The 56,672-nt window shown below is 54.0% G+C and carries 61 protein-coding genes (1 of these 61 cut by a window edge); 13 read left to right on the plus strand and 48 right to left on the minus strand.

Annotated features, from left to right (window positions below):
* Nucleotides 1-12 precede the first annotated feature (12 nt).
* The 22 genes from RVM24_RS16110 to RVM24_RS16215 form a co-directional block, all read right to left on the minus strand.
* On the minus strand, nt 13-315 hold the full coding sequence (locus RVM24_RS16110) for a type II toxin-antitoxin system RelE/ParE family toxin (RefSeq protein ID WP_061332717.1): 303 nt from the start codon (nt 313-315) through the stop codon (nt 13-15).
* Nucleotides 303-560 (minus strand): type II toxin-antitoxin system Phd/YefM family antitoxin, encoded by a 258-nt coding sequence (locus tag RVM24_RS16115; protein ID WP_022992576.1) that lies wholly within the window; start codon nt 558-560, stop codon nt 303-305. The genes RVM24_RS16110 and RVM24_RS16115 overlap by 13 nt, the downstream gene beginning before the upstream one ends.
* Nucleotides 561-698: 138 nt before the next feature.
* The gene (locus tag RVM24_RS16120) at nt 699-971 is read right to left on the minus strand and encodes a hypothetical protein (protein ID WP_319635247.1); all 273 of its coding nucleotides are present in this window, start codon (nt 969-971) and stop codon (nt 699-701) included.
* Nucleotides 972-1,365: 394 nt separating this feature from the next.
* Nucleotides 1,366-1,629: a Txe/YoeB family addiction module toxin gene (locus tag RVM24_RS16125; protein WP_431474377.1), complete on the minus strand. Its 264-nt coding sequence runs from the start codon at nt 1,627-1,629 to the stop codon at nt 1,366-1,368.
* Entirely contained in the window at nt 1,626-1,868 is a 243-nt protein-coding gene (locus tag RVM24_RS16130; RefSeq protein ID WP_058092928.1) for a type II toxin-antitoxin system Phd/YefM family antitoxin, read from the minus strand. The genes RVM24_RS16125 and RVM24_RS16130 overlap by 4 nt, the downstream gene beginning before the upstream one ends.
* A gap of 661 nt (nt 1,869-2,529) precedes the next feature.
* Entirely contained in the window at nt 2,530-3,843 is a 1,314-nt protein-coding gene (ltrA, locus tag RVM24_RS16135) for a group II intron reverse transcriptase/maturase (RefSeq protein ID WP_431474378.1), read from the minus strand.
* A 497-nt stretch (nt 3,844-4,340) separates the two neighbouring features.
* On the minus strand, nt 4,341-4,838 hold the full coding sequence (locus tag RVM24_RS16140; RefSeq protein ID WP_431474379.1) for a hypothetical protein: 498 nt from the start codon (nt 4,836-4,838) through the stop codon (nt 4,341-4,343).
* Between the two features lies 1 nt (nt 4,839).
* Nucleotides 4,840-5,175 carry a hypothetical protein gene (locus tag RVM24_RS16145; RefSeq protein WP_431474380.1) on the minus strand — a complete coding sequence of 112 codons (336 nt, stop codon included), beginning with the start codon at nt 5,173-5,175 and terminating at the stop codon, nt 4,840-4,842.
* Between the two features lie 286 nt (nt 5,176-5,461).
* Complete coding sequence (locus tag RVM24_RS16150) at nt 5,462-6,715, minus strand: IS256 family transposase (RefSeq protein ID WP_058092935.1); 1,254 nt, start codon at nt 6,713-6,715, stop codon at nt 5,462-5,464.
* A gap of 89 nt (nt 6,716-6,804) precedes the next feature.
* A complete protein-coding gene (locus RVM24_RS16155) occupies nt 6,805-7,227 on the minus strand; it encodes a hypothetical protein (protein ID WP_431474381.1) in 423 nt (140 codons plus the stop codon).
* Between the two features lie 644 nt (nt 7,228-7,871).
* Nucleotides 7,872-8,327, minus strand: a complete 456-nt coding sequence (locus tag RVM24_RS16160; RefSeq protein WP_431474382.1) for a GNAT family N-acetyltransferase — start codon at nt 8,325-8,327, stop codon at nt 7,872-7,874.
* Complete coding sequence (tnpC, locus tag RVM24_RS16165) at nt 8,327-9,892, minus strand: IS66 family transposase (RefSeq protein ID WP_061333257.1); 1,566 nt, start codon at nt 9,890-9,892, stop codon at nt 8,327-8,329. The genes RVM24_RS16160 and tnpC (RVM24_RS16165) overlap by 1 nt, the downstream gene beginning before the upstream one ends.
* A 75-nt stretch (nt 9,893-9,967) precedes the next feature.
* A complete protein-coding gene (gene tnpB, locus RVM24_RS16170) occupies nt 9,968-10,303 on the minus strand; it encodes an IS66 family insertion sequence element accessory protein TnpB (protein ID WP_061333258.1) in 336 nt (111 codons plus the stop codon).
* Nucleotides 10,300-10,674 (minus strand): IS66-like element accessory protein TnpA, encoded by a 375-nt coding sequence (gene tnpA, locus RVM24_RS16175; protein ID WP_061333259.1) that lies wholly within the window; start codon nt 10,672-10,674, stop codon nt 10,300-10,302. The genes tnpB (RVM24_RS16170) and tnpA (RVM24_RS16175) overlap by 4 nt, the downstream gene beginning before the upstream one ends.
* Before the next feature lie 244 nt (nt 10,675-10,918).
* A complete protein-coding gene (locus tag RVM24_RS16180; RefSeq protein ID WP_431474383.1) occupies nt 10,919-11,074 on the minus strand; it encodes an ACT domain-containing protein in 156 nt (51 codons plus the stop codon).
* A gap of 241 nt (nt 11,075-11,315) precedes the next feature.
* A complete protein-coding gene (locus RVM24_RS16185) occupies nt 11,316-12,632 on the minus strand; it encodes an IS1380 family transposase (RefSeq protein WP_431474384.1) in 1,317 nt (438 codons plus the stop codon).
* A gap of 99 nt (nt 12,633-12,731) precedes the next feature.
* A complete protein-coding gene (locus RVM24_RS16190; protein WP_431474385.1) occupies nt 12,732-12,977 on the minus strand; it encodes an ACT domain-containing protein in 246 nt (81 codons plus the stop codon).
* 132 nt (nt 12,978-13,109) lie between these two features.
* Complete coding sequence (locus RVM24_RS16195; protein ID WP_084342486.1) at nt 13,110-13,409, minus strand: hypothetical protein; 300 nt, start codon at nt 13,407-13,409, stop codon at nt 13,110-13,112.
* A gap of 93 nt (nt 13,410-13,502) precedes the next feature.
* Nucleotides 13,503-14,021, minus strand: coding sequence for a hypothetical protein (locus RVM24_RS16200; RefSeq protein WP_431474386.1), 519 nt, complete (start codon nt 14,019-14,021; stop codon nt 13,503-13,505).
* 530 nt (nt 14,022-14,551) lie between these two features.
* On the minus strand, nt 14,552-14,839 hold the full coding sequence (locus RVM24_RS16205) for a DUF3601 domain-containing protein (RefSeq protein WP_431474387.1): 288 nt from the start codon (nt 14,837-14,839) through the stop codon (nt 14,552-14,554).
* Between the two features lie 513 nt (nt 14,840-15,352).
* Nucleotides 15,353-15,667: a hypothetical protein gene (locus RVM24_RS16210; RefSeq protein WP_431474388.1), complete on the minus strand. Its 315-nt coding sequence runs from the start codon at nt 15,665-15,667 to the stop codon at nt 15,353-15,355.
* 608 nt (nt 15,668-16,275) lie between these two features.
* Nucleotides 16,276-16,737, minus strand: coding sequence for a hypothetical protein (locus tag RVM24_RS16215; RefSeq protein WP_303292361.1), 462 nt, complete (start codon nt 16,735-16,737; stop codon nt 16,276-16,278).
* Nucleotides 16,738-16,843: 106 nt separating this feature from the next.
* On the opposite strand from RVM24_RS16215, the gene RVM24_RS16220 reads away from it, so the two are divergent.
* Nucleotides 16,844-17,869 (plus strand): IS110 family transposase, encoded by a 1,026-nt coding sequence (locus RVM24_RS16220; protein ID WP_106762037.1) that lies wholly within the window; start codon nt 16,844-16,846, stop codon nt 17,867-17,869.
* 329 nt (nt 17,870-18,198) lie between these two features.
* Here RVM24_RS16220 and RVM24_RS16225 read toward each other — a convergent pair whose 3' ends face one another.
* From RVM24_RS16225 to RVM24_RS16245, 5 genes are all read right to left on the minus strand, one after another.
* Complete coding sequence (locus RVM24_RS16225; RefSeq protein ID WP_431474389.1) at nt 18,199-18,825, minus strand: FMN-binding negative transcriptional regulator; 627 nt, start codon at nt 18,823-18,825, stop codon at nt 18,199-18,201.
* Between the two features lie 109 nt (nt 18,826-18,934).
* On the minus strand, nt 18,935-19,612 hold the full coding sequence (locus tag RVM24_RS16230) for an SAM-dependent methyltransferase (protein WP_431474390.1): 678 nt from the start codon (nt 19,610-19,612) through the stop codon (nt 18,935-18,937).
* Between the two features lie 140 nt (nt 19,613-19,752).
* Nucleotides 19,753-20,148, minus strand: a complete 396-nt coding sequence (locus RVM24_RS16235; RefSeq protein ID WP_431474391.1) for a hypothetical protein — start codon at nt 20,146-20,148, stop codon at nt 19,753-19,755.
* An 84-nt stretch (nt 20,149-20,232) separates the two neighbouring features.
* Entirely contained in the window at nt 20,233-20,601 is a 369-nt protein-coding gene (locus RVM24_RS16240; RefSeq protein ID WP_431474392.1) for a DUF3703 domain-containing protein, read from the minus strand.
* Between the two features lie 96 nt (nt 20,602-20,697).
* On the minus strand, nt 20,698-21,147 hold the full coding sequence (locus tag RVM24_RS16245) for a hypothetical protein (protein WP_431474393.1): 450 nt from the start codon (nt 21,145-21,147) through the stop codon (nt 20,698-20,700).
* 141 nt (nt 21,148-21,288) lie between these two features.
* Between RVM24_RS16245 and RVM24_RS16250 the strand changes: the two genes are divergently transcribed.
* Entirely contained in the window at nt 21,289-22,590 is a 1,302-nt protein-coding gene (locus RVM24_RS16250; RefSeq protein ID WP_431474077.1) for an IS1380 family transposase, read from the plus strand.
* Between the two features lie 340 nt (nt 22,591-22,930).
* On the opposite strand, the gene RVM24_RS16255 is transcribed toward RVM24_RS16250, so the two are convergent.
* The 3 genes from RVM24_RS16255 to istA all read right to left on the minus strand — a co-directional run bounded on the left by RVM24_RS16255 (nt 22,931) and on the right by istA (nt 25,777).
* Nucleotides 22,931-23,293, minus strand: coding sequence for a hypothetical protein (locus tag RVM24_RS16255; RefSeq protein ID WP_431474394.1), 363 nt, complete (start codon nt 23,291-23,293; stop codon nt 22,931-22,933).
* Between the two features lie 265 nt (nt 23,294-23,558).
* Complete coding sequence (gene istB / locus RVM24_RS16260) at nt 23,559-24,314, minus strand: IS21-like element helper ATPase IstB (protein WP_374813366.1); 756 nt, start codon at nt 24,312-24,314, stop codon at nt 23,559-23,561.
* The gene (istA, locus tag RVM24_RS16265) at nt 24,311-25,777 is read right to left on the minus strand and encodes an IS21 family transposase (protein ID WP_374787886.1); all 1,467 of its coding nucleotides are present in this window, start codon (nt 25,775-25,777) and stop codon (nt 24,311-24,313) included. The genes istB and istA overlap by 4 nt, the downstream gene beginning before the upstream one ends.
* Before the next feature lie 100 nt (nt 25,778-25,877).
* Between istA and RVM24_RS16270 the strand changes: the two genes are divergently transcribed.
* The 4 genes from RVM24_RS16270 (at nt 25,878) to tnpC (RVM24_RS16285) (ending at nt 30,552) form a co-directional block, all read left to right on the plus strand.
* Nucleotides 25,878-26,939, plus strand: a complete 1,062-nt coding sequence (locus RVM24_RS16270; RefSeq protein WP_431474395.1) for an IS110 family transposase — start codon at nt 25,878-25,880, stop codon at nt 26,937-26,939.
* Nucleotides 26,940-28,205: 1,266 nt separating this feature from the next.
* Nucleotides 28,206-28,589 carry an IS66-like element accessory protein TnpA gene (tnpA, locus tag RVM24_RS16275; protein WP_431474396.1) on the plus strand — a complete coding sequence of 128 codons (384 nt, stop codon included), beginning with the start codon at nt 28,206-28,208 and terminating at the stop codon, nt 28,587-28,589.
* A complete protein-coding gene (gene tnpB, locus RVM24_RS16280; protein WP_061333258.1) occupies nt 28,576-28,911 on the plus strand; it encodes an IS66 family insertion sequence element accessory protein TnpB in 336 nt (111 codons plus the stop codon). The genes tnpA (RVM24_RS16275) and tnpB (RVM24_RS16280) overlap by 14 nt, the downstream gene beginning before the upstream one ends.
* 75 nt (nt 28,912-28,986) lie before the next feature.
* Nucleotides 28,987-30,552: an IS66 family transposase gene (gene tnpC / locus RVM24_RS16285; RefSeq protein ID WP_061333257.1), complete on the plus strand. Its 1,566-nt coding sequence runs from the start codon at nt 28,987-28,989 to the stop codon at nt 30,550-30,552.
* Nucleotides 30,553-30,770: 218 nt separating this feature from the next.
* Here the strand turns inward: tnpC (RVM24_RS16285) and RVM24_RS16290 are convergent, their stop codons facing one another.
* From RVM24_RS16290 to RVM24_RS16325, 8 genes are all read right to left on the minus strand, one after another.
* A complete protein-coding gene (locus RVM24_RS16290; RefSeq protein WP_431474397.1) occupies nt 30,771-31,070 on the minus strand; it encodes a hypothetical protein in 300 nt (99 codons plus the stop codon).
* A 123-nt stretch (nt 31,071-31,193) separates the two neighbouring features.
* Entirely contained in the window at nt 31,194-31,493 is a 300-nt protein-coding gene (locus RVM24_RS16295; protein ID WP_084342486.1) for a hypothetical protein, read from the minus strand.
* 122 nt (nt 31,494-31,615) lie between these two features.
* A complete protein-coding gene (locus tag RVM24_RS16300; RefSeq protein WP_431474398.1) occupies nt 31,616-31,948 on the minus strand; it encodes a hypothetical protein in 333 nt (110 codons plus the stop codon).
* Between the two features lie 106 nt (nt 31,949-32,054).
* Nucleotides 32,055-32,387 carry a YnfA family protein gene (locus RVM24_RS16305; protein WP_015488072.1) on the minus strand — a complete coding sequence of 111 codons (333 nt, stop codon included), beginning with the start codon at nt 32,385-32,387 and terminating at the stop codon, nt 32,055-32,057.
* Between the two features lie 993 nt (nt 32,388-33,380).
* On the minus strand, nt 33,381-34,019 hold the full coding sequence (locus tag RVM24_RS16310; RefSeq protein WP_431474399.1) for an HNH endonuclease: 639 nt from the start codon (nt 34,017-34,019) through the stop codon (nt 33,381-33,383).
* A gap of 109 nt (nt 34,020-34,128) precedes the next feature.
* Nucleotides 34,129-34,530 carry a GFA family protein gene (locus RVM24_RS16315; protein ID WP_374816292.1) on the minus strand — a complete coding sequence of 134 codons (402 nt, stop codon included), beginning with the start codon at nt 34,528-34,530 and terminating at the stop codon, nt 34,129-34,131.
* A gap of 111 nt (nt 34,531-34,641) precedes the next feature.
* Nucleotides 34,642-35,058: a GNAT family N-acetyltransferase gene (locus RVM24_RS16320; protein ID WP_431474400.1), complete on the minus strand. Its 417-nt coding sequence runs from the start codon at nt 35,056-35,058 to the stop codon at nt 34,642-34,644.
* 101 nt (nt 35,059-35,159) lie between these two features.
* Nucleotides 35,160-35,507 (minus strand): DUF3024 domain-containing protein, encoded by a 348-nt coding sequence (locus RVM24_RS16325; RefSeq protein ID WP_431474401.1) that lies wholly within the window; start codon nt 35,505-35,507, stop codon nt 35,160-35,162.
* A gap of 187 nt (nt 35,508-35,694) precedes the next feature.
* Here RVM24_RS16325 and RVM24_RS16330 point away from each other — a divergent pair, with 187 nt between their 5' ends.
* Entirely contained in the window at nt 35,695-36,738 is a 1,044-nt protein-coding gene (locus tag RVM24_RS16330) for an IS110 family transposase (protein ID WP_431474402.1), read from the plus strand.
* Nucleotides 36,739-38,006: 1,268 nt separating this feature from the next.
* Here RVM24_RS16330 and RVM24_RS16335 read toward each other — a convergent pair.
* On the minus strand, nt 38,007-38,261 hold the full coding sequence (locus RVM24_RS16335; protein WP_431474403.1) for a hypothetical protein: 255 nt from the start codon (nt 38,259-38,261) through the stop codon (nt 38,007-38,009).
* Nucleotides 38,262-38,828: 567 nt separating this feature from the next.
* Here RVM24_RS16335 and RVM24_RS16340 point away from each other — a divergent pair.
* Nucleotides 38,829-39,872 (plus strand): IS110 family transposase, encoded by a 1,044-nt coding sequence (locus tag RVM24_RS16340; protein WP_431474402.1) that lies wholly within the window; start codon nt 38,829-38,831, stop codon nt 39,870-39,872.
* 1,268 nt (nt 39,873-41,140) lie between these two features.
* Here the strand turns inward: RVM24_RS16340 and RVM24_RS16345 are convergent.
* Nucleotides 41,141-41,395 carry a hypothetical protein gene (locus RVM24_RS16345; RefSeq protein ID WP_431474403.1) on the minus strand — a complete coding sequence of 85 codons (255 nt, stop codon included), beginning with the start codon at nt 41,393-41,395 and terminating at the stop codon, nt 41,141-41,143.
* Nucleotides 41,396-41,962: 567 nt separating this feature from the next.
* Between RVM24_RS16345 and RVM24_RS16350 the strand changes: the two genes are divergently transcribed.
* Nucleotides 41,963-43,006 carry an IS110 family transposase gene (locus RVM24_RS16350; RefSeq protein WP_431474402.1) on the plus strand — a complete coding sequence of 348 codons (1,044 nt, stop codon included), beginning with the start codon at nt 41,963-41,965 and terminating at the stop codon, nt 43,004-43,006.
* 463 nt (nt 43,007-43,469) lie between these two features.
* Here RVM24_RS16350 and RVM24_RS16355 read toward each other — a convergent pair whose 3' ends face one another.
* Together RVM24_RS16355 and RVM24_RS16360 are read right to left on the minus strand one after the other, a co-directional pair.
* Nucleotides 43,470-43,967: a GNAT family N-acetyltransferase gene (locus RVM24_RS16355; protein WP_431474404.1), complete on the minus strand. Its 498-nt coding sequence runs from the start codon at nt 43,965-43,967 to the stop codon at nt 43,470-43,472.
* Nucleotides 43,968-44,027: 60 nt separating this feature from the next.
* Nucleotides 44,028-44,492, minus strand: a complete 465-nt coding sequence (locus tag RVM24_RS16360; protein WP_431474405.1) for a hypothetical protein — start codon at nt 44,490-44,492, stop codon at nt 44,028-44,030.
* A gap of 177 nt (nt 44,493-44,669) precedes the next feature.
* Between RVM24_RS16360 and RVM24_RS16365 the strand changes: the two genes are divergently transcribed.
* A complete protein-coding gene (locus tag RVM24_RS16365) occupies nt 44,670-45,632 on the plus strand; it encodes an IS30 family transposase (protein WP_230716029.1) in 963 nt (320 codons plus the stop codon).
* Between the two features lie 362 nt (nt 45,633-45,994).
* Nucleotides 45,995-47,209 (plus strand): IS256 family transposase, encoded by a 1,215-nt coding sequence (locus RVM24_RS16370; RefSeq protein ID WP_152439654.1) that lies wholly within the window; start codon nt 45,995-45,997, stop codon nt 47,207-47,209.
* 12 nt (nt 47,210-47,221) lie between these two features.
* Here RVM24_RS16370 and RVM24_RS16375 read toward each other — a convergent pair whose 3' ends face one another.
* A complete protein-coding gene (locus RVM24_RS16375; RefSeq protein WP_431474406.1) occupies nt 47,222-47,560 on the minus strand; it encodes a hypothetical protein in 339 nt (112 codons plus the stop codon).
* Between the two features lie 2,662 nt (nt 47,561-50,222).
* On the opposite strand from RVM24_RS16375, the gene RVM24_RS16380 reads away from it, so the two are divergent.
* Complete coding sequence (locus RVM24_RS16380; RefSeq protein WP_058091130.1) at nt 50,223-51,248, plus strand: IS110 family transposase; 1,026 nt, start codon at nt 50,223-50,225, stop codon at nt 51,246-51,248.
* Nucleotides 51,249-51,600: 352 nt separating this feature from the next.
* Here the strand turns inward: RVM24_RS16380 and RVM24_RS16385 are convergent, their stop codons facing one another.
* From RVM24_RS16385 to RVM24_RS16400, 4 genes are all read right to left on the minus strand, one after another.
* Complete coding sequence (locus tag RVM24_RS16385; RefSeq protein WP_058091129.1) at nt 51,601-52,155, minus strand: hypothetical protein; 555 nt, start codon at nt 52,153-52,155, stop codon at nt 51,601-51,603.
* 100 nt (nt 52,156-52,255) lie between these two features.
* Nucleotides 52,256-52,573, minus strand: a complete 318-nt coding sequence (locus tag RVM24_RS16390) for an antibiotic biosynthesis monooxygenase family protein (RefSeq protein ID WP_230835255.1) — start codon at nt 52,571-52,573, stop codon at nt 52,256-52,258.
* A 102-nt stretch (nt 52,574-52,675) separates the two neighbouring features.
* Entirely contained in the window at nt 52,676-53,059 is a 384-nt protein-coding gene (locus tag RVM24_RS16395) for a hypothetical protein (protein ID WP_431474407.1), read from the minus strand.
* A 513-nt stretch (nt 53,060-53,572) separates the two neighbouring features.
* Nucleotides 53,573-54,397 carry a hypothetical protein gene (locus RVM24_RS16400; RefSeq protein WP_431474408.1) on the minus strand — a complete coding sequence of 275 codons (825 nt, stop codon included), beginning with the start codon at nt 54,395-54,397 and terminating at the stop codon, nt 53,573-53,575.
* Nucleotides 54,398-55,027: 630 nt separating this feature from the next.
* Between RVM24_RS16400 and RVM24_RS16405 the strand changes: the two genes are divergently transcribed.
* The gene (locus tag RVM24_RS16405; RefSeq protein ID WP_431474409.1) at nt 55,028-55,987 is read left to right on the plus strand and encodes an integron integrase; all 960 of its coding nucleotides are present in this window, start codon (nt 55,028-55,030) and stop codon (nt 55,985-55,987) included.
* 4 nt (nt 55,988-55,991) lie between these two features.
* On the opposite strand, the gene RVM24_RS16410 is transcribed toward RVM24_RS16405, so the two are convergent.
* Nucleotides 55,992-56,672, minus strand: the 3' portion of a protein-coding gene (locus RVM24_RS16410; RefSeq protein ID WP_431474410.1) for a hypothetical protein. Its footprint extends 384 nt past the window's final position; the window shows 681 of its 1,065 coding nt (coding positions 385-1,065); its start codon lies beyond the right edge, outside the window; it ends in the stop codon at nt 55,992-55,994.

Raw genomic sequence — 56,672 nt, forward strand, 5'->3', positions numbered from 1 at the left:
TGACGCGCCTGGTTAGCTGTTCCCAAGCATGTACGCACGAAGCTGCCGCTCCTCTCGCATGACATAGAGGACGAGAACCCGCTTCTTATCCTCACGATAAAAAATGCGACACGGTGGAACCACTACCTCCCTGTATACCGAATTAGGGAGCTCTGGAGGAATCCGTCCGGATTGGGGAAAATCTTCCAAGCGCTCGGTCTTATCGAAAACTTCTTGGACCAGATGACTTGCGGCAACAGGATTATCCAGAGCAATGTACTCAGCTATGGCATCCAGTTCTTGAAGGGCAGGCTCCGTCCAGATTACTTCAGCCATTTACTCATTTTCTCCCTGGCCTCACTTTGGCTGTACGTTCTTCCCTCAAGTACAGCACGCTCTCCCCGTGAGAGCCCCTCAAGCAGCTCAAGTCGGCGCTGCATAAACTCGTAATCCTGCACATCGACAAGATATGCCGATGGTTGACCATGCTCCGTGATCAGTATCGGCTCCTTAGACAAGTGCAGATCTGCCAGAATCTTTGTGGCTTGGCGCTTGAGGTTCGTAACAAGCTCAACTTTCATGGGCTCACCCTAAATCAGACCAATAGTGACACTATAGTATCACTTTCAGGTGGGGCAATCACAGCTAACGCCAGCCGTCACCGGTGACAAAGCCGGAGCGAAGCGGAGGTTTTGGCATCCGGTGCATGGCCTGGTTAGCTATCGATCCTCGTGCAAGCGACCTTCCACATATTTATGAAGGATGCTGGCAACAAGTGTTTGGTATGGGATGCCTTCCGCCAGGGCTTTCTTCTGGAGTCCCCTAAGATCCTTGGAGGAGAGTCTGATGTTAATACGGGCATCTTTCTTGAACATAGCCTCGGCGTACTGTTGGTGCCGTGCTTTCCTTTCCTCACTTTCTGGCGACCGCTGCAGCTCTCCTGCATCAAATGCATCCAGAATTTCCTGCTCTTCTTTATCCAGCCTACTCATTTTGGACCTCCCAAATAGGTTTTGGTCGCTTTCCGGCTCGGGATGATCGTTTTCAGAAAAACCTCATCCTCTGACTCCACAAAGGGCACTAAATACGCATACCCCTCTATCTCAATCACATGGATTTGTTGCCCCGGATATAGCCCCTGATTCGGATGCTCGAACGTATCCAAGATGCCTCCAACCGAGATATGCAAAACCACATCCTCGAAATAAACGTTCCTTTCTGCTTGGAGAAGCTTGTTCTTCTCTGGGTTCCATGTGATAGGTTTCATGGGTCAAAGAATAGCACATTGTGTGCTTTTTGTACTCACTAGCTAACACGAAGCTTTGCAGCAATTTTGGAGCCGCGAAGCGGTGGAAAAGTTGTCCGGCAACAGCGGCTGGTTATGCATTATTCGTAGTGACTCCAGAGCCTGAGGACTTTCACCACTCGCTCGTTCTCAAGCACTTGGTAGACCAGACGATGCTGAATATTGATGCGGCGAGAGTAGGCCCCCGCAAGATCACCAATAAGCTTCTCAAACGGAGGCGGCTTGCGGTACGGATCTTCCGCTATCAGCGCTAACAGTTCCTGGGCTTTTGGTTTGAGGCCGCTGGAGGCCAACTTCTTTGCATCTTTCTGGGCTTGCTTGGTGTAAACCAACGTCCATGTCACCAGTCCAGCTCCTCATCGCATTCATCCACGGGGGTATCCATCCCCTCACGAATAGACTCCCGCATACCGGGTACGGAGAGCAGGTAAAGTGTTTCCTGAATTGCAGACCAGTCTTCCTCGGAAACCAGGACGGCTTTGTTCCGCTTACCCATGATGACGATTGGTTGGTGGGACTCGGCGGTCTCGTCAATCAACCGATAAAGGTTGCTGCGCGCCTCAGTTGCTGTGATTCCGGTCATGACGCACCTCTTGCGTGTTCAAACTTCCATCAAGTGTACGCCTATAGGTACGTACGTCAAGACGACCGTTTTTTTTGCATAACGCCAACAGCACGCGCGGCTGCGGAATGGAGGCGAAGCCGCAATGTAGTAGACGTCGCCGTGCCTGTGATTGTTAGAGCTTGCTCTCATGTTCAACGATTTCTCGGACAATTTTCTCTAACCGCTTGCTCGATAGGCTCCCTGATTTGTAATGGGCGTCACTTTGCGTTTGATCCAGTGATGCGTTGAACAGCTCTATGATTTTTGCCTTTGTCCATCTTTTGTGCATGGCGAGCGGACTTATGACGTTGTGGTCGGGAGAAAAACTCCAACCTTCTCCGATAGAGTCGATAACAATATAAGTCTGCTTAGCGGTGAACGATGACTGCTTGCATAGGCGATCAATCCTTTCTGCACTGCGGGCACCCATGACTCGCCCATCTGTTTCGATGAGGATTGGATACTTGGGCTTACGAAAAAGATACTGAACCAAAGTGCATACTCCCAATGTCTGCGATATCCGATGCCTGCTGCTCTAACGCCTTGGGTAAGCTGCCGGTGCGGTCGAGTAGGCCCTGGGAACCACCCCCAAAGCCTCTCACAGAACCGTACGTGAACCTCTCGATTCATACGGCTCTTGTTATCCAACCACTGCCCTTGATCCTGCCCAGTGCGCAAATAGATCCGGCCGTCGCCGACGCAGTCCATTCACTCTCCGGGCAGCCTGTAACAGACCTCTGAGTTTCCGATACTTCCCTAATGCCCACCGGCTCAACCTCAGATCGAAATGAAACAGCACATTCCGAATGTAACTGCGGCCAAACAGGCTATAGTACTGCATCCAGCCTCGGAGGCGGGACTGACAGAATCGAGCGAACTGCCCGAGTTCTTTCTGTCGCCACCATTTCCAGGGCCACTCGTTGATCTGCTTGCGGATCTCTTTCGCTGCACTCTGGCTGATGGCCGCCGTGAAGTAGACTTTCTTTTGTCCCAACCGGTTGCGGATCAGCCGCGGTCGGAAGGTGTAACCCAGAAAATCAAACGCGATCTCCGGGTAGTCCCGCCGGTTGTACTCGCTCTTACAATACACAATCTTTGTCTTGCGGGGATGGAGCGTCAAGCCACACGCTGTGAATCGTGCCTCAAGGACCGATTTCAGTGCTTGAGCTTCCCGTTCACTGGAACAATGGCATACGATATCGTCCGCATAGCGTTCGAACTGGATGCCACCCCAGCGCTTCTCCACCCAGCGATCAAAGACGTAGTGCAGGAACAGGTTTGCCAGTAAGGGACTGATCACACCGCCTTGCGGCGTGCCCCGATCGCGTTCCTCCACGGAACCATCCGCCAACTGAACCGGCGCGCTTAGCCAGCGCCGGATGTACAGCTTCTGCCAGTCCTCGGTCACATGACGATCCACGGCCTTCATTAATAGGTTGTGGTCGATGTTGTCGAAGAAGCCTTGAATGTCCATATCCAGCACCCAGGCTTTCTTCCAGCACCGGGCCTGAGTCTGTTTCAGCGCATCGTGCGCTGACTTTCCCGGGCGGTAGCCGTAAGAGTCCGGGTGGAAGTGTTGTTCCAGTTCCGGTTCAATCAGCAGCTTGACCACCAGCTGCGCAATGCGGTCGGCAACCGTTGGGATGCCGAGACGACGGGTTGCCCCATCCGCCTTTTCGATCTCCACGCGCAAAACCGGTGGTGGATGATAGCTTCCTGAGGACAAACGGTTCCAAAGCTTGTAAAGGTTATTGCTGAGGTCACCATCAAAGTCTTCCAGACTCTGATGATCTACCCCGGCGCTACCTTTGTTGGCCCGAACCCGCTTGTAGGCCTGATAGACCAAGGCCTTCGGGATGGTAAATGGTTTTGCCTGACCCTGACGGCTCCTCCCGGAATTCGGTTGGCCATCTAGATCCGACGGGATAACTTGCCCCCTTCGCTCCACACCCATTACAGGTGTTTCCACACTACTACGGGCCAATCCGTCCCTGTGTCCTGCATCGGTACTCTCGCCTCGTGGGATCTCCACTTGTGCTTCTCCCTTAACATCAGGACGACAGGTTCTCATGTTCCATACTCAAGCCTGTACCCAGGTCATGCCGCCTCAAGACCGGCTGCCGCTGTGTCCGTTGTGCCAGCTCACGTCACAGCTCATCCCGGGGAGACGCTCGGTCCCCGGTTCTGACAACATCTGTCTACATTTCGACCCCTTATCGGCGGTTCACTTTCGTTCATCTCCTTGGGTACGTACCTGACCGCTCTTGACGGCCTTTTCCCATGTCGCTCACGACCCGCACTCTTAATGCAAGCCGCACAGGGCGGTTTGATCCCGGTGTCTGGTCACCGAGACCGAGGGGCCTTCCCTCATCTTGAGTACAGCAAGAAAGACTGAAGTCTTTCGTCATGACACACGAGCGCAGCGTAGTTGGCGTCCCGTTGACCACATTGTTATGGCTTTTCGCGGATTGCATCGAGTAGCTTACGATCATCAAAAGGTCGGTCAAAATAGCCAGTGTCTTCTAACGTCTGCCTAATTTCAGCGGGAACGGACTGATAAATCGCTTGAAATTTTCGAATGTCGCCAGAGAACGCCAGCACCTTGATGGCTGAGATAGCCTCTCGAGTTTGTTGCTGAAGCTCCTCATTTTCCGTGATCAAGATTGCGTAAGCGAGTTCCGTCAACTCGGCTTTTTCGCACTCTTGACGCAACAATGCGGCCTTTGACATCAGTAGGCGCTCGATATCACGTTGAGTGAAATCAGCCAGTTCGGCAATTATTTCTTTACTAGGTAGATCCCTTCTCTCTGCGATCTGATTACAACGATCAAATGCTTGAGTGTACTTCGCGATTTTGCTCGTGATGTAGTGATGATTTCCATCCGGTGCTTCTGCTACGGACAACGACGAGAGTGCAAGTAATAGCCCTGACATAAATAGCTTTAGCATCTCAATATCCTCCGCAGCCTTTGTCTACCGCGTCCCAAAATTGCCGCTGTTCATAGCTGAGACTACCAGTGAGAATTCGGATTTTGGCAACCTGACTAACTCTCGCACGGATCATGTCAGGGAGGGTACTCATGGCGCGGGCAAACAGGACCCAATCGGTAGAGTGGATGTTATAGGTGGCTTGTGCGGCATTATTACCGAGGAATATCGTCGCCATCACTCCGGCGGGCATTACGACTTCGAGCAGATTGCCTGCGCGCTGGGCTCTTCTGATCTCTTCAAGAGCTTCTTCATCGGCTCGGTCTAACTTTAGACTGCTAATATCGGGGCATTCCATGCCAATTTCTCCTTTGGTTTTCGGGTGTTAAATCTTACACTGAATTATCCACTGACGACCATAACGCTGATGGTAACCGGCGCCGGAGCGCAGCGGAGGGAACCAAAAGCGCCCCGCTTTTGGCGTCCGGTTGACCGATTGGTTATGTATTAACGCATGGCTGTCTGCCACGTGAAGTCGTCCCCCGAGTTGCGTAATTCGACGTGCCATACTTTCTTCAAAATGGTCCTGTAGAACGGTAAACGAAACTCATACTTGAGTTATTGTCAAATCTGGTGTATGACCATCAGGCAGCGTTCCTGTCAGATTGATCTTCCACCTGTATTCCATCCTGAAACTGTACGTTATCCACGACCAGCTTCAGTTGGTCGAACCCCTTGATCCGCTTCCAGCGTTTCTGGGCGGATTGGAGCAGTTTGAACACCATCGATAACGTGGTGTCCCGGTTGCCACAGGAGCGGCTCCGCTTGGTTCTGAGCCTCACCGTGGCAAACGTGGATTCAATCGGATTGGTGGTCCGCAAGTGAATCCAGTGAGTCGCCGGAAAATCGTAGAAGGCCAGCAGCTCATCCCGGTCCTTCTCCAGGTTTTCCATGGCCTTCGGGTACTTGTCTCGGAATCGTCTCAAGGTGCTGTCGAACGCCTTGTGGGCGCTGTCTCGGGTCTCCGCCAGGTAGATTTCATGCAAGGCTGACTTCACCTTCGGTTGTACCGACTTGGGCAGCTTGTCCAACACGTTGGCGGTCTTATGCACCCAGCACCGCTGATGCCGGGTGTCCGGAAACACCTTGCTCAGAGCCTTCCAGAAGCCCAGTGCGCCGTCGCCAACAGCCAGCTTGGGCGAGGGCTCCAAGCCACGTTCCCGCAAATCCGTGAGTAGCTCTCGCCAGCTGGCTTCGGACTCCCGGTGGCCGTCCTCGACAGCCACCAGCTCCTTGTGACCATGCTCGGTCACGCCGATGATCACCAGCAGGCAGAGCCGGTCATCCAGACGGACGTTGCTGTACACGCCGTCAGCCCACCAGTACACATAGCGTTTCTGACTCAGGTCCCGTCGCTGCCAGCCCTTGTGCTCATCAAGCCACTTCGACTTGAGCCGGGAGACCGTGTTCGCCGACAGGCCATTGGCCTGCTCGCCGACCAGCGCGCTCAGGGCCTCCTGGAAGTCACCGGAGGAAACGCCACGCAGGTAGAGCCAGGGAATCAGTTCCTCCAGACTCCGGGCGCGCTTCAGGTACGGTGGCAGCAGGTGGCTGTTGAAGCGAATACCGGAGCCACTGCGATCCCGGACTTTGGGAACCTGGACTTCTACGTCGCCGACGCCTGTCTGAACAGCGCGTTTGGGAAGGTGCCCATTACGCACCACAGCACGGCGGCCATCCGGCGTCTTGACGTCCGCGTACTGCTTCAACAGGCTCTCCAGCTCCGTCTCAACGGCCTGTGCGATCAGGTCCCGGGCACCCTGCCGGATCAACTCGTGCAACGGGTCGTTGCTGGCTACCTCTGGTTGTGAAAGAGCATGCAGGTTAGACTCGGACATGGCGTATCATTCCTCTGTTGGTTGTGATCTTGGCGGTGATCAACCAACAGGATACGCCACCCCTTCAACCTGCTTCCATACACCAGAAATCACCATAACTCCTCATACTTTAACGTCATCTCGTAGTCACAGGACTGAAGGCTAGAGCCAACCGGCATTCCTACGTGTGGCACAGCAGGGATTTCAGTCTTCTCCCCCGATACCAGCTTTTGAATCGGCACGCCACAATCGGTCGTGTTCAAATCGGACATCGTGATGCCACCCATCACGAGGTTCATCCTGCTGACATCAACAATGACATTGAAGGCGGGTAGTTTTCCGATGTTTTTGATGACGAGCCGAGACTCATAGTTATGTTTCGTCTTGTCTTTGACCTCATCTATCGACAGGTTGGGCGGAAATGCATAGTAGGCAGTGAGAAAGCCAATTACCCCTAGCACAGACGTCGCACCAACAAACTGAAGTACGACTGAACCGTAATGCAGGAATTGCTCGATTGCCTCAGGGCTCACCAATTTACCTCATTACTTGATTTCAGGAACGGACCATACATAACGCTGAAATAAGCGGCGGCCCGACAGGGACGTCCGGTGGAGGCCGCAGGCCGGAACGAACTTAATTGACTGGTTAACTGGCGCTGCCACCGTAGAAAGACCTTAGCACCTGATGACGGTGCTTGAAGATGAACCGGTAAACAGGCCCCAGAACGTATGCCAGCAGGGGCAACCTACACTGGAACTCGACCGTATCGGTGACTCGGCATGATGCCTCGCTTCTATCGATCTCCCGCCGATGGTGCCACAGCTTATTGGTTAAAGAGCTCGACGCCTCCGCAAAACCCCGTTGGCGATCAATGGATTGAAAAAAGAACGTGTGCCGATCGATGGGAAGGATACCGAAAAGGAGTATCCAGCTAGAAAAGAGCACCTTACCCGTAGGCCATTCAAAGATTGGCTTGCTTGACCACTCTGAGGGAGCCGTCATACGGATGATGGGACCCAGCTCCCTATTCACGCCCTTCATGGTGAGGAGCCCATCGACATCTTCGGGACTGATTTTGAGATTGCTCGATACTTCAAATTTCACTGAGGTCTTCCGTGACAGTTAACGCCGGAGTTAAGCCGTGGCGCGTAGCGCCGTCGGCTTGAACGACTTGTTAGTTTTTATAGCTGTAGAACAACCAAGGTTTTTTGTTTGTTTTTAAAGAATCATAGAGCTTTTGCGCAACATGATTGTCCATTGCAGTTACCCACTGAAGCCTGAATGCCCCTTTGGAAAGGGCATAATCAAGACAGTAATTGATTAGTGCCTTGCCAACGCCCTTGCCACGAACTTCAGGAACGACATAAAGATCGTTCATTACACCAACCTTCTGTGCAATCGTTGATGTGAATGTAAAATACACCGTTGCAAAGGCCACTACTCGCCCATCAATTCGATACAAGAACTGACACCCAAAAGGACTTTTCTCACCAAATTGAGAGAAGAAGCTTTCGTTTCTGCCATCATCAATATCAGAAACTTCATAGAATTCCTGGTATGCCCTTATCAGAGGCAATACCTCATTCAAATTCCCTTCATTTACGAATTCAATCAGTAAGCGTCCGGCCATCACACCTTGTCAGGTATAGCCGGGGTCCAGTTGTGGGGCAATAGCTCGTTGATGGCGTTGTTCTTCTGCGTCGGCAGTCGGGTCAGCACATCCTTCAGATAGGCATACGGATCATGCGCGTTCAGCTTGGCCGACTGGATCAGCGTCATCACCGCAGCCGCACGCTGACCACTGCGCAGTGATCCCGCGAACAGCCAGTTGCTGCGCCCCAGCGCCCAGGGTCGGATCTGGTTTTCCACCCAGTTATTGTCGATGGGCACAGAACCATCGTCCAGATAGCGCGTCAGCGCTGCCCAACGTTTGAGGCTGTAATCCAACGCTTTGGCGGTGCCGGAGCCATCCGGTACTTTCTGGCGATGCGCCAGCATCCATTGATGCAGGGCGTCAGCAAGTGGTTTGGCTCTGGTTTGTCGGATTTTCCGGCGCTTATCCGGCGGCAGGTCTTTGGTATCCCGCTCGATCTCGTAGAGTCCGCCGATGTAGTCCAATGCTTTGGCTGCCAGTTCGCTTTTGTTGGCTTCGTGCAGGTCGTAGAACTTGCGCCGGGCGTGGGCCATACAGCCGATTTCAGTGATGCCATTACCGAACCCGGCCTTGTAGCCGGCGTAGTCGTCACAGACCAGCTTGCCCTGCCAGTCACCCAGGAAGGTGCGGGCGTGTTCACCCGCCCGGCTTGGGGCGAAGTCATAAACGGTGGCTTTCAGATCCGAGAACGGTGTGGTGCAGTAGGCCCAGACGTAGGCCTTATGGGTTTTCTTCTTGCCCGGAGCCAGCATGCTGACCGGCGTTTCATCGGCGTGCAGAACGTTGTGTTCCAGCAAGGCGTTTCTCAGTGCATCGACCAGGGGCTGCAACTGCACACCGCAGGCACCGACCCATTCGGCGAGTGTGGAACGGGGTATTTCCAGGCCAGCACGGCCGAAGATACGTTCCTGACGGTACAGAGGCAGATGGTCCGCGTACTTGGCCACCAACACCTGAGCCAGCAGGCCGGCGGTGGGGATGCCCTTGTCGATCACCTGCGGTGGTACCGGTGCCTGGACCAAGGTCTCGCACTGGTTGCAGGCCCACTTGCCCCGGATGTGGCGTTCCACCGTGAACTCACCGGGGACGTAGTCCAGCTTCTCACTGACGTCTTCGCCAATACGCTTGAGCTGGCAGCCGCATTGGCAGTGGGTATTGTCCGGTTCGTGGTGGATCAGGGTACGGGGCAGTTCCGGTGGCAGCGGGGTGCGCTTAGGCTTCTGCTTGGGCTGGGCAGCCTTCTGCTCCTCAGTCATCGCCTGGTCCAGCTCGGCTTCGATCGCCGCCAGGTCGCTGTCGATCAGCTCATCCAGGAGCTTGCCCTGAACGGCATCGAGTTGCTCACTGCGGCGGGCGAACTTGTGACGTTTGAGGATGGCGACTTCGTGGGTCAGTTTCTCGATGACGGCATTCCTGCGCACCAACTCCCGCTCCTTCCGGCCCAAGGCTTGATCCTTGGCGTCCAGGGAGTCCATCAGTTCCGTCGCCAGAGCGCGGAGCTGATCGGCTGAGAGTTGGTTGATATCGGGGCGCTGAGTCATGCCGCCTAGTATGCCAAGCCCGTATGCCACAAGCGATTCGCGGTTCTGGTTATAGCGAGACCGCAGGGCTTGTGGTTACAGGATAGAGATCACGCCTTCAGCGCCTATGCGCTGCCAGGGCAGGCCCTGAACGAGGGCGGACAACTGTTCTTCGGTCAGGCGCAATTGGTCACCACGCCAGGCTTCGCCCCAGTGGAATTTGCCCCGGTTCAGCCTGCGGGCACACAACCAGATGCCGAGCCCATCATGGATCAGCACCTTCATCCGATTGCCTCGCTTGTTGGCGAACAGGTAGGCGCAATGGGGTTTGGCCGAACCGAATACCTGAATAACCCGCGCCAGGGCCTTGTCGGGCCCGGCCCGCATATCCAGCGGTTCGGTGGCCAGCCAGATCTCGTCAATGCGGATCATCCCAACAGATCCCGAAGCAAAGCCGCACACTGATGGGCTTGCTCCGCAGGCCACTCCACCACAACCGTGCCGCCGGCGCGGGGGATTTCGATGCGGATGGTGCTACATTGACTCGAGACTGACGGAGTGTCCGGCACAGGCGCTGCGGCTGGCAGACGGACCGGAACGAATCCAGGTGTTTCCGGTGTTTTACCCGCTCTTCGCGCTTCGCTCATCCAGCGCCGGACCATGTTGGCGTTGAGGCCATTATCCAGCGAAATCCGGGAAACAGACGCTCCGGGCTTCAGGCATTCGGCGACGATACGAGCCTTCAGCTCTTTGGAGTAACGACGACGTTTTTGGTAGGGCTTGGTTACGCTTATGTTGGTCATATTAAGTGTCCACTTAAAAATAAGTGGACACTATCCTGACGGCCGCAGCGCCTGGCTCAAGATGGGTTTACCGGACGGTTACTTCAATCATGCCTGATCCTTAAAAACTAACGCCCAATTAAGGTGTGAGGCACGCAATACCGATGCCGCCGCATACCACCATAATCACTAAAACCAACGCATACTAAAAATGCCACGCGTGCCGAATCACTCTTAAATTGTTTGTTAGCAATATGACCCAACGTCATGCGCTGAACTCTTTTAACGCTGACACTGCTGCTTCGGCTTTACTTGTTTGAACAAAGATATGATCGTGATAATAAGCTGCAATCACATTTGCGCTAATATCCTTTGAAGCCAACTTGTTAGCCACTGCTGCTGTAAGACCAACAGCTTCCAAACTAGAATGAACTCCTGAATCAGTGACTTCGCTCGCCAATATACCCGTCAAGCCCACCTCTGCGCCAACAAGAGGCGATAACTGGGTGAGATTCTGACTTTGAGGTCAGGAAGCAAAGAGCGGGAGCAACCGATGGTCCGATATTGGTTGATAAATGACCAGTATGCATTGTTTAGGCAATAGCGGGCTGTCCCGGCAGAGGATTCCGGGAGGATTGTTTTTTGCCAGTGGTTGAGTTGGCCTATCCGGCGGAAGCAAGGTCCCGATAAAGATCTCGGTAAACCGCAAAGCCTGGGCAGTGCCGGCCAAATCGCAGGATCCACTGCCGGCCACTGTGCACCAGGCGGCAGGCCATGGTCATGATTTCCTGCATCACGGTTCTCAGGCGGCGACGCTTGGCCGGGTGGCGAACCGGTGCATCCGGGCCGGTCAGTCGCAGACCCATCCAGCGCAACACATTGTAACCCATCGTCGCGAAGGCCATGACCAGGTTGTTGGTGTCGAATTTCCCGGACGGAAGTCGTTCCAGGTCCAGGTCGGTCTTGAACTCGCTGTGGAACTGCTCACTGGTGGCGTGATCGCTGTACAGCGCCATGATGTGTTGCTCGTCGGCTACTTCGGCCGGCAACGAGGTCACCCAGCCTTCGAGGCTGACTTCCGGTTCGAGATACAGCTGGCCTTCGGCATCGCTGGTACGAACGGTGACCTTCACGATGCGGCGCAGACCGGGCTCGTCCGGAATCGCTTCCGACAGAACCGCTTCCATCTTGCCATCGCGCTCCAGTGACCAGGCTTTCCGGGCCTGGACCTTGTCCGCCCAGACGAGCGGATTCTCTTTACGAGGGTTCCACTTGATCAGGAAGTCGACCTGGTCCTGCTCGCGCAGGAAATCGCGATTGGCACGGGCATCGTGTGCGCTGTCCAGGCGCAACAAAATGGGCTTATCCGTCAGTGATCGAGCCCGGGGTAACACCCGTTTGAGGGTATCGAGAAATCCCTTGTTGGCGTGCTGGCTGCCAGGGCGCAGCTCGCAACCCAGGCACCAGCCTTCCTGCCCCAGGTAGGCGGCCAGCGGTGCATAACCGTCGTAGCCCTTGTAGGTGTAGCTGACACCCTCCTTATGGGTCTGGCTGTTGTCCATGGGAAAGACATCCATATCCAGCGCAACGTGGCCCATCGCCAGAGGTGACACCGGAGCTTCGACGGACTGAAGAAACTCGACGCTGGCATCGTCCAGCAGGGGTGTCAGGCCTTGAGCGTCTTCATCAAATCGCTGGCGCAACCGGGCCGACGATGGCGATTGCTTGATGCCCAGGGCAGACTTGAAAAATGGGTCCGTTCGAACCGGCTCGGCCGCCTCGAAGTCACTCTTGCCCAGCGTGATCAGGCCAAGATAGGTCCGGATCAGTTCAATGTTCGGAATACCGTGCCGCTTGACGACGGTGCGGGCGGTTTTGGTGAGCGATGTATGCCGGTTCAGGCAATGACCGACCAGGGCCAGCCCGCCATTGGGTGTATAGACTTCGGTTCGGGATTGCTGGAGAGTGAAGGTACGCATGAGCCGAAAGCACTAACTGGGTGAATGGGTGTCAGATGCTATTATATCGCTCTAAGCCTTGTTATTGCAGTCTTTGGGCGTGAGTTCAGCTCGTTGAAGTCACGGATTCAGGTGAACTGTTAACGTAATTTGGCTATACGAACCTTCAAACGATAAACCAGCCTTCTCTGCAACTGCTTTTTCGATAACTAAGGTTAAACCTTCGGATTCGATGAACGTAGCGACTGGGTTTAACTCAATGTAATCTCTGAGCGAGCCTGAAACCGTACAAAAAACGAACTCAGCGTCAACCAACTTTGGACTCATGGAGCTCAGGAGTTCATCTAAATCTGTAATTCCCGACATGTGTGATATTTCCTTATATTGCTAACGCCGCGAAGCACGCGCGGTTGCGGAATGGAGGCGAAGCCGCAATGCAGTAACCGTCGCCGTGGCTTGCCTGGTTAGCACTGCTCAACTGAACGCCTGTGGCTAAAGTCAAAATGGTATTCCGTCTTCATCTTCCTCTGTTGCACCTGATTCGGTAGGCGGCTCAGGGCCAGAAAGAGCGTCTTCAACCGGCATCAGCTCCCACAACTCGCTCTGATGGAGCCAAATCGGATCAGCATTCTCCTCGATGAACTGATCTACAGGCATACCATCCACGGTTGGTGGCCGCTTTATTCTGACTTGCTTACCGTTCATAAAGACCCACTGGTACTTCCTTTGCCGCTCTGCCTTCGCGGCTTTCTTTGCTCTCTTTTGAGCCGGAGTGAGCTTTTTCTTAACCTTTGCCATATCTGAACTTTTTGGTGCTAACGCAAAGCGCACCGGTGGCCTTTACAGAGCGGAGCGGCGTAAAGGACATCCGCGTGACGCGCATTGTTAACTTCAACCTAAGTCAACGGCACCAACTGCTTGCGCCCTTGAATAAAAAGCAATGTACTTTGCTTTCTGGACGTTACCCGACTCATAGTGCTCTTTAATTACATGATAGGGGTTGAGCAAAAGGATATAGTCATATTCGCCTTTTTGCCCCGACTCAGCCCTGATAAACCCCAGTTTTACCAAGATCGACATTCTCTGCTTCCAAGTGTGAACCGATCTTTGACCAGTAAAGCCAGACTCAGAGGCAAGATCTTGATAATCTTTGAGCTCCAACATACCTTCATCAAAAACTCGACACCACAACCCTAAATAGGCTTTTGAGACAGGAGTTCCCTTTCCAGCCAGATCGTCCATGATGTCCAATATGAAGGGCATCGTTCGTGGAATGGTAGCGAAGCCTTTTGCTTTCGTTCTATCCCACAAAAGAGATTCGTCTAACTCGGGCCAAAGCTGACCTCGCAGATCCAAGGTTCGCTTCGACATCTTGGAAGCGCGTTTCTTTGTTTGAATTTTAGTTGCCACGTTGACCTCCCTAAGATTTGAAGATTCAGGCTAAACGAAGGGGTTGGACGCCTTCGACCTCTTCACCCCAGTGTCACGCTACCCCTAGTTTTGGACGCTAGGAGTTCACTTGCGAAGAGTGCCTGAACACAAATCCATAATAAGCCATAAAAACCTTTATAAACAATGACTTATTTGAGTTCATGTTGAAGAGGAGTCGCCCTTAGACGAACCATTTACCCATGTGAGTTTGAGATATTCCTGCAAACTCAAGCTATGAGTTTGCGTTATATCCTGCAGAAATGCGACCAATTTAGCACTAACAACAATGAGTTAGGCCTGAGGTGTAGTGCTCACTGTGCTCTGTGTGCTCGTGTTGTGCTCATGGTGCTCTCGGTGCTCATGGGGTTCTCCAAGGGGGACGGGGCACAACATCTGGCATGTAAAGTTAACGCCAGCGCACAACGGCGCACTTGTAATGGAGGCGCAGCCGCAATGGAAAGGGCGTCCGGCGGCCGCAGGCCGCGAATTGATGCGCCTTGTTAAATGAACTACGCACAAGGTACGAGGTACTCATTTAAATCCTCAATCACCGTTGCTTGCTCCCCGGGACTCCCCTGCAACCTAATCTGCTGTTCCTCGCCATTGATTTTAGCAAACAGTGACAGGCCATCGTGATACGGAACAAAATTGCTTCCAATGAACTCCCAAACCTCACCAACTGGGTGAGCTATCCCGTCGTAGTCGGAAAACTCTCTCTGCACGGAATACTGCTCGCCTTGGCTAAGGTGGCGAAATTGAGTGTCCAACTTTTCTCGGTGCTGAATTTTCATGAGCATTTAACGCTGAGGTAACCGGCGCCGGAGCGTCAGCGAAGGGAACCAAAAGCGGTACGCTTTTGGTGTCCGGTTGACCGCCTGGTTAATGGCCGTTCACCACCGTGGTTGAGTCTGGAATCAAAGGCCGCATGCCCTCTCCCGGACAGCTTGCACCAACTCGATGGATGGCCAAAAGAATCAGAACGCAAAAGCCGCCAACCCGATTACCGTTTGAGACGGACGCCCCCACAACTGGGGCACGCCATGAATACCAACACCGCTGGCCATTGTGGCAACCAAACCAGACAGCGAATTTTCCGGCCTTGGCGATCACCAGAGTGAACGAGCGTTGCAACCAAACCCGGTGCCAAGGCCTTTGCACCTCACCCGCCAAAAACTCACAAATGCCGGGCCATTAACGCCAATATTCAGCGGCGACCTTTTTGCAGCGCAGCGGAGAAAAGGGCGTCCGGTGGAGGCCCTTCAGGGCCGGAACGAACTGGAATGACTGGTTAGAAACTTTTTGCACGGTCTCTACCTTTCCGATTTGTACACGATCCAGTTCCGATAGGACTCTGGCTTGATTTCCTCAGTTTCCACTGGCTTAACGGGAACCCGGGATAACCACTGCTCTGAGTCAATTTGCTCGAACGTTTCGGACCTAACCTTGTACACATATCCCACCTGATCCCAATCCACCTCGGTATCCTTTAGCACGATACGAGGTGGACGCTCCGAGGTTTCAACAGAGAAAACTGCCCCGTCACCGAGAGGGCGATATGAAATTGCAAAAGGGATTGCCAACTCGCGCTCTGAAACAGCATAAACGCCGTGCTCATTATCCGCCATGCCATATCCAACGCCCTGCGTCGGATTGAGCAGATCTAGCTTTTTCGAGTACCGTGATACAGATATTCGGGCTTACTCATCGCTCGACTCGTTTCTAACGCTGAAATAAGCGGCGGCCCGACAGGGGCGTCCGGTGGAGGCCGCAGGCCGGAACGAACTTAATTGACTGGTTATGTGGTTTGCCCCCGTTTGACTTTAGATCTGGCCAACTGCAACGGAAGCAAACCATGTAAGAATCAGTTTTTGCAGCCATTTTTGCCGCAAGTGATCCTTTCATGCGATGAAACCCAGTGGCTTGGGTTGTCACGGGTATCGAAACCGCAACCGGTTTTGCCGCCTTTGTTGCCGCTGTGAACTTCGCCTGTGGGTGTGTGCTTAACAGCCATCTTGAACCCTCCTCAAGGGTGCGAGCATTCCAGGATTAACCTGGCCGATTGGTGTACGATTTTTGTACACAAAACCAGCCTACACCCTGATCAAAAACTGTTCAAGCATACAGCCTGTACAAATACACATAACGCCAGCGCACAACGGCGCCCTTGTAATGGAGGCGCAGCCGCAATGTAAAGGGCGTCCGGCGGCCACCGGCCGCGTATTGATGCGCCTTGTTAAGTGCTGGTGGGAACCTGATAGATGTAATTCCCAACGCCAATCCTCATGCAATCACTAAATTCTTCTGGCTCAGACCCCGTATAGATCGATTGCAGTATTAATGTCTTGTCTGGAACACCCTTGAAACTTAGCTCAAAGCCATGACCATTCCAGGCTTCGCCAATATGCCGTACTTCAGCAACCTCTAAACCGACAAACTGATCCAGAATTGGTAGCCTGCATACAACGCTACCTTCATTGATAATTTCCGCCTGAAATTGCCGTTCACGCCTTTTGAAGCCCATTACTTCGGAACCAACTAGCCCGTGGATGGAATACCATATGCCATCGAAACAGAGATGAACGACATTTATCTCATCTGCAACGACGTGGGCCAACGCTGAATCAAGCCTTCTTCCTTTGACAGAAGTAACGTCCGGTGAGCCTTCTTTGATGATCTTCCGGTAATCGTATTCCATGATTTTGCACTTAACGAATGATATGGACTCCCCTGCTCCCACGGCATCAGTCATGTGCCACATTGAAGGTGTCTGACATCTTCAATCCGAAGCAGGAGGAGTCATCATGAATGTTACAACCATTGGCATCGATCTGGCGAAAACTGTGTTCAGTATTCATGGCACCAATCAACACGGCAAGGTCGTGGTTCGCAAACGGCTCAATCGCCCCAAACTGTTGGCGTTCTTCGCACAACTGCCGCCGTGCCTGATCGGCATGGAAGCCTGTTCCGGTGCCCATTACTGGGCTCGGGAGTTAACCAAACTCGGCCACGATGCCCGGATCATTGCGCCCCGCTTTGTCGCTCCGTATCGCAAGAGCAGCAAGAACGACGACAACGATGCCGAGGCCATCTGCGAAGCCGTCAGCCGGCCCAATATGCGCTTTGTTCCAGTTAAGACTGAGGACCAACAAGCGGTACTGTGCCTTCACCGCATTCGCCGTGGGTTAACCAAAGAGCGCACAGCCCAGATCAATCAGATTCGCGGGCTGTTAGCCGAGTTCGGACTGATCATCCCCCAGGGGCGCTATCATGCCCGACACCGGATTCCCGAAATCCTGGAAGATGCCGAAAACGGTTTGCCCATGCTCGCACGGCGTTTACTCAACAACATCAACCAGCGCATTCTCCAGCTCGATGAAGAGATCCTGGCCTATGACCGGGAAATCGAAGCCATGGCCCGGCGCGACGAGCAGGCCAAACGGCTGATGGCCATTCCAGGAATAGGACCACAAACTGCCACCGCGATCTTGGCCAGTGCGCCCGATCCCAGACAGTTCAAAAGCGGACGACACTTCGCCGCCTGGCTGGGGCTTGTACCCAGGCAGTACTCGACCGGAGGCAAGCCCCGGCTGGGTAGAATCACCAAGCGCGGGGACAAGTACCTGCGAATGTTGCTGATCCATGGCACCCGAGCGGTGATTGCCAAACTCGCCGACAAACACGATCAACTCAGCGAGTGGGCTAAAGAGTTGGTGGAACGCCGCGGCTACAAACGAGCCGCCGTAGCATTGGCCGCCAAGAATGCCCGGATTATCTGGGCGCTGTTGATGAACCAAACCGAGTTTAAAACACAGCCTATGGAGGGCTGATAACCAGGCACCAACGACAGGCAGAACACGCCTGCCAGCCGAGTCTAGCAACGGCAAGCGATGACGGAACGGTCAGACCGAGAGTGATTGAACCTGTTAAGCCTTGCGGCTGATACAAGCCGACTAACGAATGAGGTCATCACTCACACGCATCATCATCCTGGCCCGGGCAAAAGCGCCCAACAAGAGGCCGAATGTAGAGCTGCAGTCTCAAACCGCTTCGAAATCAAATGGCGTTGCTTGACCGCAGGGGGAGTCCATGTAGCTGGGCTTTGCGGCGGTTTTGTAGGAGCGAAGCGACGGAAAAACCGTCCGACAACAGCCCCTGGTTAGCTGATGAGCTTGGCCATTGCACGGTTCTGCGCTCCGTCTCCGGTCTCGAGACCATCTTTAACACCGGCCCGATTCCGCTCTGGTTGATTCTGACTTGCTTTCAGCTTGCCCGTCAGAGCTTCAATTTTGATCTCTACGCCGACAATAGCCTGCACCAGACGTTCAGTGAAATCCGTTGGTGCATCATCCACGGACCAAGGAGCTACCATTTGCGACTCATGCTGGTTTGTTAGCTGCTCTAGATGATGTTTTAACCAGCTTGGATCCTCAATTATCCGAGCGCTACCTTGCACGTGGACAGCCAGATAGTTCCATGTTGGGACAACCCGACCTGTCTCAACCTTGGTTGGGTACCATGAGGGTGAAACGTAAGCATCTGGCCCCTGAAAAACTGCGAGCACTTGAGCTCCGCCCTGCATGCGTTTCCAGACTGGATTACTACGGGCCAGATGACACTGAAGATATCCATGAGTATCGTTTGCCCCAGAGGTCAGATGAAAGGGTACATGATTGGCCTCGATCCCTTCATCGTCTGCGATAACGAGTAGCCCAAATCCATAATCGCGAATGTACTGTTGAAGCTTCTCTTGGTCTTCTTCTTTGAAGTAATTCGGGACATACATCCTTTTATGCTCCTGAGTAGAGTCCTTGCGCAGCTAACGCTTGCAGCATGCGCGCCTACGGAATGAAGCCGAAGGCGCAATGTAGTAGGCGTCGCCGTGCCTGCATTGGTTATACGGACTTCGCCACCAACATATCGGTAGCACCTTTCTGAAAGCGGTAGCTGGCAGGCTGCAAAGAAACATCAATTCCATCGGCGGATAATGCCGACATGACCTGATCCAAATGCATCGAGGCCTCACCGTTCAGCGACACAACAGGAAAGACGCGAACCTCAGATGCAACTCTGCATAGCTCCCGCATTGATTCCAAGTGAGCCGCCCCATCTACATGCTCACTGTAGAGAAAAAGATAGTGGGAGCAGAGTGCCAAATCGAATTGAGAGTCAGAAAACGGCAACGAAGGTAACGATGCTGATACATACCGCCCTTGCCGGCAACCCGCATCAAAGTCGGACAGGAACCTCGACATAGCCTTCATCCGAACTTCGCCAAGCTGCTCGACGCTACTCAGTGACTCCCAGATATAGTTGTCTGCGTCCTGCCGCATTTTAGCCATTACTTCCGGGTACACGTCGTCTATCCGGCGGCGTATTTCGTCAGCCTGGAACTGGTATACCGGATCACAAGACGTGACTTGGCACCCACGGTCGGTTGCCTCTACATTGAAGCTCGCGGGGCCATCACCACAACCAAGGATTCGCTTGCTCAGGTCGCCCTCGGATAATCCGAACATAGCCTGATATTCTTCAAAAGACCGGCCCCATGGGACTACGTTGGTTAACTCCAAACCTGACTCTCCTTAGTCTGTATAACGCCAATATTCAGCGGCGACCTTTTTGCAGCGCAGCGGAGAAAAGGGCGTCCGGTGGAGGCCCTTCAGGGCCGGAACGAACTGGAATGACTGGTTAGAAACTTTTTGCACGGTCTCTAGCTTTCCGATTTGTACACGATCCAGTTCCGATAGGACTCTGGCCTGATTTCCTCAGCTTCCACTGGCTTAACGGGAACCCTGGATAACCACTGCTCCGAGTCAATTTTCTCGAACGTTTCGGACCGAACCTTGTACACATATCCCACCTGGTCCCAATCGACCTCGGTATCCTTTAGCACGATACGAGGTGGACGCTCCGAGGTTTCAACAGAGAAAACTGCTCCTTCACCGAGAGGGCGATATGAAATTGCAAAAGGGATTGCCAACTCGCGCTCTGAAACAGCATAAACGCCGTGCTCATTATCCGCCATGCCATATCCAACACCCTGCGTCGGATTGAGCAGATCAAGCTTTCTTCGAGTACCGTGATACAGATATTCGGGCTTACTCATCGCTCGACTCGTTTCTAACGCAGAGCGCACCGGTGACCTTGACGCAGCGAAGCGGAGACAAGGGCATCCGTGTGACGCGTATGGTTATACACCGGACTTGGCTTTTTGAATCAAAGCTGCCAAATCCGGCGCGATTGGCATCTTCTTAAACGGACTAACATTTGCACCGCCAGTATTGCCTGGTGGGACCAAGCCAAATGCTGTTTTCGTCGCAGAGCCCACAATCCGAAAAAACTGACCAAACGCCTCTCGGACTGAGTGATTTTGAGCAGCCCACACCAGCATCAGTATATGGACCTTAACGTGCCAATACGTTGATTCTTGTCCTATAACGTGAGCCCGCTCTAGATAAGCAAATTCTTGCTGTGTATCACCGGCTGAATTTGCCCGTTTGGCGTTCGCCAGCTCTACCTCAACGTAAGGAGCTATTTGTTGTGAAAAACTACGTTGCATAAAGACCTCCTCAGAGGAGTATAACGCTTGCAGCATGCGCGGCTTTGGAATGGAGGCGTAGCCGCAATGGAAAAGACGTCGCCGTGCCTGCGATTGTTATGTGACATCGTATCTCTGTATCCCAAACATACCGCCACCGAGATAGTTGAATGGATTATCACTATGCCCGCTGTTTGTATGGAGTTCTTTCACCAAATCCTCTGTGTCTTTTATTGCGCGCCTAGCGTTTTCCAATGAGGAAAACTCCTGCCACTCATTCTCTGTTGTGAAGCGAGTAGATGTGTCGGGCAGATTTACCTCTTTTTCTACGTGTTCGGTGGTCGTTTTTCCGTGAGCCATTTTATCTCTGAAAGCGAACAACTCGATCAATGTCGAGTATGGGCGCTGGCTGAAATCAGGCTTGACTCCCGTGTCAGCACAAAACTTTTTATATTTCTTTAGCTTAGGCAAGCTTCTTTCTATTTTATCCCAATCATCATGCTTTAACTGGCCAAGATGATTTAGGTAAGCCTCAACAGTAAATGCGCAGTAGATGAGGCAGCTCACAAGGTTGTATAGCTGGCCGTTCGGATCTCGCTCAGCTTGTTCTAGCCCGAATTTCTCATGAGGGGATAAAAGAAAGCGGCTGAAAGTGTTAAAATTTCAGGACCTTACACCATCAATCAACACCAACAACCGCTATCCAAAATGGTACCTGAAAAACTGACCTTCTCGCCACTGTCTCGCCGTCAAATTGAAGCCGATTTCTCCGGTGGCCATATCACCTCCGATGCCGGCCTGCTCCTGCTTCGCGAAGTCGACAATCAACACCAGCTCACTCAGCGCCTGGCTACGGTTCTGAACGATGCCCGTAATCCGGTACTGGTTCGCCACAAGCTTCAGACCATGATCCGGCAACGGGTCTTTGGCGTGGCCGCGGGGTACGAAGACCTGAACGATCACGAGGCGCTACGCGCTGATCAGGCACTTCAGACCGCGACCGGTGAAGAGGCCATTCTGGCGGGCAAATCGACCTTGTGCCGCATGGAACAGCGCGTAGACCGGCAGGCCGTGGTCAAGGCCCACGAACTGCTGTGGCATCACTTCATTGAACAGCACGAGACTCCACCCAAGGAAATTGTGCTGGACTTCGATGGCACTGATATTCCAGTGCATGGCGACCAGCCCGGCAAGTTCTTTAACGCCTACTACGATCACCATTGTTACTTCCCACTGTACGTGTTCTGCGGTCGTCATCTGCTGGTGAGCTACCTGCGCACCAGCAACCGAAGCGACAGCCGCCACAGCTGGGCCATTCTGGCCTTGCTGGTGAAGTTCATTCGGCAGTACTGGCCGGATACCCGCATCGTGTTCAGGGGTGACAGCGGCTTTTACCGTCCCCGATTGCTGAGCTGGTGCGACCGGAACAACGTGGACTATCTGGTCGGCATCAGCAAGAACAGCCGGCTGCTCAAGGAGGTAGATGTAGCCTCGATGCTGGTTCGCAAGGCTCACAACGAACTGGGTGAAAAAGTCTGCGCCACCTACCGGTTCCAGTACCAGGCCCGAACCTGGAAACACCCCCGCTGGGTGATCGCGCGTCTGGAGGAGGGCGAACTGGGTGCCAACCCCAGGTTCATTATCAGCTCCCGTTACGACGACGGCGTTAAACTCTACTACGAGCAATACTGTGCCCGGGGTGACATGGAAAACCGGATCAAGGATCAGCAGTTGTGTCTGTTCGCAGATCGCACCTCCAGCACGCGGTGGTGGACCAATCAGTGGCGGCTGCTTCTGTCGGGCTTTGCCTACACGTTGTTCGAACGATTACGGGCCCACCTGAAGAAGACACCCTTCGAGAGAATGAGCGCCAGTAACCTGCGGCTGAAGCTGATCAAGGTGGGCGCGGTCATCATTCGCAACACTCGGCGCATACGGGTGTTGATGAGCGATGCCTATCCTTACAAAGACGAACTCTCTGACCTGGTACGTCAACTGGTTCCGGGATAGAAGCCCGGGCTCCCCCGGCCCGACTCAATGGGGGAAAGGGGGCCGTGTGTCCGGACAACAGAAATTGATCAGTTATTAATCATTCGCGGCCGCAAATGAGCGATAATGGCGGTAACCTGCACAGTCTGCGAGACTTGCCGGGGACCTATGAGAAATCCGGGCTAGCATCGCTTTCGCCCCAACAAACATATAGGCGAATGTATTCGTGGTTTGTCGACCAGACACTATGGCTTTACTCATATCCACCTCGTGACACATAACGCCCGCAGCATGCGCGGCTTTGGAATGGAGGCGAAGCCGCAATGGAAAAGACGTCGCCGTGCCTGCGATGGTTATGCATTTATAGACCCTGCCAATCCATGTAAGCGACAATAGCATTCTCTTGTTTCGGTTGCGTTGAGGCGGCTTTGTTCCACTTTCTGATCAGCGCGATATCGTAGGCGGACTTTGCGATTGCGATAGCATAATTTGAGCAGTACTCCGAGAATTCTGGAGGGTGTTGCCGTAGCAAATCCAAAGCTTCGGAGTCCCTATGCAGGTCGAGCAACACTGCCGCATAATTATTTATGAGCAACGGTGAACTCCCTCCGGACTCAAAGGCTTGCTTGAGCAGAACAGCTGCTTGCTCCAGACAATCAGTAAATCTGGTGTGGTCGTTCCAGGCTTGGCAATGTAGCTTTACTGACTTTTCAATTACGTCCATTTCGATACTTCATTCAGTGCATAACGCGAAGGTAACCGGCGCCGGAGCGCCAGCGGAGGGAACCAAAAGCGGCACGCTTTTGGCGTCCGGTTGACCGTATTGATACTGATTGAGCCTTCTCCCCAGCCCAGCGGTTACCCGCTAAGCTGGAAGGCGACCAAGCACTACAAGGGAGAAGACTCATGAACTTTTACCATAGCACCCACTGTCTGGCGTCAACTATCTTGTCCGGTCCGCGACAACTATGATGGCCGGTTGGGTGGTCTTACTTTTTGCTCTTTGAAGCTTGCTTAAGCTGTTGCTGTCGTCGGTAGCTTTCCCCCTCTAATTCGATAATTGTCGCGTGGTGTATCAGGCGGTCTACGGCGGCTACGGTCATCATGTTATCCGGGAAGATTTGATCCCATTCGCTGAATGGCTGGTTGGCGGTGACGATCAGGCTGCCACTCTCATAGCGGTGGGCGATGAACTCGAACAGAACCTGGGTTTCTGCATCCGTTTTTTTCACGTAGCCAATATCGTCAATGATGATGACCCGGTACTTGTCCAGTCGTGTCATGGCGGTCATCAGATCAAGATCGCGCTTAGCCTGCTGCAAGTGCTGAACCAGGGCGATGGCCGGGAACAGCTTGCAGCGCACCCCCTGTTCGGTGAGTTGATGGCCCAGGGCATTGGCGATGTGGGTTTTGCCGGTGCCACTGGGGCCGATCAACAGCACATTGTCGGCATGGTGTGCCCAGTCACTGTCTTGTTGCAGCTTGGCCAGTGCCGCGTTGCAGGGGCGGCTAAAGCCGCTCTGATCCAACGCCGAGAAGGTTTTGTTGGCCGCAAGCTTTGCCTCCCGTAGCCATTTCTGGGTACGACGCTGGTAGCGGTCTGAGAGTTCGTACTCACACAGGGCGGCCAGGTAATCCGGGTGTGACCAGTTCTTTTCAACGGCTGTTTCCCAGAGCGATTGATAGTGACGGTGGAAGGCCGGCAGGCGGAGTTCTTTAAGCAGTAAGGCGACGGAGTCGGTCATATCGACGCCTCCTGGCTGCGGATCGAAGACAGCAAGTCGTCATAACTGACCAGGGTGTGTTGACTTGAAGCCGAGAATTCGAGGTCGGGATTACCGCCAAGGTAGCGTGACTGGATCTCGGTAATTGACGCGAACCGGCCGGCCCGGGCTTCTATCAACAGGTCTTCCCCCAGTGATTGCTCGTCATCGTATTCGAAGGCCAGCCGCAGTGTTGTCACGATCCACTTGCAGGCTTCACGGGGTTCAAGATGCTCATCCGCGAGTTGCCAGAGTTCGCGGTAGTTGTCGTCCGGCAGCAGGTCATCACGCAGCTGAGAGTAACGGAAAGCCTGTGGCTTGGAGGCCAGCGAGCAGATCACGTGCCGGTAATTGACGCTGCGGGCACGGTTCTCGCCAGGCTTGGGGTAAACACGCACCAGGGTCAATGCAGGCTGCTGACCAACGAACAGCACCAGCTTGTCGTGATGCAGCCTGACTTGTATCGATTCGCCAATCAGGCGCGATGGCACCGTGTAGACAACGCGGCGGACTTCGATCGTTGAGCTGCGCGTCACCTTGAGATGGAGGGTCTGATACTCGGCGGCTGTAAACTCCGGCAGTGGCTGCAAGGCGGCCTGCTCTTCAACCACACGTGCTCGGTTGCGCCGATTGAGTTTGTCGACAGCACAATCGATAAACGCCTGATACTGTTCGACACTCTCGAAGTCATTGTGGCCGCGCAGTAACAGCTGTTGTGCCAGGCGTTTCTTGAGCGAGCCATTGGCACACTCCACGACACCGTTCTCATGGGACTGCCCCAGATTATTCCGGGTGGGCGTCATGCGGTAATGCTGGCACAGCTCGCTGTAAGCGTCAGTCCACACGTTCTGCCGGTTATTGCGTGCCGCACTCAGGCTATCCGTGCGGTGCTCAACAGGGCTGCCACCCGCTTGCTGTAGGGCTCGCTGCAATCCCGTCGCCAGAGCCGCATAACTCTCACCGCCCTGAACCACGGTGACCGAGCGCCAGCCACTGTAGGCCAGTCGAAATTGATAGAGCAGGTGTGGAAAGGCCTTGGACTGAATCGTAATCGGGTTATCGGGGTGGGTAAAATCAGAGAATCCCTGCTGTGCGACAACGGCCTGTTGGCGAAAAATGACCTCTCGCTCCGGCCCATGCAGTGCTCGCCATTGCTTCACCCGGCGTTGCAGTGTGCGCAAAATGGTCTGGTCGTAGTGCTCAGGATACTGCTCTTGCAAGTAATCAAGCAGGGTTGTTCCGGTCAAATCCGGCTTGGCTTCTAGCAAGGGGAGCAACTCTGTCTCCCAAACGGCTTCCAGTGGATCTTCTCGGGTGCGCCACTGCCGCTCGGTGTTAACGCGGGGTTTTTGTGTTGACGTCTCGATGCGTCGTCCGGATCGAACGGAAATGCCCGCCTTGGCGGCAGCCACTTCCTGGCTTGCGCCATTTTGTCGGTGCTGCATGAACAGCTCCTCTTGTCGGTTGGTTATGTGTTGGCCTGGCACCCATTGCTCCACCATGGAAAACAAGGGGCCAATTGTTACACCCAACCGGCCAAGATAATTGTCGCTAACCGGTCATCCTAATTGTCGCCGAACAACCCACCGCCATTATTGTGGAATCGATCTGCATGCCCGCAGCCTGTATGTCTGCATCATCGACCAACAGGGCGAGGTACTTCTGCACAAGGAAATCAAAGCGCGCCCAGAACCGCTACTGGCCCTGCTCGAACCGTTTCGTGATGATCTGGTGATCGGTGTCGAATGCATGCACTGCTGGTACTGGATATCAGACCTGTGCGAAGAACACGGCATTCACTTTATCCTGGGCCATGCCTTGTATATGAAGGCCATTCACGGTGGTAAAACCAAGAACGACCGTATCGATTCTTTCAAAATCGCCATGCTCATGAAGGGCGGCAATTTCCCCCTGGCCTACGTTTATCCCAAGGAGATGCGGGCAACCCGGGATTTACTGCGCCGACGCACCCGCATCGTCCAGCACGGAGCCATGCTCAAGGCCCATGTGGTCAACACCACGAGCCAATACAACCTGCCGCCCAACAAGGTCAACCTGAAGAATGTGGGGGCCCGGGAACAGGTTCAGGCGGCCTTTGCCGGGCAGGATGTTCAGCGCAACATCGATCTCGACCTGGCCATCATCGAATGCTATCACCGGGAACTCAGCAAGCTGGAAGAACACCTGGAACGGCAAGCCAAACAACATGATCCCGCTTCCCTGAGTGTGCTGAGGACCATTCCCGGTGTGGGGCGCATCCTGGCGCTGACCATTCTCTACGAAGTCGGCGATGTTCAACGCTTCGAATCGGTCCAGAAATTTGCTTCTTACGCCCGGCTCATCAAGTGCAAAGCCGAGTCTGCCGGCAAGGTCTACGGCACCCAGGGCAACAAGATTGGCAACGCCCATCTGAAGTGGGCATTCTCGGAGGCCGCCGTGCTGTACCTGCGGGGTAATGACAAGGCCCAGCGCTATCTACAGAAACTCCAGAAACGAATGAGCAAACCCAAGGCGCTGTCCGCGCTGGCCCACAAGCTGGGCCGGGCTGCCTACTTCATGCTCAAGCATCAGAGGGTGTTCGATGAACAACGATTCCTGAAGGGTTAGTCACGCCACGGGGTGAGCATGACGTCTAACTGGATCAAACAGGATGATGACCGAAAGCCGGGTGTCCGCTGACTGGTACCCGATACCGAACCGGCCTTCTATCACCGCCGTTGAAGCCAGTCGCTTTGATTAGCCACCCCGTGGGCGTGCCTTAATACCATGAGCCAGTGCGCTTACACCGGTCCTGAGCCTGAAACTAACTGGAGCCATGCAGCCCGTCGTTTGAATAGTGCCAGTGACCGGTTAACCGATGAATGTCTGGTGCCCCTGACCCACCGATGGAACGACCGGTCAGGCCGTGGTCTAAAGCCACGTAAGAGAGCCCCTATATGTGTTTGCTGTGAGTGCCTGACAGCCCCGCGAGACTGACGAAGCAGGCGTTCTCGCTCATGGATTTAGGTTGGCCGCTGGCGCGGCCAAAAAAATCACTATTGCCTATTGATTCCGAGAAGGCTCATATGTGTTAGAGGCTCTGCTTGAGGTCATGCAGGTCCACGGTCCCTGGACAGATTACTGATTGCTTGTTGTCTTTCTCCGCTATTAGCTTGAAGCACGACTTCTCAGCCCCGTCTTCAATCGGCCGAACGCCGTCCAGCACACATAAAACCCCAAATAATGTCGCGTCCGCTGCCTCTCGCATTGCTCTTGCTACCATCTCGCGGTCGTCGGGCGCCAATGAATTGAACCAATTAGAGATCTGAACAAGCGTTGGATCCGGTCGCCGTCCCGGTGGAGACTCGAAGTCTTCCAGGCATCCTTCAACTGCTGAATCCCTGCATTCTCTTTCAAGGGCCGCTACGAACCGCTTTGGTTCCATGTTGCCTCTAACGCCAAAATTCAGCGGCGGCCTTTACGCAGCGAAGCGGAGAAAAGGCCGTCCGGTGGAGGCCCAACGGGCCGTAACATACTGCAATGCTTTGTTAAGAGTGTACGACCTCAACTCGCGGTACTGTACCCTGATAAATCAAAAGAAGAACGAGAAAAACCGATCCTACGCAGCCGAGAACACTTGCCCAGAATCCGTTACCAAGAACTACTACACCAATAGTTACCCCTGCGACACCCAGCAACGAATATATACTCAACGCCCGAAGCTTTTCCGACTCCTCTGTGAAACATAAGAGAGCTTCACAATGCGGGCAGCAAAACTTTTTGCCCGCTTTTGGCCAAAGGGTTGTTTCTGGGTAACCGTCCGGTAAACCCATCTTGAGCCAGGCGCTGCGGCCGTCAGGATAGTGTCCACTTATTTTTAAGTGGACACTTAATATGACCAACATAAGCGTAACCAAGCCCTACCAAAAACGTCGTCGTTACTCCAAAGAGCTGAAGGCTCGTATCGTCGCCGAATGCCTGAAGCCCGGAGCGTCTGTTTCCCGGATTTCGCTGGATAATGGCCTCAACGCCAACATGGTCCGGCGCTGGATGAGCGAAGCGCGAAGAGCGGGTAAAACACCGGAAACACCTGGATTCGTTCCGGTCCGTCTGCCAGCCGCAGCGCCTGTGCCGGACACTCCGTCAGTCTCGAGTCAATGTAGCACCATCCGCATCGAAATCCCCGCGCCGGCGGCACGGTTGTGGTGGAGTGGCCTGCGGAGCAAGCCCATCAGTGTGCGGCTTTGCTTCGGGATCTGTTGGGATGATCCGCATTGACGAGATCTGGCTGGCCACCGAACCGCTGGATATGCGGGCCGGGCCCGACAAGGCCCTGGCGCGGGTTATTCAGGTATTCGGTTCGGCCAAACCCCATTGCGCCTACCTGTTCGCCAACAAGCGAGGCAATCGGATGAAGGTGCTGATCCATGATGGGCTCGGCATCTGGTTGTGTGCCCGCAGGCTGAACCGGGGCAAATTCCACTGGGGCGAAGCCTGGCGTGGTGACCAATTGCGCCTGACCGAAGAACAGTTGTCCGCCCTCGTTCAGGGCCTGCCCTGGCAGCGCATAGGCGCTGAAGGCGTGATCTCTATCCTGTAACCACAAGCCCTGCGGTCTCGCTATAACCAGAACCGCGAATCGCTTGTGGCATACGGGCTTGGCATACTAGGCGGCATGACTCAGCGCCCCGATATCAACCAACTCTCAGCCGATCAGCTCCGCGCTCTGGCGACGGAACTGATGGACTCCCTGGACGCCAAGGATCAAGCCTTGGGCCGGAAGGAGCGGGAGTTGGTGCGCAGGAATGCCGTCATCGAGAAACTGACCCACGAAGTCGCCATCCTCAAACGTCACAAGTTCGCCCGCCGCAGTGAGCAACTCGATGCCGTTCAGGGCAAGCTCCTGGATGAGCTGATCGACAGCGACCTGGCGGCGATCGAAGCCGAGCTGGACCAGGCGATGACTGAGGAGCAGAAGGCTGCCCAGCCCAAGCAGAAGCCTAAGCGCACCCCGCTGCCACCGGAACTGCCCCGTACCCTGATCCACCACGAACCGGACAATACCCACTGCCAATGCGGCTGCCAGCTCAAGCGTATTGGCGAAGACGTCAGTGAGAAGCTGGACTACGTCCCCGGTGAGTTCACGGTGGAACGCCACATCCGGGGCAAGTGGGCCTGCAACCAGTGCGAGACCTTGGTCCAGGCACCGGTACCACCGCAGGTGATCGACAAGGGCATCCCCACCGCCGGCCTGCTGGCTCAGGTGTTGGTGGCCAAGTACGCGGACCATCTGCCTCTGTACCGTCAGGAACGTATCTTCGGCCGTGCTGGCCTGGAAATACCCCGTTCCACACTCGCCGAATGGGTCGGTGCCTGCGGTGTGCAGTTGCAGCCCCTGGTCGATGCACTGAGAAACGCCTTGCTGGAACACAACGTTCTGCACGCCGATGAAACGCCGGTCAGCATGCTGGCTCCGGGCAAGAAGAAAACCCATAAGGCCTACGTCTGGGCCTACTGCACCACACCGTTCTCGGATCTGAAAGCCACCGTTTATGACTTCGCCCCAAGCCGGGCGGGTGAACACGCCCGCACCTTCCTGGGTGACTGGCAGGGCAAGCTGGTCTGTGACGACTACGCCGGCTACAAGGCCGGGTTCGGTAATGGCATCACTGAAATCGGCTGTATGGCCCACGCCCGGCGCAAGTTCTACGACCTGCACGAAGCCAACAAAAGCGAACTGGCAGCCAAAGCATTGGACTACATCGGCGGACTCTACGAGATCGAGCGGGATACCAAAGACCTGCCGCCGGATAAGCGCCGGAAAATCCGACAAACCAGAGCCAAACCACTTGCTGACGCCCTGCATCAATGGATGCTGGCGCATCGCCAGAAAGTACCGGATGGCTCCGGCACCGCCAAAGCGTTGGATTACAGCCTCAAACGTTGGGCAGCGCTGACGCGCTATCTGGACGATGGTTCTGTGCCCATCGACAATAACTGGGTGGAAAACCAGATCCGACCCTGGGCGCTGGGGCGCAGCAACTGGCTGTTCGCGGGATCACTGCGCAGTGGTCAGCGTGCGGCTGCGGTGATGACGCTGATCCAGTCGGCCAAGCTGAACGCGCATGATCCGTATGCCTATCTGAAGGATGTGCTGACCCGACTGCCGACGCAGAAGAACAACGCCATCAACGAGCTATTGCCCCACAACTGGACCCCGGCTATACCTGACAAGGTGTGATGGCCGGACGCTTACGTTTCTGGATCTTGCCAGCTTGTATCGGTGCAGCAAGGACATTTGACCTGCTCTTTCTTCCCTGTAGGTGTCTCTCCAAACATAAAACTCTTAACGCCAAAATTCAGCGGCGGCCTTTGCGTAGCGAAGCGGAGAAAAGGCCGTCCGGTGGAGGCCCGCCAGGGCCGGAACGAACTGGAATGACTGGTTATGTGTTTTCCCCATTACCCCAGCAACTCCTGTTTTGCTGCCACAATCAGCTTAGCTACATGTATATCATGTTCGTTCTTGTCAGCCGCACTAAGACCGATATTTTGATTGATCGTTGCGGTCAAAGATGCCGCTATTCGTATGTGGTCGCAGCCTTCAACCGCAAGGAGAAATATATGGGGTACGTAACTATCGTACTCGTCATCCCATTCGCTATCTGGCTCATAAACGCCAATTGGATCCCACTTCTCCCACAAGATGATCCGTATCCGTTCCCAAAGTTCCTTTTCTTGGCGACTTAGCTTCTTGCTCATACTGACTCACACATAACGCCGCGAAGCACGCGCGGTTGCGGAATGGAGGCGAAGCCGCAATGCAGTAACCGTCGCCGTGGCTTGCCTGGTTAGCACTGCTCAACTGAACGCCTGTGGCTAAAGTCAAAATGGTATTCCGTCTTCATCTTCCTCTGTTGCACCTGATTCGGTAGGCGGCTCAGGGCCAGAAAGAGCGTCTTCAACCGGCATCAGCTCCCACAACTCGCTCTGATGGAGCCAAATCGGATCAGCATTCTCCTCGATGAACTGATCTACAGGCATACCATCCACGGTTGGTGGCCGCTTTATTCTGACTTGCTTACCGTTCATAAAGACCCACTGGTACTTCCTTTGCCGCTCTGCCTTCGCGGCTTTCTTTGCTCTCTTTTGAGCCGGAGTGAGCTTTTTCTTAACCTTTGCCATATCTGAACTTTTTGGTGCTAACGCCAAAATTCAGCGGCGGCCTTTGCGTAGCGAAGCGGAGAAAAGGCCGTCCGGTGGAGGCCCTTCAGGGCCGGAACGTACTGGAATGATTTGTTATGCATTTACCAGTTTACGAGAACATCTTTAACTTTGTGCGTTGCGGCATCAAAACCAACGGCCCAAAAAACTTCATCCTCACTGGCAGAGTATTTCGCCTTCCAAAGGGTAAGCTGCGAACCAGCTCTTCGAAGGCAATCTATAAACTCAACCTCACTCAACTCTCCCAGTTCATGCTGAATGCTTTCGCACGATGAAATGTAGGAATGTTCAGTAATAGTACCGTCGCTCTCTTCGCGAAGTGATGGGGCCGACATTTCCTGCAAGAGAGCAAAACTCTTCCCGTCATGCAGCTCTATTACCTGCTTCGCAAGCTTCCTTTCCATATCTGAAATCATGTTTCCTCCTTGGTGCATAACGCCCTTGTTTAGCGGCGCCCAAGTAGCGCAGCGAAATGGGCGTCCGGTGTAGGGCCGGAGGCCCGGAACGAACTACAACAGTTGGTTATGTGGTGCGCGGCGCAAACATGATGATAGCCATACCCACCAGTGCAACGGCTGAGCCAACTAAATCCCAAACTGTTGGCCGAATACCATCGACGGCCCAAAGCCACACGATTGCCATAAAAATATACACACCACCATACGCAGCATAGACCCTGCCGGCAGCGGTGGGGTGCAGCGAAAGCAACCATGCAAATGCTGCGAGACTCAAAGCACCTGGCACCAGAAGCCAGATGGTTTTGCCCTCACGAAGCCAGAGGTAAGGCAAATAACAACCCACGATCTCTGCCAATGCGGTGACGAGAAAAAGACCGACTGTTTTCAACTCTGGCAATGAAATTGACCTCTTGGCAGTAACACATAACGCTGAGGTAACCGGCGCCGGAGCGCAGCGGAGGGAACCAAAAGCGGCACGCTTTTGGCGTCCGGTTGACCGCCTGGTTAATGGCCGTTCACCACCGTGGTTGAGCCTGGAATCAAAGGCCACATGCCCTCTCCCGGACAACTTGCACCAACTCGACGGATGGCGAAAGGAACCAGAACGCAAAGGCTACTGGCCCGATTACCGTTTAAGACGGACGGCCCCACGATTGGGACACGCCATGAATACCAACACCGCTGACCATTGCGGCAACCAAACAAGACAGCGAGTTTTCCGGCCTTGGCGATCACCAGAGTGAGCGGGCTTAAAACCAATCCCGGTGCCAAGGCCTTTGCACCGCACCAGCCAAAAGCTCACGAATGCCGGGCCAATAACGCCGAAGCACAGCGGCGACCTTGGAGTGGCTACGAAGGAGCCACGTAAAGGGCGTCCGGCGGCCACCGGCCGCGAACTGCTGCGCCTTGTTAACTGGAAATAAAGCCGCTAAAGGAAGATCCTCGGCTTTACTTTGTTTTTATGTGCATAAATTATCAACCAGGACCCGATGACTATCGATAGCCCTCCCAACAAAAACTCAATGCTCGTTGGCGAGCTCGAGTTCACCAAATAAAAAATTGGAGAACCAGAAAACAGGGTGCCGGGCACGATGAATTTCAAAGGGGCGTGCTTCATTTCCCGAATTGATGTGCGCTCATAGCCTGGAGGCAGCCGAGTACCGAACAAGAGCAATGGGAAAATTGCTGCTAAAAATGGCACCACCATGACAGAAGCAATTATGTAATCGGGCTCTAATGGATTGAACCTGATCGCGCACGCCCAAGCAAAAACGTAAACAATGAATATGACGTACGGAATCATCGCCTTTCCAGTTAACGCTTGCAGCATGCGCGCCCTTGGAATGGAGCCGAAGGCGCAATGTAAAGGGCGTCGCCGTGCCTGCACTGGTTATGTTTTCGGAGGCTCGGCATACGCAAAAACGGTGTGCTTGCCGAAGAACTTGACTCCCCAGATACTCGACTCATCATCATTAAATAACACCTTATATACAAAGGTTTTTTTGTTAAGAAAATGTGGTTCAAGGCAATCCATTAACTCTTTTATCGACTGTGCAAAATCCGGCTTCATCTGATCGGTTGGAAAAATATTGATATTAGAGCCCAGCCCAAGCGCCTTCCCACGCTCTATCCAGTAAAGCCCCCTAACAATTCTGCTGACAACTTTGCAGTACTTCTCTCCATCAAATGTGACAGAAACGGCAGGTTCAAGAACTTGATTTTGGCGGTATGCATATACGTTCCGCTTGGTCTCAAAAATCTGATTAGCAATTTTCTGGTTATTGCCAATCGTTCGGGCTATAGAGTTAATGACAATTTCGGGCTGATCATGAAACTCCCCGGTTGAAATGCCCATGAAAACCTTAAATTGCTCATCTTCAACAGCCGCCCCGTTGTTGCATGACGAACAGGCCGGGACGACGTTGAAATTAATGTCGTTATCCCGCGGTTTTGGATAGATTCCTTGAGGCGGGATATGGTCTCGTGTTGTTGCAGAATTTTCGCCGCACAGAGCACAGAGGTCACGCATAGATCACCCTATTTAAAAACATAACGCCTGCATAAACGGCGCCCGACTAGGGCGTCCGGTGGAGGCCCATCGGGCCGGAACGAATTTAATGCACTGGTTATGTGATGGTTCACGTTGGCAGACCCTCGAACTTCGGTACCTCCGCCAACTGCTCATCCCAAACGGCTTTGCTGGATGAGAATATGTGCGCCGTTGGCAACATCGTTAATTGAGAATCCAAACACCCTGCGGGGACAACGACTAAACCCGCGACTGGTGAATTCGGCAATGCTGAACCACACAACTTACAAAAGCTCCGGCTATGACGGGTACCTGGAAGCGTAAAGGAAGCCACGGCATCTGCACCCGATTGCCAAACCAATTCAGCAGAATGCGAGAATAAATTTGCCGCATGGGCCGAACCCGTATCTTTTTGGCAATGCCGACAATGGCAGAGGTAGAAGCTATCGAATTCACCTTTGACCTGAAAGCTCACCGTGCCGCACAGACAAGAACCGAAATGATCAGTCATGAGAACCTCTTCCGTGCCCTAGAGGTGAAATGCACATAACGCCAGCCAGCATGCGCGGCTGCGGAATGGAGGCGAAGCCGCAATGCAGTATGCGTCGCTTGCCTGGCCTTGTTAATTGCCAATGGTCACCCCCGCATCCAGAACCCAGCAGCGATCATTGTGCGTGTAACCAAGCTGGCCATAGTACAAGTTGGCTGCCGGTGCTGCGATGAGTATCAATTTGCAGAGCGGCCCTAGTTGCTCCTGGGTCAGTGACTGCAATCGTTTGCCTATTCCTGATCTTTGATAGCTCTGGTGAACTGCCAAATCTGACAGGTAGCAGGCATAGTGAAAGTCCGTGACGCTGCGAGCGATACCGACCAACAAATCATCATCCCACGCGCTTACGGTGAGATTGGAATTTGAAACTACCCCCTCCATACATTCTCGGTCGTGGATTGGCCGACGTTCCCCGAGGGTAGAGCTCTCCAACAAACCGATGAACTGGTCCGTGGTGATAGGGTGATTCACCTGAAAGCTGATAGCCATACCTCTCCTTGGCAATTAACGCCAACATTAAGCGGCGCCCGACTAGGGCGTCCGGTGGACGGACGCCAGGCCGGGAACGAACTTGAATGACTGGTTATGTGTTACCCGAAGAAACAGCCATTCTCGTCGGCATTCACGATAGCAAAAAATTCATCAATCGAGCGTGACTCAGGTTCTGGCGTGTACGAATGCCACTTCAGATCACTACGCATCCAGTAGATTTTCCAGCGTTGAGATTTCTTGACGTAGGTAGCTTTTGCCACTGGCGACTCAACGATCGTAGACGGCTCGCGGAAATGTGGGCGAATCTCGACAATCTGCACACTTTGACCAGAAACGCGAACGTCCAAATCCACCTGTGAACGAATATGAACTGGTGGTCGCCTCGCTTCCAGAAATTCCGAAGCAGCCCGCTCAATCTTCCTTGCTTCAAACTCACTGAATGCCATGTAGATTCTCTATGGGAACGCCAACATAACGCTGATGGTAACCGGCGCCGGAGCGAAGCGGAGGGAACCAAAAGCGGTACGCTTTTGGCGTCCGGTTGACCGCTTTGATACTGATTGAGCCTTCTCCCCAGCCCAGCGGTTACCCGCTAAGCTGGAAGGCGACCAAGCACTACAAGGGAGAAGACTCATGAACTTTTACCATAGCACCCACCGCCATTATTGTGGAATCGATCTGCATGCCCGCAGCCTGTATGTCTGCATCATCGACCAACAGGGCGAGGTACTTCTGCACAAGGAAATCAAAGCGCGCCCAGAACCGCTACTGGCCCTGCTCGAACCGTTTCGTGATGATCTGGTGATCGGTGTCGAATGCATGCACTGCTGGTACTGGATATCAGACCTGTGCGAAGAACACGGCATTCACTTTATCCTGGGCCATGCCTTGTATATGAAGGCCATTCACGGTGGTAAAACCAAGAACGACCGTATCGATTCTTTCAAAATCGCCATGCTCATGAAGGGCGGCAATTTCCCCCTGGCCTACGTTTATCCCAAGGAGATGCGGGCAACCCGGGATTTACTGCGCCGACGCACCCGCATCGTCCAGCACGGAGCCATGCTCAAGGCCCATGTGGTCAACACCACGAGCCAATACAACCTGCCGCCCAACAAGGTCAACCTGAAGAATGTGGGGGCCCGGGAACAGGTTCAGGCGGCCTTTGCCGGGCAGGATGTTCAGCGCAACATCGATCTCGACCTGGCCATCATCGAATGCTATCACCGGGAACTCAGCAAGCTGGAAGAACACCTGGAACGGCAAGCCAAACAACATGATCCCGCTTCCCTGAGTGTGCTGAGGACCATTCCCGGTGTGGGGCGCATCCTGGCGCTGACCATTCTCTACGAAGTCGGCGATGTTCAACGCTTCGAATCGGTCCAGAAATTTGCTTCTTACGCCCGGCTCATCAAGTGCAAAGCCGAGTCTGCCGGCAAGGTCTACGGCACCCAGGGCAACAAGATTGGCAACGCCCATCTGAAGTGGGCATTCTCGGAGGCCGCCGTGCTGTACCTGCGGGGTAATGACAAGGCCCAGCGCTATCTACAGAAACTCCAGAAACGAATGAGCAAACCCAAGGCGCTGTCCGCGCTGGCCCACAAGCTGGGCCGGGCTGCCTACTTCATGCTCAAGCATCAGAGGGTGTTCGATGAACAACGATTCCTGAAGGGTTAGTCACGCCACGGGGTGAGCATGACGTCTAACTGGATCAAACAGGATGATGACCGAAAGCCGGGTGTCCGCTGACTGGTACCCGATACCGAACCGGCCTTCTATCACCGCCGTTGAAGCCAGTCGCTTTGATTAGCCACCCCGTGGGCGTGCCTTAATACCATGAGCCAGTGCGCTTACACCGGTCCTGAGCCTGAAACTAACTGGAGCCATGCAGCCCGTCGTTTGAATAGTGCCAGTGACCGGTTAACCGATGAATGTCTGGTGCCCCTGACCCACCGATGGAACGACCGGTCAGGCCGTGGTCTAAAGCCACGTAAGAGAGCCCCTATATGTGTTTGCTGTGAGTGCCTGACAGCCCCGCGAGACTGACGAAGCAGGCGTTCTCGCTCATGGATTTAGGTTGGCCGCTGGCGCGGCCAAAAAAATCACTATTGCCTATTGATTCCGAGAAGGCTCATATGGGTTAAGTGTGTTTAGTCCATTTCCCATTGTTCGAGATCCGCCACCGGATTGGGTAGTCTACCCTCCAACCACGTGGCACAAGTTCCTGGCTTGAACTCAGGATCGTGACACTCGATTACCCAAGATAAAAATTCCTCAGGCCCGCCATTCATGTATGGCGGCGGAGACACGGGATGGAAAGAAGTTGGCAGCCTCTCATTTACTGAGAGGTAGTTGAGTACATGCCCGAACTCTTGCACCGTTTGCCACGCCAACTTATGACCAACATCGATAGTGAACTTTACCCACCATCGGCCATCATCCTCAGACCCGTGCCCTATTGATCCATCGATTGCCGGGACCTGCTGGAGGAATTCAGTAAGCTTTGAAAATGCTCGATCATTCATTGGATACACTTAACGCTGAGCGCAGCGGCGCCCTGTCAAGGGCGTCCGGCGGCCGTAGGCCGCGTACTGACGCGACTGGTTAAATGCCGGTTACCCGTTGTTTTGTAGTGGCACCCAATGCTGAATGCCTACTCCCGATACCTTGCACCAACTTCACCGATGGCGCTAGGAACCAGGACACTGAATTAGAGGAATCTGCCCGATAATTACGCCGGAGTGCCCCACGACCTGAACAACAAATTACCGGCCAAAGCCAGTGCCAGACTGAGGGCTTTGTTCTGCCCGCCGGCAACCTCCGAAATCGCGCCCAAACACCCTACCAACGAACACCACAGCCAAGGCCTTTAACGCCAAGCTAAGCGGCGGCCTGATAAGGCCGTCCGGTGGAGGCCGAAGGCCGCAACAAACTTGAGCGACTTGTTATGTGTTTGCACTTCGCGCCCCCACGATGGCGAACCAAAAGAACGCGACACCGGCCAAAACAACTCCCAATCCAGTTTGATTAGGCTCGATACTCTGAACGTAAAGCATCGGAGCTACGGCCATGACAAACGAGACCAACGCATAGACGAAATATTGCAGGCTTCTGGTGTGACTGATTTTCTTTCGCCATGCATTGAGCAAAAGAGTGCCAGTCGGAATTAAAGCAACCATGCCTACTTCAAAGATCCCCATGATTCCTCATGACACATAACGCTGAGGTAACCGGCGCCGGAGCGCCAGCGGAGGGAACCAAAAGCGGTACGCTTTTGGCGTCCGGTTGACCGCCTGGTTAATGGCCGTTCACCACCGTGGTTGAGCCTGACACCTAGGCCGCATGCCCTCTCCCGGACAACTTGCACCAACTCGACGGATGACGAAAGAAACCAGAACGCAAAGGCTACCGGCCCGATTACCGTTTAAGACGGACGCCCCACGACTGGGGCACTCCATGAATACCAACACCGCTGACCATTGTGGCAACCAAACCAGACAGCGAATTTTCCGGCCTTGGCGATCACCAGAGTGAGCGGGCTTGCAACCAATCCCGATGCCAAGGCCTTTGCACTCCACCTGCTAAAAACTCACGAATGCCGGGCCAATAACGCGAAGGTAACCGGCGCCGGAGCGCAGCGGAGGGAACCAAAAGCGGTACGCTTTTGGCGTCCGGTTGACCGCCTTGATACTGATTGAGCCTTCTCCCCAGCCCAGCGGTTACCCGCTAAGCTGGAAGGCGACCAAGCACTACAAGGGAGAAGACTCATGAACTTTTACCATAGCACCCACCGCCATTATTGTGGAATCGATCTGCATGCCCGCAGCCTGTATGTCTGCATCATCGACCAACAGGGCGAGGTACTTCTGCACAAGGAAATCAAAGCGCGCCCAGAACCGCTACTGGCCCTGCTCGAACCGTTTCGTGATGATCTGGTGATCGGTGTCGAATGCATGCACTGCTGGTACTGGATATCAGACCTGTGCGAAGAACACGGCATTCACTTTATCCTGGGCCATGCCTTGTATATGAAGGCCATTCACGGTGGTAAAACCAAGAACGACCGTATCGATTCTTTCAAAATCGCCATGCTCATGAAGGGCGGCAATTTCCCCCTGGCCTACGTTTATCCCAAGGAGATGCGGGCAACCCGGGATTTACTGCGCCGACGCACCCGCATCGTCCAGCACGGAGCCATGCTCAAGGCCCATGTGGTCAACACCACGAGCCAATACAACCTGCCGCCCAACAAGGTCAACCTGAAGAATGTGGGGGCCCGGGAACAGGTTCAGGCGGCCTTTGCCGGGCAGGATGTTCAGCGCAACATCGATCTCGACCTGGCCATCATCGAATGCTATCACCGGGAACTCAGCAAGCTGGAAGAACACCTGGAACGGCAAGCCAAACAACATGATCCCGCTTCCCTGAGTGTGCTGAGGACCATTCCCGGTGTGGGGCGCATCCTGGCGCTGACCATTCTCTACGAAGTCGGCGATGTTCAACGCTTCGAATCGGTCCAGAAATTTGCTTCTTACGCCCGGCTCATCAAGTGCAAAGCCGAGTCTGCCGGCAAGGTCTACGGCACCCAGGGCAACAAGATTGGCAACGCCCATCTGAAGTGGGCATTCTCGGAGGCCGCCGTGCTGTACCTGCGGGGTAATGACAAGGCCCAGCGCTATCTACAGAAACTCCAGAAACGAATGAGCAAACCCAAGGCGCTGTCCGCGCTGGCCCACAAGCTGGGCCGGGCTGCCTACTTCATGCTCAAGCATCAGAGGGTGTTCGATGAACAACGATTCCTGAAGGGTTAGTCACGCCACGGGGTGAGCATGACGTCTAACTGGATCAAACAGGATGATGACCGAAAGCCGGGTGTCCGCTGACTGGTACCCGATACCGAACCGGCCTTCTATCACCGCCGTTGAAGCCAGTCGCTTTGATTAGCCACCCCGTGGGCGTGCCTTAATACCATGAGCCAGTGCGCTTACACCGGTCCTGAGCCTGAAACTAACTGGAGCCATGCAGCCCGTCGTTTGAATAGTGCCAGTGACCGGTTAACCGATGAATGTCTGGTGCCCCTGACCCACCGATGGAACGACCGGTCAGGCCGTGGTCTAAAGCCACGTAAGAGAGCCCCTATATGTGTTTGCTGTGAGTGCCTGACAGCCCCGCGAGACTGACGAAGCAGGCGTTCTCGCTCATGGATTTAGGTTGGCCGCTGGCGCGGCCAAAAAAATCACTATTGCCTATTGATTCCGAGAAGGCTCATATGGGTTAAGTGTGTTTAGTCCATTTCCCATTGTTCGAGATCCGCCACCGGATTGGGTAGTCTACCCTCCAACCACGTGGCACAAGTTCCTGGCTTGAACTCAGGATCGTGACACTCGATTACCCAAGATAAAAATTCCTCAGGCCCGCCATTCATGTATGGCGGCGGAGACACGGGATGGAAAGAAGTTGGCAGCCTCTCATTTACTGAGAGGTAGTTGAGTACATGCCCGAACTCTTGCACCGTTTGCCACGCCAACTTATGACCAACATCGATAGTGAACTTTACCCACCATCGGCCATCATCCTCAGACCCGTGCCCTATTGATCCATCGATTGCCGGGACCTGCTGGAGGAATTCAGTAAGCTTTGAAAATGCTCGATCATTCATTGGATACACTTAACGCTGAGCGCAGCGGCGCCCTGTCAAGGGCGTCCGGCGGCCGTAGGCCGCGTACTGACGCGACTGGTTAAATGCCGGTTACCCGTTGTTTTGTAGTGGCACCCAATGCTGAATGCCTACTCCCGATACCTTGCACCAACTTCACCGATGGCGCTAGGAACCAGGACACTGAATTAGAGGAATCTGCCCGATAATTACGCCGGAGTGCCCCACGACCTGAACAACAAATTACCGGCCAAAGCCAGTGCCAGACTGAGGGCTTTGTTCTGCCCGCCGGCAACCTCCGAAATCGCGCCCAAACACCCTACCAACGAACACCACAGCCAAGGCCTTTAACGCCAAGCTAAGCGGCGGCCTGATAAGGCCGTCCGGTGGAGGCCGAAGGCCGCAACAAACTTGAGCGACTTGTTATGTGTTTGCACTTCGCGCCCCCACGATGGCGAACCAAAAGAACGCGACACCGGCCAAAACAACTCCCAATCCAGTTTGATTAGGCTCGATACTCTGAACGTAAAGCATCGGAGCTACGGCCATGACAAACGAGACCAACGCATAGACGAAATATTGCAGGCTTCTGGTGTGACTGATTTTCTTTCGCCATGCATTGAGCAAAAGAGTGCCAGTCGGAATTAAAGCAACCATGCCTACTTCAAAGATCCCCATGATTCCTCATGACACATAACGCTGAGGTAACCGGCGCCGGAGCGCCAGCGGAGGGAACCAAAAGCGGTACGCTTTTGGCGTCCGGTTGACCGCCTGGTTAATGGCCGTTCACCACCGTGGTTGAGCCTGACACCTAGGCCGCATGCCCTCTCCCGGACAACTTGCACCAACTCGACGGATGACGAAAGAAACCAGAACGCAAAGGCTACCGGCCCGATTACCGTTTAAGACGGACGCCCCACGACTGGGGCACTCCATGAATACCAACACCGCTGACCATTGTGGCAACCAAACCAGACAGCGAATTTTCCGGCCTTGGCGATCACCAGAGTGAGCGGGCTTGCAACCAATCCCGATGCCAAGGCCTTTGCACTCCACCTGCTAAAAACTCACGAATGCCGGGCCAATAACGCGAAGGTAACCGGCGCCGGAGCGCAGCGGAGGGAACCAAAAGCGGTACGCTTTTGGCGTCCGGTTGACCGCCTTGATACTGATTGAGCCTTCTCCCCAGCCCAGCGGTTACCCGCTAAGCTGGAAGGCGACCAAGCACTACAAGGGAGAAGACTCATGAACTTTTACCATAGCACCCACCGCCATTATTGTGGAATCGATCTGCATGCCCGCAGCCTGTATGTCTGCATCATCGACCAACAGGGCGAGGTACTTCTGCACAAGGAAATCAAAGCGCGCCCAGAACCGCTACTGGCCCTGCTCGAACCGTTTCGTGATGATCTGGTGATCGGTGTCGAATGCATGCACTGCTGGTACTGGATATCAGACCTGTGCGAAGAACACGGCATTCACTTTATCCTGGGCCATGCCTTGTATATGAAGGCCATTCACGGTGGTAAAACCAAGAACGACCGTATCGATTCTTTCAAAATCGCCATGCTCATGAAGGGCGGCAATTTCCCCCTGGCCTACGTTTATCCCAAGGAGATGCGGGCAACCCGGGATTTACTGCGCCGACGCACCCGCATCGTCCAGCACGGAGCCATGCTCAAGGCCCATGTGGTCAACACCACGAGCCAATACAACCTGCCGCCCAACAAGGTCAACCTGAAGAATGTGGGGGCCCGGGAACAGGTTCAGGCGGCCTTTGCCGGGCAGGATGTTCAGCGCAACATCGATCTCGACCTGGCCATCATCGAATGCTATCACCGGGAACTCAGCAAGCTGGAAGAACACCTGGAACGGCAAGCCAAACAACATGATCCCGCTTCCCTGAGTGTGCTGAGGACCATTCCCGGTGTGGGGCGCATCCTGGCGCTGACCATTCTCTACGAAGTCGGCGATGTTCAACGCTTCGAATCGGTCCAGAAATTTGCTTCTTACGCCCGGCTCATCAAGTGCAAAGCCGAGTCTGCCGGCAAGGTCTACGGCACCCAGGGCAACAAGATTGGCAACGCCCATCTGAAGTGGGCATTCTCGGAGGCCGCCGTGCTGTACCTGCGGGGTAATGACAAGGCCCAGCGCTATCTACAGAAACTCCAGAAACGAATGAGCAAACCCAAGGCGCTGTCCGCGCTGGCCCACAAGCTGGGCCGGGCTGCCTACTTCATGCTCAAGCATCAGAGGGTGTTCGATGAACAACGATTCCTGAAGGGTTAGTCACGCCACGGGGTGAGCATGACGTCTAACTGGATCAAACAGGATGATGACCGAAAGCCGGGTGTCCGCTGACTGGTACCCGATACCGAACCGGCCTTCTATCACCGCCGTTGAAGCCAGTCGCTTTGATTAGCCACCCCGTGGGCGTGCCTTAATACCATGAGCCAGTGCGCTTACACCGGTCCTGAGCCTGAAACTAACTGGAGCCATGCAGCCCGTCGTTTGAATAGTGCCAGTGACCGGTTAACCGATGAATGTCTGGTGCCCCTGACCCACCGATGGAACGACCGGTCAGGCCGTGGTCTAAAGCCACGTAAGAGAGCCCCTATATGTGTTTGCTGTGAGTGCCTGACAGCCCCGCGAGACTGACGAAGCAGGCGTTCTCGCTCATGGATTTAGGTTGGCCGCTGGCGCGGCCAAAAAAATCACTATTGCCTATTGATTCCGAGAAGGCTCATATGGGTTACATGGTGATTCGGTAGTATCGGCCATACTCTCCATCCTTAGTACCATTGTGCGTGGCCTGCCATCCCAATTTTTGAGCCACTCTCTGGCTTGCCACATTGTCATCCGCGATGAAAACCTGAACGGTATCTAATCCGATCTCGGAGGATAGCCTTTCAACTGCCAACTCGCATGCCTTGGTAGCTATGCCGTTGCCCCAAAACTCTGATCTGATGAAATAGCCGAAATCCGGAACACCATCCATCTGCTTAATGCCGCAGAACCCAATAAACTCGTCAGTATCAGCGTTGGCTACAGCGAAGCGGGTCGGGTTAGTAAGCGCACTCTCAAACCACGAATCTGCCTCATCTTCAGCCAGGGCGCGACGAGGCCCAAGAAACCGCATTACCCGAGGATCTCGAAGCATAGATATGACAGCCTCTTTATCTTGGTGACGAAGATTTCTCAGTTTCACCGAAATCATAGGCCTGGCTTCACCATGTAACGCTTGCAGCATGCGCGCCCTTGGAATGGAGCCGAAGGCGCAATGTAAAGGGCGTCGCCGTGCCTGCACTGGTTATGTTTTCGGAGGCTCGGCATACGCAAAAACGGTGTGCTTGCCGAAGAACTTGACTCCCCAGATACTCGACTCATCATCATTAAATAACACCTTATATACAAAGGTTTTTTTGTTAAGAAAATGTGGTTCAAGGCAATCCATTAACTCTTTTATCGACTGTGCAAAATCCGGCTTCATCTGATCGGTTGGAAAAATATTGATATTAGAGCCCAGCCCAAGCGCCTTCCCACGCTCTATCCAGTAAAGCCCCCTAACAATTCTGCTGACAACTTTGCAGTACTTCTCTCCATCAAATGTGACAGAAACGGCAGGTTCAAGAACTTGATTTTGGCGGTATGCATATACGTTCCGCTTGGTCTCAAAAATCTGATTAGCAATTTTCTGGTTATTGCCAATCGTTCGGGCTATAGAGTTAATGACAATTTCGGGCTGATCATGAAACTCCCCGGTTGAAATGCCCATGAAAACCTTAAATTGCTCATCTTCAACAGCCGCCCCGTTGTTGCATGACGAACAGGCCGGGACGACGTTGAAATCGTGAATTCAGATAATAACTGCAGCACTTTGGCGTAACCAGGTGGAGACGGGAGGGCCGTTGCCGGTACCCTCACGGACTTTACCGACCAAAGTGAAGCAGTGATGAAGTACCGACAACTGACCCAGACACAACGATACCAGATATCGGCCCTGCGTGTGGCCGGCAAAAGCCAACGACAGATCGCGGCTATGCTTGGCTGCCACAGCAGTACCATCAGCCGTGAGTTGCGGCGGAACAGCGTTCACGGCTATGAACCGGAGAGAGCGCAGTATCAGGCGAACACACGGCGTCGAACCGCCTTCAAGCGCCACAAACGGGTGCATTGGCTGACGACCTGGGTGACTGAGAGGGTCAAGCAACACTGGAGCCCAGAGCAAATTTCAGGCTTTATGAGCCGCATGAACGCACCGGTGCGGGTCAGTCACCAATGGATCTACGACTTAATCCATCGTGATCGCCTCGAAGGCGGCAAGCTCTGGACTTACTGTCGTCACCGGAACAACCGTGGTCGAAAACGCAGAGCGAAGGAAGCCGGTCTCGGTAAAATTCCAAATCGGGTCGGGATTGAGTGCCGCCCCAAAGAGGTTGAAAGTCGTGCCGTGCTTGGCCACTGGGAAGGTGACACGATCCTCCAGGGCCACAAACAATCCGGATTGGTGACACTGGTGGAGCGTCGCAGCGGTTACTTGCTCGCAGGCCGCCTAAAGCGGTTCACGGCCAACCAGACAACGCAAACCGTGATCAGGCTATTGAAGCCTGTCCGCGGTGCCGCAAAAACGCTGACACTGGATAACGGCAGTGAGTTTGCGGGGCACGAGCAACTGGCCGAAGCGTTGGGCTTGGTGGCCTATTTCTGTGACCCGTACTGCTCTGGCCAGCGCGGCACGAACGAGAACACAAATGGCTTGCTGCGCCAGTATTATCCTAAAGGGACGAGCTTCGCCAAGCTGTCTCAAACACAAGTCAATCGCGTGGTTGAGCAGTTGAATAACCGGCCCAGAAAACGGCTGGGCTACCGAACACCGGCAGAGGTGTTCTGGGGTGAATATTCCGGGGCACTATGAATGAGCGGTGCTGCGGTTATTGGTTGAATCCACGATTAATGTCGTTATCCCGCGGTTTTGGATAGATTCCTTGAGGCGGGATATGGTCTCGTGTTGTTGCAGAATTTTCGCCGCACAGAGCACAGAGGTCACGCATAGATCACCCTATTTAAAAACATAACGCCAAAATTCAGCGGCGGCCTTTGCGTAGCGAAGCGGAGAAAAGGCCGTCCGGTGGAGGCCCTTCAGGGCCGGAACGTACTGGAATGATTTGTTATGCATTTACCAGTTTACGAGAACATCTTTAAGAGCCTGTAAACCAAATTGTGTAACTGCCCACGACTGAGTAATCTTTTCAAAAGGATACCATCGTGGGTACACAAGTGGATCAAGAAAAACTCAAAGCCATGGCCGCCGAGCTGGCCAAGGACATCAAGTCCGAAAGAGATCTCGGAGCCCTCACTCAACAGCTGGTCAAGCTTACGGTCGAGACCGCCCTCAACGCCGAACTGGACGCACATCTCGGATACGAGAAGCACGCGCCCGAAGGCCGTGGCACCGGCAACAGCCGTAATGGCTATTCTGCCAAACGCCTGAAGGGCCAGCACGGCGAAGTACCGATAGAGGCCCCTCGTGACCGGGACGGTTCCTTCGAGCCTCAGTTCGTCCGCAAAGGCCAGTCCCGCCTGACCCAGATGGATGACCAGATCCTGGCGCTTTACGCCAAGGGCCTGAGCACCCGGGATATCGTGGATGCCTTCAAGGAAATGTACGACGCGGACATCTCGGCCACTCTGGTATCCAAAGTGACGGAGCGGGTGATCGAGCAGGTTCAGGAGTGGCAGAATCGTCCGCTGGATCCGATCTATCCCATCGTCTATCTGGACTGCATCGTGCTGAAGATCCGCGACAACAAGCGGGTCATCAACAAGTCCCTATACCTGGCCCTGGGCATCAACATGGACGGCCAGAAGGAGTTGCTGGGTCTCTGGCTGGCCGAAACCGAAGGCGCGAAGTTCTGGCTATCAGTACTGACAGAACTGAAGAACCGTGGCCTGGAGGACATCCTGATCGCCTGTGTGGATGGTCTCAAGGGGTTCCCGGATGCCATTGCTGCTGAGTACCCGCAGACCAAGGTGCAGCTGTGCATCGTCCACATGGTCCGCAACTCGCTGCGCTACGTGTCCTGGAAGGACTACAAAGCCGTGACGGCCGACTTGAAGCAGATCTACCAGTCTGCCACAGAACATGAAGCCCGGCAGGCGCTGGAGGCCTTTGGCGAACGCTGGGACGGCCAATACCCACAGATCTCTCGCTCCTGGCACAGCCACTGGGACAATCTGATTACCATCTTCGAGTACCCGCCGGCGATCCGGAAGGTGATCTATACCACCAATGCCGTTGAGTCACTGAACAGCGTGATCCGCAAAGCGACCAAGCGCCGGAAGCTGTTCCCAAGTGATGACTCGGCGCTGAAAGTGGCCTTTCTGGCTATCCAGCAGGCCTCGAAGAAATGGACCATGCCGATCCGTGATTGGAAGCCGGCCTTGAATCGCTTTATTATCGAATTCGGTGACCGCCTGGACGGCCACCTGTAATGGGGTGGGCAGTTACACAGATTTATTTACAGGCTCATCTTTAACTTTGTGCGTTGCGGCATCAAAACCAACGGCCCAAAAAACTTCATCCTCACTGGCAGAGTATTTCGCCTTCCAAAGGGTAAGCTGCGAACCAGCTCTTCGAAGGCAATCTATAAACTCAACCTCACTCAACTCTCCCAGTTCATGCTGAATGCTTTCGCACGATGAAATGTAGGAATGTTCAGTAATAGTACCGTCGCTCTCTTCGCGAAGTGATGGGGCCGACATTTCCTGCAAGAGAGCAAAACTCTTCCCGTCATGCAGCTCTATTACCTGCTTCGCAAGCTTCCTTTCCATATCTGAAATCATGTTTCCTCCTTGGTGCATAACGCTGAGGTAACCGGCGCCGGAGCGCAGCGGAGGGAACCAAAAGCGGCACGCTTTTGGCGTCCGGTTGACCGCCTGGTTAATGGCCGTTCACCACCGTGGTTGAGCCTGGAATCAAAGGCCACATGCCCTCTCCCGGACAACTTGCACCAACTCGACGGATGGCGAAAGGAACCAGAACGCAAAGGCTACTGGCCCGATTACCGTTTAAGACGGACGGCCCCACGATTGGGACACGCCATGAATACCAACACCGCTGACCATTGCGGCAACCAAACAAGACAGCGAGTTTTCCGGCCTTGGCGATCACCAGAGTGAGCGGGCTTAAAACCAATCCCGGTGCCAAGGCCTTTGCACCGCACCAGCCAAAAGCTCACGAATGCCGGGCCAATAACGCCAGCGCACAACGGCGCCCTTGTAATGGAGGCGCAGCCGCAATGAAAAGGGCGTCCGGCGGCCACCGGCCGCGTATTGATGCGCCTTGTTAGCTGCGAACAACCGAACCGGAATGAAACCCGATCTTTGGCAACCAAACACGCCAGCCTGCACCGACGCCCCCTGGCACCAGCTACCGCTGATGCACTGTGATTAAAACCACCGCCAAAATTGCGGTGAATGAACCTGAACTTCAGAGTAGCAGGTAAGCAAGGAACAAGGTTTCGCCGGACGGCCCCGCGCGGCAAACACCCAACTTATTACCAACACCGCTGGCCGACTGAACTGCCAGCAACACGACGAGTTCCGACGGCCTTGGCGAACCACCGTCCTTACCGGTTTTGCTACCCGTTTGCGGCCAAGGCCACTGGCACCTAGCCACCCAAAAGGAACAGCGCACTTCTCAGCTAACGCCAAAATTCAGCGGCGGCCTTTACGCAGCGAAGCGGAGAAAAGGCCGTCCGGTGGAGGCCCAACGGGCCGTAACATACTGCAATGCTTTGTTAAGAGTGTACGACCTCAACTCGCGGTACTGTACCCTGATAAATCAAAAGAAGAACGAGAAAAACCGATCCTACGCAGCCGAGAACACTTGCCCAGAATCCGTTACCAAGAACTACTACACCAATAGTTACCCCTGCGACACCCAGCAACGAATATATACTCAACGCCCGAAGCTTTTCCGACTCCTCTGTGAAACATAAGAGAGCTTCACAATGCGGGCAGCAAAACTTTTTGCCCGCTTTTGGCCAAAGGGTTGTTTCTGGATCTTGCCAGCTTGTATCGGTGCAGCAAGGACATTTGACCTGCTCTTTCTTCCCTGTAGGTGTCTCTCCAAACATAAAACTCTTAACGCTGAGGTAACCGGCGCCGGAGCGCCAGCGGAGGGAACCAAAAGCGGTACGCTTTTGGCGTCCGGTTGACCGCCTGGTTAATGGCCGTTCACCACCGTGGTTGAGCCTGACACCTAGGCCGCATGCCCTCTCCCGGACAACTTGCACCAACTCGACGGATGACGAAAGAAACCAGAACGCAAAGGCTACCGGCCCGATTACCGTTTAAGACGGACGCCCCACGACTGGGGCACTCCATGAATACCAACACCGCTGACCATTGTGGCAACCAAACCAGACAGCGAATTTTCCGGCCTTGGCGATCACCAGAGTGAGCGGGCTTGCAACCAATCCCGATGCCAAGGCCTTTGCACTCCACCTGCTAAAAACTCACGAATGCCGGGCCAATAACGCTGAAATAAGCGGCGGCCCGACAGGGGCGTCCGGTGGAGGCCGCAGGCCGGAACGAACTTAATTGACTGGTTATGTGGTTTGCCCCCGTTTGACTTTAGATCTGGCCAACTGCAACGGAAGCAAACCATGTAAGAATCAGTTTTTGCAGCCATTTTTGCCGCAAGTGATCCTTTCATGCGATGAAACCCAGTGGCTTGGGTTGTCACGGGTATCGAAACCGCAACCGGTTTTGCCGCCTTTGTTGCCGCTGTGAACTTCGCCTGTGGGTGTGTGCTTAACAGCCATCTTGAACCCTCCTCAAGGGTGCGAGCATTCCAGGATTAACCTGGCCGATTGGTGTACGATTTTTGTACACAAAACCAGCCTACACCCTGATCAAAAACTGTTCAAGCATACAGCCTGTACAAATACACATAACGCCAGCGCACAACGGCGCCCTTGTAATGGAGGCGCAGCCGCAATGAAAAGGGCGTCCGGCGGCCACCGGCCGCGTATTGATGCGCCTTGTTAGCTGCGAACAACCGAACCGGAATGAAACCCGATCTTTGGCAACCAAACACGCCAGCCTGCACCGACGCCCCCTGGCACCAGCTACCGCTGATGCACTGTGATTAAAACCACCGCCAAAATTGCGGTGAATGAACCTGAACTTCAGAGTAGCAGGTAAGCAAGGAACAAGGTTTCGCCGGACGGCCCCGCGCGGCAAACACCCAACTTATTACCAACACCGCTGGCCGACTGAACTGCCAGCAACACGACGAGTTCCGACGGCCTTGGCGAACCACCGTCCTTACCGGTTTTGCTACCCGTTTGCGGCCAAGGCCACTGGCACCTAGCCACCCAAAAGGAACAGCGCACTTCTCAGCTAACGAATGATATGGACTCCCCCTGCTCCCACGGCATCAGTCATGTGCCACATTGAAGGTGTCTGACATCTTCAATCCGAAGCAGGAGGAGTCATCATGAATGTTACAACCATTGGCATCGATCTGGCGAAAACTGTGTTCAGTATTCATGGCACCAATCAACACGGCAAGGTCGTGGTTCGCAAACGGCTCAATCGCCCCAAACTGTTGGCGTTCTTCGCACAACTGCCGCCGTGCCTGATCGGCATGGAAGCCTGTTCCGGTGCCCATTACTGGGCTCGGGAGTTAACCAAACTCGGCCACGATGCCCGGATCATTGCGCCCCGCTTTGTCGCTCCGTATCGCAAGAGCAGCAAGAACGACGACAACGATGCCGAGGCCATCTGCGAAGCCGTCAGCCGGCCCAATATGCGCTTTGTTCCAGTTAAGACTGAGGACCAACAAGCGGTACTGTGCCTTCACCGCATTCGCCGTGGGTTAACCAAAGAGCGCACAGCCCAGATCAATCAGATTCGCGGGCTGTTAGCCGAGTTCGGACTGATCATCCCCCAGGGGCGCTATCATGCCCGACACCGGATTCCCGAAATCCTGGAAGATGCCGAAAACGGTTTACCCATGCTGGCCCGGCGTTTACTCAACAACATCAACCAGCGCATTCTCCAGCTCGATGAAGAGATCCTGGCCTATGACCGGGAAATCGAAGCCATGGCCCGGCGCGACGAGCAGGCCAAACGGTTGATGGCCATTCCCGGCATCGGCCCACAAACAGCCACTGCGATATTGGCCAGTGCGCCGGATCCCAGACAGTTCAAAAGCGGACGACACTTTGCCGCCTGGCTCGGGCTCGTGCCCAGGCAGTACTCGACCGGAGGCAAGCCCCGGCTGGGTAGAATCACCAAGCGCGGGGACAAGTACCTGCGAACACTATTAATCCACGGCACTCGAGCGGTGATTGCCAAACTCGACGACAAACACGATCAACTCAGCGAGTGGGCCAAAGGGTTGGTGGAACGCCGCGGCTACAAACGAGCCGCCGTGGCATTGGCCGCCAAGAATGCCCGGATTATCTGGGCACTGTTGATGAACCAAACTGAGTTTAAAACACAGCCTGCAGAGGGCTGATAACGGGCAACAACGACAGGCAGAACACGCCTGCCAGCCGAGTCTTGCAACGGCAAGCGATGACGGAACGGTCAGACCGAGAGTGATTGAACCTGTTGTGCTTTGCGGCTGATACAAGCCGACTAACGAATGAGGTCATCACTCACACGCATCATCATCCTGGCCCGGGCTGAAACGCCCACACAGAGGCCGAATGTAGAGCTGCAGTCTCAAACCGCTTCGAAATCAAATGGCGTTGCTTGACCGCAGGGGGAGTCCATGTAGCCGAAGCACAGCGGCGACCTTGGAGTGGCGACGAAGGAGCCACGTAAAGGGCGTCCGGCGGCCATCGGCCGCGTACTGATGCGTTTTGTTAGCTTTGTTCGACAATAACATACGGACAGGCTACGTAATTTTTTGCATCATCTACGTGCCACATCACTCGGGCCAGGCATTTCACTGGAATACCAATATTTCCCTTTAAGGCCGAAGACGCACCGAATATCTCAGAAAACCCCGGGGCCAAATAGCTTTGGTTAGCTACAAAAGCCGTACGCTCGCCATTATGATTAAGTTGATAGAACTGGTATCCGGCCTCTTTGCTACCAGAGCTCTTCCATTCGCCGAGAGTTAGCTCTCCTTCCAGCCATAAAACCTTGGTACCTGAGTAGTTTTCAAACTCTGAGAAGTTATCGTATTCATCTATCAACTGGTTCCAAATAGACTGGAACATCTGTCGCGAGGTGACTGAAAAAGTACGCGATTCCTGGGTCGTAACACCCGCGTGAGCAAATAAGGCGTTAATTCCGGCGTTTCCGCCTTGCTGCTTGGTGATAGTTGCAGCCGGATCACCGCCAATTTTTTGCTCGTACTTTCTCGAGACAAACTCCAAGTCGAGATAGATAATTTTGTCGTCATTGACAGACATTTCCGCTCCCTAGATTCAAAGCTAACGCTGAAATAAGCGGCGGCCCGTCAGGGACGTCCGGTGGACGGCCGCCAGGCCGGGAACGAACTTAATTGACTGGTTAAATGCCGTACTCACGCTCCACCCTCGCAACACGAACTCGAAAGCTGGAGTACCATTTTTGATGGCCAAGTCGCTGAGCTTCTCGATGCTCTGCGTTCTTTTTCCAATTGGTGATGGATTCCAGGCTTTCCCAGTAAGAGACCGTGATACCTAAATCCTCCCGCACAGACTCCATACCCAAGAAACCTGGTTGGGATGCAGCCAACTCGACCATCCTGTCTGCCATTTCCCCGTAACCATTGTCGCCCTCGGTGCGATGGCTACTGAAAATAACCGCGTAATATGGCGGTTCAGGGGTTTTGGCTATCTCTGACATAGATCCCTCTAGGCATTTAACGCTGCCAGCATGCGCGGCTTTGTAGTGAAGGCGAAGCCGCAACGAAAAAGGCGTCGCCGTGCCTGGCTTGGTTAAAGGGTGCTAGTGAAGCAGAGAGTTATGCGCTCTACCAAAAGCTACGAGGGCTATTACCAGGCCAAGCATCAATGGGATAGCCAACCACAGACTCATGTTTACAGCCAATGTTGTTAGACCTATAAAAAATGAGGTAAACCCAGCAGTAGTAACCAAGGAATGAATGCTCTCTGCTTTTTCATCCTCTTTCTTGGCATCCGCAATCAACTTTCCGATTGCCGTTGCCGCGACCAAGGTCAACATGGCGAACAGGAAAAGGCACGCCGAAAAGATTTTTAAGCCAGCACTGCTTGTATTCACCGAAGGAACAAACACGAATAGAGCCAATGATGCCGCGGCTGCACCAGAGGTCATCCATTGAAAAAAATCTCGATACTTCTCAAATTTCATGATCCACCTTTAACGCTGAATGTTAAGCGGCGCCTGCGGAGCGCAGCGTAGTAGGCGTCCGGCGGACGGCCGCCAGGCCGGTAGCGAACTTGAACGATTGGTTATACATAAGGCTACCACCCCCACCAATGCCAAACCTTGGCGATACCGCGCCAGACACCCCCGAGAATAGACGGGAATAGTCGCGGGAGCAGCAACGCCAACACAGCAAAACCCAAGATACAGGAAATGAGGTAACGACTGCTGAGAAAGCCATCCCAGTAGACGGCCAACTCCAAATTGACCCAGAGCCAAACGAATACTGCCATTGGGATAGAGAAAAACAGCGATGCAAAAAGGCTGATCAACCTTGTTTCAATCGGCCCACCTTGGCCGCGATTCCTTGCCATGATCTATGAACATTCCTTGTGTATAACGCCAATATTCAGCGGCGACCTTTACGCAGCGAAGCGGAGAAAGGGCGTCCGGTGGAGGCCCGTCAGGGCCGGAGCGAACTGGAATGACTGGTTAGCTTTAAAGCTCGCCATCGAGAGATTCTTCAGCTCGCTCACAAGCTTCCATAGCCGTTTCTGAACAAGATACGCACGAGTGGACATCAATAGACGCTACTCTCAAATTAATGTGACTCATGGGGAGTGTGTCCGCCTTTTCCCTAACCATTTTTGCTCGATCTTGGTTGGCCCTCATTTTTTCACCACAAGCCCTTAGCGCCGCGAGGTCGTCTGTGTTTCGATACTGCTCCATCCCACGACCAGCCATAAGGAGATTCTCAATCTCTTTTCTAACCTCAGACACAAGACTCGCATGGTCGGATTGAGCCTGCTGAATAGATTCCTCAGACCCCAGCGTGTAAGAAACCGAATGCTTGACTACCTTCCCACCCACAGACGAGTCTTGGACGAGATCCCCGGTCAAGTGTTGACCTACATCGCCGATCGCGGATTGAACCTCGGTAGGCTGGACTCGCGGTATAGGCATGACAATCTCGGCCGTGTAGTGCCCAGCTTCAAGCCCTCTGGACTGTTGGCTAAATGGACCGGCTGAAAAGCGACCGTCAGTTACGGTCGCTTTGTCTTGTGCGGAATATCCAACAGCCTCATTGGACAAGGTGACGAGTAGACTTGTTTGGTCAGGAAGGTTCGTTTCTCCAGAAACCATAAGCCGACCATTATCAGCTCTTGTAACCTCGGCATTTAGGCGAACATCTTCCGACATGATGGAGGTTGGGTTGACTGGCGCTTGTGTAGGAGACTGAGCGGAATTACCGCCCCCATCCGAGCAAGCGGCAATACTTAGACCAATTGTAAGCATCGATGTAAGGAAAAGGAATTTCTTCATAGGTATTGGTGCTCCGAAAATAGAAAGCTAACGCCAAGCTTAGCGGCGCCACGTCAGTGGCGTCCGGTGGACGGCCGTCAGGCCGGGAACGTACTACAGCGACTGGTTAGAAGCCGGTTCACCCGTTGGTTTCCAGTCCTACTTCTCGGCTCGCATGCGAACGCCAAAGAAGCCCCGCACCGGCTCGCGATCCGGCACCGATACAGACCACTAAGCTACCCGACGCGCTTGGAATTTTCGGCGAATTACCCCACAACCTGGGCAGCCTGCCGATAACCCGAAAGATGCCGATATTGGCTTCCAAATTGGGCGGCGAAGTTGCTGGCCCTGGCCATACCCGAGAACCAGAAACCACTGCCCAGTTTTCCGCCAAGGCCCATGCACCCAACCAACAAAAAATTACCAGAGCCTTGGCTTTTAACAGCAATTGGACTGATGCCTCAGTGATTGCGAAAATTTGACAGCTTCGTTATTACGGCTTTTTCGATCTCTACCGCACCAGTCAAAAACCCATAAAACAACAGCTTAACCCACTCAAAAAGTCGAGACCACGTAATCATTTGACTTCTGTGATCTACGCCACCAATAATACTGGATATACATACAGTCATATTTGGCAAGGAGCCCAAAATGCAAGGAAAGCAACCTCGCCTTCGCGATCAGGTGCGTGCCGTTATTCGCGTCAATCATTACAGTATCCGTACCGAGAAAACCTATTGGTACTGGATTCGCTACTTCATTCGTTTCCACCAAATGAAACACCCACGGGATATGGGCCCTTCGGAGGTTAATGAGTTTTTAACTTGGCTTGCTGTGCATCGCAATGTAGCGGCTGCCACACAAGCACAAGCCTTGAACTCGCTGATATTTTTGTATGACAAAGTACTCAACGCCCCACTCGGAGAAATCGGCGATGTCATCCGCTCCAAAAAGCCCCGCAAATTGCCTGTGGTGCTTACCCATGACGAGGCGATGCGAATCATCAACCAGCTCGGGCAACCCAACAAACTGATTGCCTCGCTGATGTATGGCTCCGGCTTGCGCGTCACCGAAGCCTGTCGTCTCCGGATCAAGGATCTGGATTTTCAGCAACAAGTGATTACAGTTCGTGATGGCAAGGGCGCGAAGGATAGAACCACTCTTTTACCTGCAACATTGATTGAACCGCTGCAGCACCATGTCGAGACTATTCGCAGAGCCTGGCAGCAGCGCAGCGAGGATTTTTTGCATCCGGTCAGCCTGCCATTCGCCCTTGCTCGCAAATATCCCGATGCCGGTCGTTCGTTGGAGTGGCAATGGCTTTTTTCTTCGCCGGTATTGAGTACCGATAATCTGGGCAATGTCTCTCGCCATCACCGCCATATTTCATCCGTACAGCGTTCCGTACGAAGTGCGGCGAAGGCTGTCGGTATTCATAAACGCGCCGGTTGCCATACTTTCCGGCACACCTTCGCCACGGAACTGCTCAAGCGCGGCAATGATATCCGTACCGTACAAGACTTACTTGGCCATGCCGATTTGAGAACCACCCAGATTTACACCCACGTTTTAGGCCAGGGTTTCGCGGGCGTTCGCAGTCCGCTCGGTTGAACCATTAATCATCCAGAGGGTCTTCACGGCTTAGCCTTTCTAAATCATCGAGCGCGCCGCTGGACATTACCACTTTTCGCTTTCTGCCTGGCTCAATATCCGGTGGTATGTAGTTCTTGCGGATGTCCTGGTGCTGCTCCCCAATAAAACGCAAGGCGCTTTCTGTCTCGCGCTTGATCAGGCTTTCAACGTCTTTGTTGTTGCCTTCGATGGCTCGCAGATCTGCCAGGAATGTTCTCCAGCGGATCTTGCGCATGGCTTTTTCGTTGTGGATAACGAAGTTGACGTTGATTTCACCCGGCACGAGCGATTCATCTCGCAGGATGTAGGCATACGGCGGAGCATCTGCGATTACTTTCTGAAGGGCGAGTTCCGCATCCTGCTGGTACTGATACCAGCGCCGTCTCAATTCCTCAAGCTGTGGCTCATGGCCCCCAGCGTCCAACTGGTAATCCCATAGAAAACCGCCGTCTCTCGCTTCGCCATGATTCGGGCCTTCCACATAGGAAGAGGGAATCAATTCGTCGAGGCGGTCATCACCGGCTTCCACAACCCGGGACATCACGTAGCTGGCCGTGGATAACAGATTTCCGTATACGAACTCATCACCCATCAACAGCCGAATCCAGCGTGGATGATGAAGGGGAAAGTAACCGGGACTCACGTAATCTTTCAGATCTTTGTG

The sequence above is a fragment of the Marinobacter sp. KM021 genome (assembly GCF_050707965.1).
Taxonomy (GTDB): Bacteria; Pseudomonadota; Gammaproteobacteria; order Pseudomonadales; family Oleiphilaceae; genus Marinobacter; species Marinobacter shengliensis.

Bases quoted from the DNA above. Each gene is read 5' to 3' on its own strand.
- RVM24_RS16290 (WP_431474397.1), bottom strand. From the start codon at position 31,070: ATGAGCAAGAAGCTAAGTCGCCAAGAAAAGGAACTTTGGGAACGGATA.
- RVM24_RS16335 (WP_431474403.1), bottom strand. From the start codon at position 38,261: ATGGGGATCTTTGAAGTAGGCATGGTTGCTTTAATTCCGACTGGCACT.
- RVM24_RS16225 (WP_431474389.1), bottom strand. From the start codon at position 18,825: ATGTATGTCCCGAATTACTTCAAAGAAGAAGACCAAGAGAAGCTTCAA.
- RVM24_RS16310 (WP_431474399.1), bottom strand. From the start codon at position 34,019: ATGCGTGACCTCTGTGCTCTGTGCGGCGAAAATTCTGCAACAACACGA.
- RVM24_RS16325 (WP_431474401.1), bottom strand. From the start codon at position 35,507: ATGGCATTCAGTGAGTTTGAAGCAAGGAAGATTGAGCGGGCTGCTTCG.
- RVM24_RS16150 (WP_058092935.1), bottom strand. From the start codon at position 6,715: ATGTCCGAGTCTAACCTGCATGCTCTTTCACAACCAGAGGTAGCCAGC.
- RVM24_RS16195 (WP_084342486.1), bottom strand. From the start codon at position 13,409: ATGGCAAAGGTTAAGAAAAAGCTCACTCCGGCTCAAAAGAGAGCAAAG.
- RVM24_RS16385 (WP_058091129.1), bottom strand. From the start codon at position 52,155: ATGTCTGTCAATGACGACAAAATTATCTATCTCGACTTGGAGTTTGTC.
- RVM24_RS16190 (WP_431474385.1), bottom strand. From the start codon at position 12,977: ATGTCGGGAATTACAGATTTAGATGAACTCCTGAGCTCCATGAGTCCA.
- RVM24_RS16315 (WP_374816292.1), bottom strand. From the start codon at position 34,530: ATGACTGATCATTTCGGTTCTTGTCTGTGCGGCACGGTGAGCTTTCAG.
- ltrA (WP_431474378.1), bottom strand. From the start codon at position 3,843: ATGGGTGTGGAGCGAAGGGGGCAAGTTATCCCGTCGGATCTAGATGGC.
- RVM24_RS16240 (WP_431474392.1), bottom strand. From the start codon at position 20,601: ATGCAACGTAGTTTTTCACAACAAATAGCTCCTTACGTTGAGGTAGAG.
- RVM24_RS16405 (WP_431474409.1), top strand. From the start codon at position 55,028: ATGCAAGGAAAGCAACCTCGCCTTCGCGATCAGGTGCGTGCCGTTATT.
- RVM24_RS16215 (WP_303292361.1), bottom strand. From the start codon at position 16,737: ATGGAATACGATTACCGGAAGATCATCAAAGAAGGCTCACCGGACGTT.
- RVM24_RS16145 (WP_431474380.1), bottom strand. From the start codon at position 5,175: ATGGAATGCCCCGATATTAGCAGTCTAAAGTTAGACCGAGCCGATGAA.
- RVM24_RS16160 (WP_431474382.1), bottom strand. From the start codon at position 8,327: ATGGCCGGACGCTTACTGATTGAATTCGTAAATGAAGGGAATTTGAAT.
- RVM24_RS16300 (WP_431474398.1), bottom strand. From the start codon at position 31,948: ATGATTTCAGATATGGAAAGGAAGCTTGCGAAGCAGGTAATAGAGCTG.
- RVM24_RS16110 (WP_061332717.1), bottom strand. From the start codon at position 315: ATGGCTGAAGTAATCTGGACGGAGCCTGCCCTTCAAGAACTGGATGCC.
- RVM24_RS16355 (WP_431474404.1), bottom strand. From the start codon at position 43,967: ATGCTGCAAGCGTTACATGGTGAAGCCAGGCCTATGATTTCGGTGAAA.
- tnpA (WP_431474396.1), top strand. From the start codon at position 28,206: ATGACCAACATAAGCGTAACCAAGCCCTACCAAAAACGTCGTCGTTAC.
- RVM24_RS16345 (WP_431474403.1), bottom strand. From the start codon at position 41,395: ATGGGGATCTTTGAAGTAGGCATGGTTGCTTTAATTCCGACTGGCACT.
- RVM24_RS16130 (WP_058092928.1), bottom strand. From the start codon at position 1,868: ATGACCGGAATCACAGCAACTGAGGCGCGCAGCAACCTTTATCGGTTG.
- RVM24_RS16340 (WP_431474402.1), top strand. From the start codon at position 38,829: ATGAACTTTTACCATAGCACCCACCGCCATTATTGTGGAATCGATCTG.
- RVM24_RS16115 (WP_022992576.1), bottom strand. From the start codon at position 560: ATGAAAGTTGAGCTTGTTACGAACCTCAAGCGCCAAGCCACAAAGATT.
- RVM24_RS16295 (WP_084342486.1), bottom strand. From the start codon at position 31,493: ATGGCAAAGGTTAAGAAAAAGCTCACTCCGGCTCAAAAGAGAGCAAAG.
- tnpC (WP_061333257.1), top strand. From the start codon at position 28,987: ATGACTCAGCGCCCCGATATCAACCAACTCTCAGCCGATCAGCTCCGC.
- RVM24_RS16120 (WP_319635247.1), bottom strand. From the start codon at position 971: ATGAGTAGGCTGGATAAAGAAGAGCAGGAAATTCTGGATGCATTTGAT.
- RVM24_RS16375 (WP_431474406.1), bottom strand. From the start codon at position 47,560: ATGATTTCAGATATGGAAAGGAAGCTTGCGAAGCAGGTAATAGAGCTG.
- tnpB (WP_061333258.1), bottom strand. From the start codon at position 10,303: ATGATCCGCATTGACGAGATCTGGCTGGCCACCGAACCGCTGGATATG.
- RVM24_RS16220 (WP_106762037.1), top strand. From the start codon at position 16,844: ATGAATGTTACAACCATTGGCATCGATCTGGCGAAAACTGTGTTCAGT.
- RVM24_RS16185 (WP_431474384.1), bottom strand. From the start codon at position 12,632: ATGCGTACCTTCACTCTCCAGCAATCCCGAACCGAAGTCTATACACCC.
- RVM24_RS16395 (WP_431474407.1), bottom strand. From the start codon at position 53,059: ATGAAATTTGAGAAGTATCGAGATTTTTTTCAATGGATGACCTCTGGT.
- RVM24_RS16390 (WP_230835255.1), bottom strand. From the start codon at position 52,573: ATGTCAGAGATAGCCAAAACCCCTGAACCGCCATATTACGCGGTTATT.
- RVM24_RS16140 (WP_431474379.1), bottom strand. From the start codon at position 4,838: ATGCTAAAGCTATTTATGTCAGGGCTATTACTTGCACTCTCGTCGTTG.
- tnpC (WP_061333257.1), bottom strand. From the start codon at position 9,892: ATGACTCAGCGCCCCGATATCAACCAACTCTCAGCCGATCAGCTCCGC.
- RVM24_RS16360 (WP_431474405.1), bottom strand. From the start codon at position 44,492: ATGGGCATTTCAACCGGGGAGTTTCATGATCAGCCCGAAATTGTCATT.
- istA (WP_374787886.1), bottom strand. From the start codon at position 25,777: ATGCAGCACCGACAAAATGGCGCAAGCCAGGAAGTGGCTGCCGCCAAG.
- RVM24_RS16380 (WP_058091130.1), top strand. From the start codon at position 50,223: ATGAATGTTACAACCATTGGCATCGATCTGGCGAAAACTGTGTTCAGT.
- RVM24_RS16330 (WP_431474402.1), top strand. From the start codon at position 35,695: ATGAACTTTTACCATAGCACCCACCGCCATTATTGTGGAATCGATCTG.
- RVM24_RS16350 (WP_431474402.1), top strand. From the start codon at position 41,963: ATGAACTTTTACCATAGCACCCACCGCCATTATTGTGGAATCGATCTG.
- tnpA (WP_061333259.1), bottom strand. From the start codon at position 10,674: ATGACCAACATAAGCGTAACCAAGCCCTACCAAAAACGTCGTCGTTAC.
- RVM24_RS16255 (WP_431474394.1), bottom strand. From the start codon at position 23,293: ATGGACGTAATTGAAAAGTCAGTAAAGCTACATTGCCAAGCCTGGAAC.
- RVM24_RS16400 (WP_431474408.1), bottom strand. From the start codon at position 54,397: ATGAAGAAATTCCTTTTCCTTACATCGATGCTTACAATTGGTCTAAGT.
- RVM24_RS16205 (WP_431474387.1), bottom strand. From the start codon at position 14,839: ATGCTCATGAAAATTCAGCACCGAGAAAAGTTGGACACTCAATTTCGC.
- tnpB (WP_061333258.1), top strand. From the start codon at position 28,576: ATGATCCGCATTGACGAGATCTGGCTGGCCACCGAACCGCTGGATATG.
- RVM24_RS16365 (WP_230716029.1), top strand. From the start codon at position 44,670: ATGAAGTACCGACAACTGACCCAGACACAACGATACCAGATATCGGCC.
- RVM24_RS16250 (WP_431474077.1), top strand. From the start codon at position 21,289: ATGGTACCTGAAAAACTGACCTTCTCGCCACTGTCTCGCCGTCAAATT.
- RVM24_RS16210 (WP_431474388.1), bottom strand. From the start codon at position 15,667: ATGGCGGATAATGAGCACGGCGTTTATGCTGTTTCAGAGCGCGAGTTG.
- RVM24_RS16235 (WP_431474391.1), bottom strand. From the start codon at position 20,148: ATGAGTAAGCCCGAATATCTGTATCACGGTACTCGAAGAAAGCTTGAT.
- istB (WP_374813366.1), bottom strand. From the start codon at position 24,314: ATGACCGACTCCGTCGCCTTACTGCTTAAAGAACTCCGCCTGCCGGCC.
- RVM24_RS16320 (WP_431474400.1), bottom strand. From the start codon at position 35,058: ATGGCTATCAGCTTTCAGGTGAATCACCCTATCACCACGGACCAGTTC.